Here is a 57,671-nt window from a genome sequence, read left to right as displayed (position 1 = left end):
AGGCCGCTCGCCTTCTGCTACACCCAGCATCATACCCTGGCTGGGACCATAGATGTCGGCATCCAAAATACCGACCCTTGCTCCCTCCGCAGCCAGCGCCAAGGCCAGATTAACAGTTGTCGTCGATTTACCGACTCCGCCTTTGCCTGATGCAACCGCAATGATATTTTTAACACCCGCCAGGCCCGGCAATTTTTTGGGGCCCGGATGTGCACTGATCTGCTGCGTCAGCACAATGTCGATCCGACGCCCGCCGGCCAGGGGTTCAATCTGTTCCGTCAGCGCCTGCTTGATCGCAGGGTGGCGACTGACACAGGCATGCCCCAGTTGCAACCGGATGTCGATACACTCTGCGTCCACCGCTATGTGCTGTACACAGCCTGCCGCCAGTAGAGACTGCTTCAGATCGGGGTCGGCACAGGAATCAATCGCCGCCCTGATCTGCTCCTGGGTAATCGCTGTCATTCAGCCTCCTTGATTGCCAATACTCGGCAATAACCAAGTTAAGTACTCAGATATTATGCATTATTTGATGCAATCAGTTCCAGCGCCAACCGTTTGACCGCCGCCAGATCCACTTTGCCACTGCCGAGCACCGGAATCTGCTCCACTTCCAGCACCTTGGCCGGCCGGTACAGCGGCAGAATATCCGCCTTGCGCAGCTGTCCTGCCACACCCTCGGCATCTTCTTCGACCAGCAGCAGAATGCGCTCCCCCTTTTTGTCATCCGGAACCGCAACAGCCGCCAAGGGACGTTCAGTATGACCCAGCGCTTGGCACAAAGCCGTTTCCACTGCGGCAAGCGAGATCATTTCACCGCCCACTTTGGCAAAACGCGAATAGCGATCCACGATAGTCAAGAAACCATCGGCATCAAGATGTCCCTTGTCCCCTGTTTTATACCAGCGCAAACCATCCTGCTCGATCACGACATCATCGGTCTTGTCCGGATTGTTCAAATAGCCTTTCATGATTTGACTGCCACCCAGCAGAATCAGCCCATCTTCTCCCACCGGCAAAGGTGCCAATGTTTCAGGATCAACCACCCTGAACATGGACCCCGGCAACGCCATGCCCACAGTCCCCAGACGTTCGCCTATCTGCACATTCCACCAGCGAGTATCCAGGTAGTCCGGCAGATTTACACTGGCAACAGGTGTTGTTTCCGTACAGCCGTACCCTTCCAGTACCGGAACCTTGAAACGCGCTTCAAACCCGCTTTTAATTGCAGGAGACAGTTTTTCCGCACCCGCCACCACCACGCGCAGACTTTCAAACATCAGTGGATGCAAACGCTTGTTGCGCATATACAGCCCCAGGAAAGTACTGGTGCCGCACATGATTGTGGCACGATAACGGGCTACCGCCTTGCCGATATTGACCGCATCGGTCGGATCCGGGTGGCACACCAGCGGTATCCCCTCAATCATCGGCAACATGCAGGTCACGGTCAGGCCAAAAGCATGAAACGTCGGCAACGTGGCAAGAATACAGTCATCACTCTGCACATTCAGCACCGCCGCAATCTGTTTAAGGTTCGCCATCATGTTGCGATGACTCAGCATCACCCCCTTCGGGGCCCCTTCGCTGCCGGAAGAAAACAGGATAGCAGCCGTATCATCCAAGTGTGCCCGCCCCCCATAGACCCACTGCAGCATACTCTTCGGCATCAAGGTCGCCTGTATCAGCGTCATAACCGATTCCGACTTACTGATACCGGCTTTCACGTCTTCCAGCTGAATGACCACTACCTGCTGCAACAATCGCTCCAGCTTGACGCCACGTTGCTCCAGTTTTTTCAGAAAGCGGGCGGATGTCACCAGTGTTTTGACATTGGCCTGTTCGATCGCACTCAACAAGGCACCTTCTGCAGCCGTATAGTTCAGATTGACCACGGTTTTGCCCGCCATCAGTGCAGCCATGTTGGCAATGGCCCCGCCAGCAGCTGTCGGCAACAGCAAACCAACATTCTGCTCCTTGATCCGACGCATGCGCCGGCTAAACAACATACATGCGGTCAATAAGCGACGATGATTCAGAACTGGACCGTTCAGGTCCGTCAGCGCCCACTCTGCCGGTGCCGCCTTTGCTGTACGAATGAAGGCCGCTGGCAGTGTTTCCAGCGTATCCGTATACTCATTCCAGGCACGTACCGACAACTCGGCTACCTGCTGCTTTACCACCTCTGCCTTGCTGTCCAATGCAATGGGTTTACCGAACGACACAATGACATCACGTTTCATGCCCCTGCTTTCTGAGCGCTGCAGACGTTCGCTGGAACGAGAGAAACGGCTGCCCCACAAACCTCGCAGATAAAACGGCAGGATGCGTGCATCCGGTATGCTCTCTCCCTCTCCTACGCGCACAACACGCTCAAAACCTCGCTTGAATTCGCCCAGTTGACCGCTGTAGCTGATCGCGCCTTCAGGGAACAGGCACACCACCTCACCCCGCGCCAGCAGCTCTCGTACCTTCTGCATGGCACTGCGACTGGCACCGGAGGAGATCGGAATCACGCCATATAGATCCAGGAACCAGCGCAGGTACCAGCGCTCATAAATAGCCCGCTCCATCACGAAATAGATATGACGCGGACAGGCCATCTGCAGCATGGCCCAGTCCAGCCAACTGATATGATTGCCCAGCAGCAGAGTCCCTTCACCACTGGCCGGAAGATGCTCAAATCCCAACACCTTCAGGTTGTAACGCCGACGTACCAGTGTTGAAACCAGCAGCCTAATCAAGGATTGCGGCAGTGCGACCAGCGTATACAACGCTCCAACGACGGCAAGAACACCCAGCGCCCACAACAGGGTTACGGAAGGCACGGAGGCGATGGCACTGGCAACCGTCACCATCAGAAAACCCAACATGGCCACATTCTGAATAAAATTGTTACCTGCCAACACGCGGCCCAATCGTGACTCCGGCGCATTGAACTGAACCAGTGCATTCAGCGGTATGGTCATCAGGGAACCGGAAACACCGATCAACAAAAACGCGCCGCCGCTCATCCAGATACTGTCCAGAGTCGGCAACAGCACTAAACCAGTGGCAATGCCGACAGCCCCCAACGGAATGAGCCCGGCATTGATGAAATGACGCGAAAGCCGTGCCGCAATAATCGACCCCAGCATGATGCCGATACCGGCCAACGCCATGACCGATTGAATGACAAAAGTGTTGTTCTGCCCCAGATGCGCTTTGGCATAGGCCGGGAAAACCGCCAGCATGACCTGGCTCACCGACCAGAACAGCGCCAGCCCGATGATCGACAGCAGAATCACCCGAGGTTCAGCCAGCGCACGCAGGTTCCGCTTCAGGCTACGGCCAGTCACGTAATCCTGCATATCAAACGCCTGAGATCTGTCCGTTTCACCCATGACCGGTAAACAGTAGGACAGCACGACTTCGACCAGCGCCCCCGCTACCAGCAACCAGCCCAATGGCGCAACACGCTCCAGGATATTGGCCGAATGCATCACGTCCAGCGAGGCAACGCGCCACTCAAACAGGGCCGAGAACGCCACTATGCCACTGAGAATGGCAATCATAGTGGTCGCCTGGACCCAACTGTTACCCTCGCTGAGTCGTTCATTGCCTACCAATTCACGAATGAAACCGTATTTGGCTGGTGAGTACAGCGCACTTTGCACCGCAAGCATAAACGTCAGTGCGAAAGCCGGAATAAACCAGCCCTGGTAGTAGCAAAACGTAATGGCAAGCGTTACGCCAACCGCCGCCCAAGCCGACAGCCGCATTACCCGCGCCTTGGGGTACTTGTCAGATATAAAGCCTGCCGGGGTGAACAGCAGGATGAACGGCAGCAGAATCAATCCGTTAACAATCGCCGTCAACAGGATCTGTGTTTCCCCGTCATACACTTTGAACAGGGTATTCTGAATGGTGATTTTATGCCCCAAGTCGACAAAGGCATTAATGAAAGCGATCGCCACGAACGCCAGAAAGCCGCGTACTCGCATCAGCTCAAGCATGCTCGGTCTCCTCGCTCAGCCAGCCGTTCAGATACTGCTGCACCAGCTCCTGCAACATCATTTCTGCTGCCCGCTCATTACTCACAAACAGCTTCTGACGCAGGGCCAAAACGGCGATGCCATGGACACCGCTCCAGATGGTCCGCGCAGACAGTTCCAGTGCCTGCGGTGTCAGGTTCGGCCGCATCTGCTGCAGACACTGCTCTACTCGGGCAAACAACTGCAGGATACGTTCGCTCAACCAGGCCGGAGGCATAACATCATTGGCCGTAGCATGCTCGAACAACAAAGACCAGCGCTCGGGGTTTTCACGTGCAAACGCCAGATAGGCCTGCCCGTAATCCAGCAGACAGCACCGGGGCGAGGCTGGCACAACAGCATCCAGCCGTGCCAACAGCTGTGCCAGGGTACGTGCATTCAGTTGCCAGCACAGATCATCAATATTCTTGAAAACCGTATACAGGGAGCCGGCCGAATAACCGATTTCACTCGCCACCCGGCGAGCACTGATCGCTTTCAACCCTTCGCTCTGCAGCAGAGATTCCGCCGCACAGAGCGCCATTTCCCTTAACTCCTCCTTGGAGTGTTCTTTACGCTTAGCCATCGTAAGCATCCTTATTGAACGGTGTTTATTTCGTGCATGCAGTTTAGTAAACACTGTTCAGCAAGGTCAAGAATTTTATGAACAGCGTTCAATAAAGAGTAAAAATCATCCTATACGAAAGAAAACACCCTCAGCGTTGCCTCTGCCCAATTGATTCCTATAATGACTTTTTCTCAATAACCCGGAGAGCAGCATGCTCAAACCTTTTATTTCTGGACTGGTGCTGGCCACCACTTTCAGCACGACCGCTCTGGCCGAAGCTCCAACCCAAGTCGTCTTCGAAACCAGCAAAGGCAACATTCAGCTGGAACTGGACGCTGAAAAGGCCCCCATCACCGTGGCCAACTTCCTGAAATACGTTGATAAGGGGCACTATGACGGCGTGATCTTTCACCGTGTTATCCCCGGGTTCATGATTCAGGGAGGCGGCTTCACCCCCGACATGGTAAAACTGGACACGGATGCTCCAATCAAGCACGAATCCGAAAACGGCTTGAGCAACCTGCGCGGCACCATTGCCATGGCACGCACCAATGACCCGGACAGTGCAGCGGCACAGTTTTTCATCAACACTGTTGATAACAGACGTCTTGATGGCATGCCCGGCCGCCCGGGTTATACAGTCTTCGGCAAGGTCACTCAGGGCATGGATGTTGTTGATAGTATCGGCAAGGTCTCGACAGGCCGCCAGGGTCGCTTTCAGGATGTACCGACAACGCCCATTCTGATCAATAAGGCCAGCCTCATCGCCGACTGACACACAGCCCTCAGGACGGAAAAGAAGCGGGACACCCACGCCCCGCTTCTACCGTCCTGTCTTACTGGCAACCTCGCTTTCCTCCTCGCCTCCTGACAACAAAGATACCGGCAAAGCCGATATAACGCGTCGCAACGGGCGGCATGCAAACAACAAAAAGCCCTGCAGATGCAGGGCTTTTGTCAGAAGAGGGGTGACCAACAATCAGTTGCGCTGGTCGAAGTCCAGTACCACTTCGTCACTGATCGGGTGTGCCTGACAGCTGAGTACGAAACCGGCCTCGATTTCGTGCGGCTCCAAACCGTGAGAGATATCCATCTCCACTTCACCCTTGACCAGCTTACATTTACAGGTAGAGCAAACACCTCCCTTGCAGGAGTACGGCAGATCCATACCGACATCCATCCCGGCGTCCAGAATGTTTTGACCCACAGTAGCCAGATCAAACATCACGGAACGACCATCAGCAATGACGGTGACCTTGCTCATTTTGTTTTCACCGTACTGAGCAACACGCGCCTGAGCCTTTTCCAGCGTTGCCTGGGCATCGGCGGAAGAGCTGGCGAACAGTTCGTAGTGGATCTGCTCGTCGCTCAGGCCTTCCATACGGAAACCGCGAGACACTTCGGTCATCATCGCCTCGGGACCACAGATGAAGGCTTCATCGGTGTTCTTGATATCGATCAGACCCGCTTTCTGCAGCGCGTAGCCCTTTTTGTTGTCGATACGGCCATTCAGCAGGTCGGCGCCCTGGTCTTCATAGTCCATGACGTTGATCCACTGGAAGCGGTCCATATAACGGTTCTTAACGAAGTTCAGCTCGTCTTTGAACATTACTGTGTTGGAACGCTGGTTGCCATAGATCAGGGTGACCTTGCTGTTCGGCTCGATATCCAGCACAGACTTCATGATGGAGATCATCGGCGTGATACCGGAACCGGCGGCGATGCACATATAGTTCTTGGCATTGCTCGGGTTCAGCTCGCTGTAGAAGCTGCCCTGCGGCGGCATCACTTCAATGGAAGCACCCGGCTTGAAGTTGTCGTTGGCGTAGTTGGAGAACTTGCCGCCATCAACACGCTTGATCCCCACCCGCATGTGGCCATCGGTCACACCGGAACAGATGGAGTAGGAACGGCGAACGTCTTCACCATCGATCATCGCACGCAGAGTCAGAAACTGACCCTGGATGAAATTGAACTTCTCGGTCAGCTCTTCCGGTACAGCAAATGTCACGCTGATGGCCGAATCGGTTTCCGGCTGCACATCGGCAATCTTCAGCGTGTAGAAATTGGTGTCAGACATCGCTTCACCTTATATCTTTTTGAAATAGTCAAAAGGCTCATTGCAGTCGTTACACTGAAACAGCGCCTTACAGGCGGTGGAGCCAAACTCACTGATCCTGCGGGTGTTGCGAGATCCGCAATGCGGGCACTGGGCATGGGCATCCGGCGTTAAACCGTCATCATCCAGATCAGCATCTTCGGGCGGCGCGATACCGTAATTGCGCAGCTTGCGACGCCCTGCCGGCGACATCCACTCGGAACTCCAGGCCGGTGACAACCGGGTATTCACGGCAACATCGTCATAACCGCTGGCCTTGAGCGCCGCAACCACATCGTCCGCGATAGTATTCATGGCCGGACAACCCGAGTAAGTCGGGGTGATAGTGACCACAATACGGTCACCATCACGCTCCACATCACGCAATATCCCCAGATCCCAAATGCTCAGCACCGGTACTTCAGGGTCCTTGACTTGATCGAGCAGGTCCCAGAGTTCCTTCACCTCGGCAACATTGCGCTGTTGCAATCGGCGGTACTGCTCTTCTGGCATCAGTGAGATTTCATTCATGGCATATATCCCTGGCAGCGGGCGCTTACCACTGGCAACCCGGGTATGAACGGTGCGTAATCTGCATCTCGGTCAGCATGTGACCCAGATTTTCGGTGTGATAACCGGTACGGCCACCACGGACCGCCCAACTATCTTCCGGCACTGTCAAAGTAGCTTCAATCAGCACATCACTGACCATTTTGTGCCACGCATCACGCAGTTTGGACACGTCGACCGCAATACCGGCGTCCGCCAGCATCTGCTCGGTTTCGTCCATGTCGAACATCTCGTGGGTGTATCCCCAGAGCGCGTCTACCGCTTTCTGCGTGCGCTTGTGACTCTCTTCGGTTCCATCACCCAGGCGCAGCACCCAGTCACGGCTGCGACGCAGATGGTACTTGGTCTCTTTAATACCCTTGGCCGCGATAGCAGACAGGGTCTCATCCTTGGACTGCAGCAGTTCCGGCAGCACCAGCGTGTAGTACGCATCCGCAAACAGCTGACGTACCTGAGAATAGGCAAAATCGCCTTTCGGCATTTCCATCAGCAGCAGGTTGCGATATTCGCGGTCGCTGCGCATATAGGCAAAGTCATCTTCGGTACGACCATCGTCGGCCAGTTCGGCTGCATAGGTGTAGAACATGCGCGCACGACCAATGTAGTCCAGCGCCACGTTGCCGTAGGCGATGTCTTCTTCCAGGAAAGGACCGTAGCTGACCCACTCGGAGATACGGTGGCCCAACACAACGGAGTCATCACCCAGACGGGTCGCGTATTCCAGCGTTGCCGCTTTGATTGCATCACTCATTACTTGTCTCCTCAATCTATCCCGTTACCGCGTGATTACATGTTGTTGACGGGATCAGGCAGGACGTAATAAGTCGCATGACGGTACGGCTTGTCGTCGTTCGGATCGTAAAAGCAATCTGCATCATCTTCCTGTGAAGCACAGATGTCACTGGACTTGACGACCCAGAGGCTCACGCCTTCGCTACGACGGGTGTAGCAGTCGCGGGCATATTCCAGTGCCTGAGCATGATCTTCAGCGTGCAGGCTGCCGACATGCTTGTGGTCCAGGCCACGCTTGGAGCGCACAAACACTTCAAACAGTTCCAGTTTTTCGGTTGGCTTTGTCATTATCAGGTCCCCTTACTTACGCCGCATTCTGCGCTTGCTTGGCGCGTTTCTTTTCGTTGTAGGCTGCCATCGCATCACGTACCCACTCACCTTCTTCATGAGCGGCGACATGGTGCTCGATACGCTGACGGTTGCAGTGACCATTGCCGTTGATCACGCTCCAGAATTCGTCCCAGTTCAGATCGCTGCTGTCATAGTGGCCACGCTCTTCATTCCACTTGAGGTTGGCGTCCGGGTGATCCAGCCCAAGCACTTCAATTTGCTGAACGGTTTGGTCGATAAACTTCTGACGCAGATCATCATTGGTCTCACGTTTGATCTTCCACTCCATGGATTTCTGCGAGTGAGCCGAAGCAGAATCATGCGGCCCGAACATCATCAACGCCGGCCAGTAAAAACGGTTCAGAGCATCCTGAGCCATGGCTTTCTGCTCGGGAGAACCCTTGGCCAGGGCCAACATGGCTTCATAGCCCTGGCGCTGGTGGAAGCTCTCTTCCTTACAGATACGAATCATGCCACGGGCATAGGGACCATAGGAGGTACGCTGCAAAGAGACCTGGTTCACGATGGCAGCGCCATCAACCAGCCAACCAATAGCAGCAACGTCAGCCCAAGTCAGCGTCGGATAGTTGAAGATGGAGGAGTACTTGGCCTTCCCGGTCTGTAGCTGCTCGATCATTTCGGAGCGTGAAATGCCCAGAGTTTCAGCAGCAGAATACAAGTACAGACCGTGACCGGCTTCATCCTGAACCTTGGACAGCAGGACCGCCTTACGACGCAGCGACGGCGCACGGGTAATCCAGTTGCCCTCAGGCTGCATACCGATCACTTCCGAGTGAGCGTGCTGAGAGATCTGGCGGATCAAGTTCTTACGATAATCTGCCGGCATCCAATCCTTCGGCTCGATCTTTTCTTCTGCCTCAATCTTGCGCAGGAAATTCTGTTCTTCGGGTGTCATCGTTATGCTCTCCGATCTTATGTTCATACAGTCGCACTGTGTAACTTATTTTTGTAAGCCATTCAGGCTTTTTGTATCGCACTGCTCCATCAGCCCTTGAGCACCTAGCGCGGGAACAGGCCAATGACAGAAGATACGTCCGCCCGCATGCGATAGCTTAAATGTACACCATCTCTTTCGATTAATGATACACAAATATACAAAATATTTTCAATAACTGTATCACTTGAAGATTTGACCTGTCTCAACCCTTTCAGTCTAGCCCACCCGCAGCCTTATGGTGCGGCCGCTACAGGCTTACACCTTCAGGCACCCGAAACAGATCATCCACCGGCAGCGCGGTAATTCGCGGCTGCACCACCCCACCACCGTTTCGATAACGACTGTCAAACAGGGCCGCGCCGGTATCGATGTAGACGGCATTTCCCCTGCGTATGACATGCGGCAAAATCACGTGACCATGCACACACAAGTCAATACCGTCGATCACACGCCTGAACCCCGCCGCCTTGACCGGCCTGTCCCATAAAATGCTTTCCCGCAACGCAGCGTCATGCGGTAAGCGCAACTGCAAATCCATCCAGTCGCCCTCCGGCAGCGTGCTATGTGAAATTGCCACGCGCCTGCCATCCTCCAGGCTCAACTCGATCACCCAAGGCATTTCAATAGCCAGCTGTTCCGCGTAATGCCTCAGTACCGGATGGCGAGTAAAAAAATGTTCGGGGCCGGTTCCCAGCCAGGCCTGACCGCCATAGCGCATCCAGGCCTCGACATCAGCACTGGCCGGATCATGCAACCAATTAAACAGGATTTGTTCATGATTACCGCGTACGGCATAAAACCAGGGCTGCCGGCACAGCTCCAGACAAGCAGCCGAATCAGGCCCCCGATTGATCAAATCACCAACCGAAAACAGTCGGTCATGCACCGGGTCAAAACACAAAGCCTCCAGTTCAGCTTCCAGCGGCTTCAGCCAGCCATGAACATCACCCACTACAAAGTCACGTCCCCGAAGATTGGGCCCTACCCGCTTAACAACCATGATGTCGTCCTTTCATTGCCCTGCCGGGGCAGACTTCCCGGCCATTAAGGGCTATCACTTTGAGATTATCGAGACATGAAGGCTGGCAGCGCTGCGTCAGCCTTCAATTGAGCTTAGCATGCGCGATGAGAAATTCGTGTGTCCCTGCCGTGCAGGCAAGGTAGGCCCTTCGCCGTACTTGGCGACAAGCAAGAAGAGAATTTAAAAAGCGATCAAATGATCAGTCTGCGGGTAGTGCCATAATGCTGCGAAAAAACGCCAGCTCTTGTTCCAGCACCTGAGCCTGATTCTCGGGACGGCGAAAACCATGCGCTTCATCGGCAAAAAAGTGTGTTTCAACCCGGATCTGGCGTGCCATCAGGCACGCTGCCATATCACGGGTTTGTTCAGGCAGAACAACTCGGTCTTGTTCACCCTGGAAGAAAATCACCGGCACATCAATCTGCCCCGCATTGAGCAGCGGCGACCTTACCCGATAGCGTTCCGCCTCCCGATCTGGGGCACCAATCAGCCAATGCAGATAGCGAGATTCAAACTTGTGCGTCAGCTGGCCAAGTCGGGCCGGGTCACTCACACCGTACAAGCTTGCACCGCCGCGAAACAGGTCGGTGTGGCGTAGAGCATTCAGTGTCGTATACCCTCCTGCGCTGTTGCCTCGGATGAACACGGCGTCGGCATCAGCCATCCCCTGCTGGATCAATGCGCGCGCGACCCTCACCACATCATCAACATCGGCGCACCCCCACTGTCCGGCGAGCTGCATGCGGTAGTCTCGTCCATAACCTGTACTGCCTCGATAGTTCACATCCACGATCATGAAACCGCGGCGAGTCCAGTATTGAATCGCCGGTTTGAAGACCGGTGCCGTTGTAGCCGTGGGACCACCGTGGGTCCAGATCACCGTTGGCAAGGGCTGACCGGGACTCGCATCCAACGGACGATACAGAAAACAAGGGATCTCATGTTCATCCTCGCCGATGGACAGGCTAACCGGCAGACTAGGCACAAACTCGGGCCGGCTTCCCCCGTGCACGATTCTGCAGGGCACCACTCCATCCTCATGCTCGCTACCGCTCAACTCCAGTATTGCCGGCTCACACCCACCGAATTCGGCCACACAGGCCATTCGGTTGTCCTGACAGACCAACGAATGCAGGCGTGTCGGTGTCTGCTCAAGCCCCGGCCTCAGAATCTGCCAGCCCCGCTCATCATATCGCCACAGTGTCGAATAACCACCACACTGCCCCAACGCCAGCAGTTCACCTGCCGCATTCCAGCCATAGGTTGCAAGCCCGAACTGCCAGGGAGCCGTGGTAAATTCAGTATTCGACGGGCAGGCAGGCCCCAGCGCTTTCCAGCCGGTATCGGTGTACACTTCGATACGCCACCAGTTATCGCGATCAACCACCGCATGTAAGCGACCGTCCGGGGCAAATCGCGGCTGTGCCCAGGCCGCTTCCAGATAGGAGTCCGAGATCACCTGGCGCTGCACAATTTCCCCCTCCAGATTCAGCTGCGCCAGCACCAGCCGCGTACTGCACCAGGGTTGTCGAGGATGATCCCACTCGACCCAGGCCAGTTGCTGCCCGTTGGGACTGATGGCCGGGGAACTGTAAAAGTCTGCCCCTTCAGCCAGGGTGTTGACACTTCCCCGGTGCAAGTCAATGACAACCAGCCGGTTGCTCGCTTCAGTGCCGACTCCCGTATGACATTCACTGATAGCCAGGACTGACTGCAGCACGGGGACATACAACATATCGGCAAATCGTGTACCCTCTGCAAATGTCAGCTGCTGCGGACGCCCCTGTCCCGGCAGATCAACACACCACACCTGCTGGTCCTGCTCGTTGACAAAACAGACTTGGTCACCGGCCAGACACCAGGCGCCGCCCCCATATTCATGCACCCGACTGCGTACACTGAATACCTCAGGCAGCATCGATATCGCCTGACCGGCCTGAAAACGGCACAGCCGGTTGCGACCGGTACCCGCCTCAAAACTGACCCCCAGTATACTATCGCGATAAAAACGCAGCCCCGCATAGTCATGCATGGCCGTCACCGCTTCCCGGGCGGTTGGGCGCAGCTCAGCCACGAGCGAATATCCGCGAATTGCGCTCGTTGCGGTAAGTGATCGAAGGATCGCTTCCGGCTTTCTCTGCCGCTTCCCTTGCTGCCAGGATTTTATGATGATGCGGCGACTTGCTGCATACCGGGTCGGCCGCATTCATGTCCCCGGCCAGCAGGTACGCCTGACAACGACAGCCTCCCAAATCGTTCTCCCGTTCGTCACAGGATCGGCAAGGCTCCTGCATCCAATCATCACCACGGAAGTGATTAAAACCGAAAGAGTCATGCCAGATATGCGTCAAATTACTGTCTTTCACGTTAGGGAAATCGATGGGCAACATGCGTGCGCTATGGCATGGCAGTGCCGTCCCATCCGGGGTGATGGTCAGAAAAATTTCCCCCCAGCCATTCATGCATTTTTTCGGCCGCTCTTCGTAGTAATCGGGCGTCACGAAAATCAACTTGATCGGGTTACCTTCTGCTGCCAGTTTTTCCCGATATTCGTTGGTCACCCGCTCGGCCCGCTCCAGCTGAGCCCGGGTCGGTAGCAGACTATCCCTGTTTTCATGAGCCCAACCGTAATACTGACAGGTCGCCAACTCCACAAAGTCGGCCTCCAACTCCACACAGAGCTCGATAATCCGGTCAATGTGGTCGATATTGTGCTTGTGCGTCACAAAATTCAGCACCATCGGATAGCCTTGGGCTTTAACCTCTCGCGCCATTTTCAGCTTCTGACGGAAAGCCTTGTCAGAGCCGGCCAGCATATTGTTGACCGTTTCATCCGAGGCCTGAAAGCTGATCTGTATATGATCCAGTCCGGCCTCTCGAAACGCCGCGATTCGGTCCGCATTCAAGCCGATGCCCGAGGTGATCAGGTTGGTGTAGTAACCCAGCTTACGCCCCTCCGCAATCAGCTGCTCAAGATCACGTCGCACCAGAGGCTCGCCACCGGAAAAGCCCAACTGGGCAGCGCCCATCTTTCGAGCCTGTCGGAAAACCTCTACCCATTGTTCGGTCGTCAGCTCCTCACCATGACCGGCAAAATCCAGCGGGTTACTGCAGTATGGGCATTGCAGCGGGCACTTGTAGGTCAACTCCGCCAGCAGCCAGAACGGAGGGCCTTGCACCGGCCGCACATCAGTCAACTCGGATCCAGTTCTGCTCACGGGCAACCTCCAGAAACTCCAGCACATCGGTTTCCAGCTTCCCTGCATCGGGAAAGCGTGTCTCCAGGGAGCTGATAATGGCGGCACAATTCTGCTCGCCGTTTACTTCCGCCAGAATCGCACCGGCGCTGTCATTCAGCCTGATCATTCCTTCCGGATACAAGAGCACGTGGCAATTCTGTACGTCCTCCCATTGCAAACGAAACATGGCATTCAAGCGTGGCGTCTGTTCCAATACTGGCCTAGTCATTGAATAACCCTCGATGATAAACCCGCTCGCGGGTGACCGTATGATAAGGCGGGCGTTCGAGTGTATAGGCCATACTCATCGCATCCAGCATGCTCCAGAGCACATCCAGTTTGAACTGCAAGACTTCCAGCATACGCTCCTGCTGATCTCGGGTAGTGTAGTGATCCAGCGTAATCTGCAGACCGTGTTCAACATCACGACGCGCCTCGGTCAGTCGATTACGAAAATACTGATATCCCTCTTCCTTGATCCACGGATAGTGCTGCGGCCAGGCATCCAGTCGTGATTGATGGATGTGTGGCGCGAATAACTCGGTCAGCGACGAGCTGGCGGCTTCCTGCCAGGTCGCACGACGGGCAAAATTGACATAGGCATCCACGGCAAAACGCACCCCCGGCAGCACATGCTCATGAGACAGGATTTCATCTCGACGCAACCCCACGGCTTCACCCAGTTGCAACCAGGCTTCGATGCCTCCGTCTGCTCCCCCATAACCATCATGATCCATAATGCGCTGCAGCCATTGCCGACGAATATCCGGATGCGGGCAGTTAGCCAAAATGGCCGCATCCTTCAACGGAATGTTGATTTGGTAGTAGAAGCGGTTGGCCACCCAGCCTCGAATCTGCTCCTGACTGGACTGACCGGCATACATGGAAACATGGTAGGGATGGTGAATATGGTAGAGCTCGCCCTTGGCACGCAGTGCCTGCTCAAACTCGCTGCGACTCATCGGTTCGCGGTTGCTCATGTCAGTTGTCCTCAGAGTTCGATGCTCATGCCATCAAAGGCCACCTCAATCCCGTGTTCGGTCAGCACGGCACGCTCGGGAGAGTCTTCAATCAGAATCGGGTTGGTGTTGTTGATATGGATCAGCACCTTGCGGGGATGGCTCAGGGTGTCCAGATAGGCGACCATGCCCTGCTCGCCAGACTGCGGCAGATGCCCCATATGCACGCCCAGCTTGTCACCCACACCGGCATGAATCATTTCATCTTCACGCCAGAGCGTACCATCAACCAGCAGGCAGTCGGCTTGCTCCATAACCGGACGCAAATGCTCTTCGATCCGACCCAGCCCCGGTGCATAAAACAGCGAGCGACCGGTCGCATCATCACGCAGCAGCATGCCGATATTGTCTCCCGGATGCGGATCATTACGGTGGGGTGAATAGGGTGGCGCACTGGAACTCAGAGGGACTGCAGTCAACGTAATGCCTGGCACTTCGGCCACTTGGAATTCGTTATAGGTGTCATGGCTGGGGATCTGGTTCCACACCAGGCCGCCATTCCAGTGTCCCAGCATGGTGAACACCGGGAAGCCCGTGCTTAAATCCTGTTTAACCATGTCGGTACAGTACACCGGATGCGGGCATCCCTCTCGCAGCATCAGCAAGCCGGTTGTATGGTCAATCTGGCTGTCCATCAGAACGATGGCAGCAATCCCGGTGTCACGCTTGCCCTGCTTCGGCTGCAGGGGTCTGAAGCTTTCCAACTGGGTGCGAATATCGGGGGATGCATTGAACAGAATCCAGTCGTTTCCGTTAAGACTGACAGCAATTGACGACTGGGTACGGGCCTTGGCCTTCAAAGTGCCATTACGCAAGCCTTTGCAATTATCACAGTTGCAGTTCCATTGCGGAAAGCCGCCCCCGGCCGCTGAGCCTAAAATCTGTATTTTCATTATTCTAATATCCGCAGGGGGTAGGAGTTGCCTGTCGGCAGGAAAAGCAGGCAGCCCCTCGAGGCTGCCTGATACGCTCAACGATTGGCGAAGTACATGGTGACTTCGAAGCCGATGCGCAGGTCGGTGTAAGCAGGTTTAGTCCACATGGTGTTTTCCTCGTTTTTGTTATCGATATGTCGTTTGAAGACACCTTGATAGTAGGCAACTCGCCCCCCGAGCCAATATGGTACTTTGGAACGAATTAGGAGCTGAATTGGTATAGTCCGTGCCCTGCATGCATTCAGACAGTGCACGCGACCGAAATGCGCACAAAAAAAAACGGCCCGTAGGCCGTTAAGGTATTGCTGCAGAGCATTAGCTGCCAGGGTGAAGCAGCCGTGAATCGCACATCCTTGTGCAGAGCTTCAGTACAAGCGAGGCTTAGAAAAAGCCCAGCGGATTGATATCGTAGCTGACCAACATGTTTTTGGTCTGCTGGTAGTGATCCAGCATCATTTTGTGGGTTTCACGTCCAACACCTGATTTCTTGTACCCGCCAAAGGCTGCGTGTGCAGGGTACTGGTGGTAGCAGTTGGTCCAGACTCGACCTGCCTGAATACCACGTCCCATGCGATAGGAGCGGTTCATATCACGGCTCCAGACGCCTGCCCCCAGACCAAACTCGGTGTCATTGGCAATGGCCAGCGCTTCTGCTTCGTCTTTGAATGTAGTCACAGAGACCACCGGGCCAAAGATTTCCTCCTGGAACACACGCATGTCATTGGTGCCTTTCAGCAGCGTCGGCTGGATGTAGTAACCGGTACCTAGGCCACCTTCCAACTGTTCCTTGTCACCACCGATCAGAACTTCGGCGCCTTCGGCACGACCGATATCAAAGTAACCCAGAATCTTCTCGTATTGCTCCTGAGAAGCCTGAGCCCCAACCATGGTCTCAGTATCCAGCGGGTTGCCACGCTTGATCTGCTTAATACGCTCGATCACACGCGCAATAAAGGCGTCGTAAATCGATTCCTGTACCAGCAAACGAGACGGACAAGTGCAGACTTCACCCTGGTTGAAAAATGCAAGCACAGTACCTTCGACACACTTGTCGATAAATGCATCTTCATGATCCATGACATCTTCGAAGTAGATATTGGGGGACTTGCCGCCCAGTTCAACCGTCGACGGGATGATGTTTTCAGCCGCACATTTCAGGATATGGGAACCAACCGGGGTTGAGCCAGTGAAAGCGATCTTGGCAATACGCGTGCTGGTTGCCAATGCCTGGCCCGCTTCCGCACCAAACCCATTCACAATATTCAGCACACCTGCCGGCAGCAGATCTTCAATCGTCTCCATCAGCTTGAGGATAGACCAGGGAGTCTGTTCGGCCGGTTTCAGAATGATGCAGTTGCCCGCAGCCAGAGCCGGCGCAATTTTCCAGGCGGCCATCAGCAGCGGGAAGTTCCACGGAATAATCTGACCCACGACACCCAGCGGCTCATGGAAATGATAAGCCACAGTGTTCTGATCAATCTCGCCAATCGAGCCTTCCTGCGCACGGATACAACCGGCGAAGTAACGGAAGTGATCAACCGCCAGCGGTACGTCGGCAGCCAGGGTTTCACGAACGGCCTTGCCGTTGTCCCAGGTTTCAGCAACCGCAATCTGTTCCAGGTTGGCTTCCAGGCGATCCGCGATCTTCAACAGAATATTGGAACGCTCGGCAACCGAGGTGCGACCCCAGGCATCCTTGGCGGCATGCGCCGCGTCAAGCGCAAGCTCGATATCTTCAGCGGTGGAGCGCGGAATTTCACAGAAGGCTTCGCCAGTCACCGGTGAAACGTTCTGAAAGTACTCCCCCTTGACCGGGGCCTTCCATTCGCCGCCGATAAAGTTGCCATAGCGCGGTTTCAGAGTGACGATGGAGTCCGCTTTTCCTGGCTGTGCATAGATCATAGTTCTAGCCTCTTGTAGTTATTCCCATCACGCTCGAAGAGCAGTAACGATTGACGATTCAATCTTAGCGAGCACCCACGATATCCGAGTATAGGTCCTTGGACGCGAGAAGGTTGCTCTTTAGTAGTAAGCAGTAGGAAGTTTTAACAGAGGAGGAAAAGCGCGGCAAGAGCGAGGAGCCAACCTCCCCGCCCTTTCATTGGATTACCAGCTGCCGACCACATAGCCCAGCTTTTCGGGCAGCCAGAGCGCAATCCCCGGCACCAGCATCACCAGCAGCAGACTGCAAGCCATGGCTGCAATAAAGATCAGCGCCCAACCCATGGTATGCTCCAGACGAATCTGGGCAATACGCGTGGTCACCATCAGGTTTACTGCCACCGGTGGCGTAAACTGACCGATCGCAATATTCATGGCCAGCAGGATACCGAACCAGACCGGATTCCAGCCGAAGTGATTCATCAACGGCAGCAGAATAGGTATCAGAATCAGGTAAATTGATACCGCATCCAACAACATGCCCGCAAGCAAAACCAGCAGCATCACCAGCAGCAAGAGCGTCCAGCTGTTATCCGACAGGGACAGCATTGCTTCCGCCAGATGCTGAAAGGTACCCAGCGTGGTACCCGCCCAGGCAAAGATACCGGCCAATGCAATAATCAGCATCACCACACCGGAGGTCACCGCCGCTTCAGTAATCAGATTGAACAGCTCTTTGAAACCCAGGTTGCGGTAGATAAGGCTACCGACGATCACGCCATAGGTTACGGCGACAACAGCCGCTTCCGTCGGCGTAAACAGACCCGATCGTAATCCACCCAGAATGATTACCGGTGCAAACAGGGCAGGCAGGGCCGCCTTGAAGCTGTCCCACAACGGAGGACGCTCAGACTCTTCAGGATTTTCCCAGCCGTGCTTTCGCGCCAGCAGCAGAGCCGGCACCAGCAGCGATAGACCGGCCAGAATACCGGGGAACAATCCCGCCGCAAACAGGGCGCGCAAATCAACGCCCGGCACCACGATGGAATACAGAATCAGGGCAATGGAGGGGGGAATCAAAATCGCGGTAGAGGAAGAAGCCGCAATCAAGGTCGCCGAGAATGGTTGCGGATATCCCGCCTTGCGCATGCTGGGCAGCATCACCATGGCAACAGCTGCGGCATCAGCTGGCCCGGAGCCACTCATCCCCCCCATGATCAGACAGACCAGTACTGCCACCACCGCCAGACCGCCGTGCCTGGGGCCAATCAGCGCCTGAGCAAAACGTACCAGGCTGGCTGCCACGCCTGCCCTTTCAAAAATCAAACCGGTGAGAATAAACAACGGAATCGCGATAAGCGGATATTTGGCAACGCTGTTGTAGGTATTGGTTCCCAGAGTTGCCAGCATATCGGGCGTTAATCCACTGACAATACCGACCACGCCACCCAGACCCAGTGCAATAGCGACGGGGACACCCAACAACAGGGCCAGCAAAAAGCTGCCGATCATTAGCAGATCAGGACTCATGACCCACCTCCTCGTGCGACTTGCCACTCAAACGGTCAATCAGGTTCTGAGTCATGCGAACCATGATGGCAATCGCCATCAATGGCAGCCAAACAACATAAATCCAGTTCGGGAGGCCCAGTCCCGGGGACAGGGATTCCCATTGATACTCTTCCAGCGCAAAAACCGATCCATACCAAGCCGTAATGCCCAGTACGGTAATACCGGCCAGCCACTGTAGGATATAAACCACTTTCAACATCCCTTTGGGCAGGTGATGCTCGATCAATTCGATCCGAATATGCTGGTTGTGCCTGGCAGCGACAGCCGCACCGGAAAAGGTCAGCAGCACCAGAAAAAACACCGAAAATTCTTCAGTGAACGCAAAGGATGCATCGGTCGCGTAGCGCACAATAACATTACCCAGGCTGATCAGGCAGATCGCAATCAGCGCTAAGGTGGCGAGCCAGGCCTCGGGCCTGAACTTGGGGCGTCGAGTAGACATTTCAGCTCCGTTCAAGACAGCAACGCCCGCACAGGAGGCGGGCGCTCAAGCAGGTTCAGCGACATTACTTACGATTGGCAACCGCGTCCTGAGCCTGCTTCACAAGCTCTTCACCAATACGAGGAGCCCATTTTTCGTATACCGACTGGGTAGCGTCAACAAAGGCCGCATGCTGTTCGGGGGTCAGCTCGGTCACCTCGACACCACGCTCCTTGATCTTGGCCAAAGTCGCGTCCAGTTCGGCACGGGATTTCTCGATCTCCCATTTGCCGGCATCGATAGCGGCCTGCTTCAGCAGCTGCTGATCTTCCGGTGAAAACTGACGCCATACGCGCGTGCTGACTGCAAAAACCAGCGGGTCTGCCATGTAGCCCCAACGGGTCAGATGGGTCTGGCCCACTTGGTCGATGCGCGCCACGTCAAAAACCGAAATCGGGTTTTCCTGCCCATCTACGGCACCTGTGGTCAACGCCGGTTTTGCATCCGCCCAGCTCATCTGAGTCGGGTTTGCACCCAGCGCGGTAAAGGTGTCCTGGAACAGCGGCGAGCCTACCACGCGGATTTTCAGACCTTCCAAATCAGCAGGCTTGTCGATTTTCAGCTTGGAGTTGGACAGCTGGCGGAAACCATTCTCACCCCAGGCCAGGGGCGTTACTCCGCGCTTCTCAATCGCCGCAAACACAGCCTTGCCGGCCTCGCCCTGCGTGATCGCGTCAATGGCCGTATGGTCCGGCATCAAAAACGGCAGTGAAAACAGGTTCAGCTCTGATACCTGCGGAGACCAGTTGATCGTGGAACCGACCGCCATATCGATCAGCCCTGAACGCATGGCTGAAAATTCCTTGGTCTGGTCGCCTGACACCAGCTGAGCATTGCTGTAAATCTTCATGTTAATACGCCCTGCAGAGCGCTCTTTCACCAACTCGACCCATTTGTCAGCGGCCTGCCCCCAGGGGAAGGCTGACGGCAGTACCGTAGAAACGGTGTATTCGGCCTTGTATTCAGCGTGGGCAACAGGAGTCATCAGCATGCATGCAGCGGCTGCAGCCATGAATGTACGACGTTTGAGCATCTATCCAGTCCTTTATCGTTATGATCCAACAGATACGGCTCGCGACAGGTCCAAACTCATTCGGATGTTAACGACCGCTGTAGGATTATAAGACGGCGATAGAAGTCGGCGCAAAATGAAATGTTTCACTTTTGAAACATTAGTAAGAAAAATCCCCGCAGATGCGGGGATTTCAGAGAGGCACTAGACCAAAGTTCAGTGATCCTGGGCAGCCTTGGGCGTGTCCTGGTTTTCATAGATCAGGAGAGGTTCGGAGGTACCATTGATCACACCTTCATCTATCACGACCTTCACCACATTTTCCAGTGATGGCAGCTGATACATGATCTCCAACAGCGTTGCTTCCAGAATGGAACGCAAGCCTCGCGCACCTGTACGTCGCTCCAGCGCCTTGGCCGCGATGGCCTTAAGCGCTTCTTCCCGGAAGTCGACTTCAACCCCTTCCATTTCAAACAGCGCCTGATACTGCTTGACCAGGCTGTTCTTGGGTTCGGTCAGGATTTGAATCAAGGCCCCCTCATCCAGTTCGGACAAAGTCGCCACCATCGGCAGACGACCGACAAACTCCGGAATCAGACCGAATTTGACCAGATCTTCCGCTTCCACATCATGCAGCACTTCACTCAGACGGCTTTCGTCCTTGCTTTTGACCACGGCACTAAAGCCAATGGAGCTGCGCTCACTGCGATCGCGGATAATTTTTTCCAGGCCAGCAAAGGCACCGCCACAGATGAACAGGATATTTGACGTATCCACTTGCAGAAACTCCTGCTGCGGATGCTTGCGCCCTCCCTGAGGCGGCACCGAAGCCACCGTGCCTTCAATCAGCTTCAGCAGTGCCTGCTGCACCCCTTCACCGGACACATCACGGGTGATGGACGGGTTATCGGACTTGCGCGAAATCTTGTCGATTTCGTCAATATAGACGATACCCAATTGGGCTTTTTCAACATCGTAGTCGCACTTCTGCAGCAGCTTCTGAATGATGTTCTCAACATCTTCACCGACATAGCCCGCTTCGGTCAGCGTTGTTGCATCTGCAATCGTGAACGGCACATTCAGCAGTCGCGCCATGGTCTCGGCCAGCAACGTCTTGCCACTGCCGGTCGGGCCAATCAGCAGGATATTGCTCTTACCCAGTTCCACTTCACCTTTCTGCTGAAAACGAAGGCGCTTGTAGTGGTTGTATACCGCAACAGCCAGTACCTTCTTGGCACGTTCCTGACCGATCACATAGTCATCCAGGGTCGCCTTGATCTCTGCCGGTGTTGGCAGGGTCTCACGGGTCTCCTGCTCGTCGCTCTCCTGAATCTCCTCACGGATGATATCGTTACAAAGATCGACACACTCATCACAGATAAAGACAGAGGGACCTGCGATCAATTTACGCACTTCATCCTGGCTTTTGCCACAGAAGGAACAGAACAGCTTGCTGCCCTCTCCGTCCTTGCCGGTCGTCTCGTCTGCCATCTTCTTACCTCAAAAAACCGTTTACTCTTTGTATGCGCCCGATACCCGGGTTTTTCAACCTTACAGGAGATCCTATCGACCGCCCCAGGATCGGCCATGACATCAATCGGTGCCCTGGCGACGCTCCATGACCGTATCAATCAAGCCATATTCAACCGCGGTCTGCGAATTCATGAAGTTATCGCGGTCGGTATCACGGATGATGGTTTCCAGATCCTGACCGGTATGCTCGGCCAGCAGGCGATTGAGCTTTTCACGAATGGTCAGAATTTCACGTGTATGAATTTCGATATCGGACGCCTGCCCCTGGTAACCGCCCAACGGCTGATGAATCATCATGCGTGCGTTCGGCAAGGCGCAACGCTTGCCAGCAGCACCACCGGCCAACAGGAAAGCTCCCATACTGGCTGCCTGACCGATACACATGGTGCTAACGTCCGGCTTGATAAACTGCATGGTGTCGTAGATGGCCATACCGGCCGTAACGGAGCCACCCGGAGAGTTGATGTAAAGGTGAATATCCTTGTCGGGGTTCTCGGCTTCCAGGAACAACAGCTGAGCCACGATCAGGTTAGCCATGTGATCTTCCACCGGCCCCACCAAAAAAATCAACCGCTCCTTGAGCAGACGGGAGTAGATATCATAGGCCCGCTCGCCGCGTGAGCTCTGCTCGACAACCATTGGCACCAGACCCGAGCCGGTGATTTCGTTGGAGCGCCCTGTGTAGATATCTGCCATGCACTAATTCTCCTTACCTGATAAGCGAAAAAACGACAGTCAGCCAAGCCAACTGCCGTTTCCGTTGTAGCTTATGCCCCTACCGGATGTCCGGATCAGGCTTCGCTTTCTTCTGCGTCAGCAGCATCGTCGTTCTGCTGCTGTGCCGGCTGAATGGCTTCCTCGTAAGGAACGGCCTTTTCAGTGACTTTAGCAGATGCAACCAGATGATCAACCACTTGATCTTCCAGCACCAGGCTCTTGATCTGGTTCAGAATCTGATCGTTGCCGTAGTACCAGTCGATAACCTGCTGGGAATCCTGGTAAGTAGACGCCATTTCTTCAACGGTTTCACGGACGCGGTCTTCGTCAGCTTCAAGCTCATTGGCCTTCACGACTTCCTGAACCAGCAGACCCACGCTGACACGGCGTCCAGCCTGGTCTTCGAACATTTCCTTGGGCAGCATGTTCGGATCAATGTTTGCATCCGGACCACCAAACTGCTGAATCGCCTGACGACGCAGGTTATCGATTTCGCTGTCGATCAGGGCCGCCGGTACAGTGATGTCGTTTACTTTCAGCAGCTGAGTGAAGACCTGATCTTTCAGCTTCATTTTCAGCGCCTGCTTCAGTTCACGCTCCATGTTCTTGCGCACTTCAACTTTGAAGCCGTCCAACTCTTTCTCTTCGATACCGAAGCGAGAGAAGAATTCTTCGTTCAGTTCCGGCAGTTCCTGAGCGGAAACAGACTGCACCTTGGTTTTGAATACAGCCGCTTTACCTTTCAGGTTTTCAGCATGGTAGTCTTCCGGGAAGCTCACTTCCAGATCAAACTCTTCACCTGCCTTTTTGCCTTCCAGACCCGCTTCGAAGCCCGGAATCATAGAGCCTGAACCCAGCACCAGGTCATGACCTTCAGCCTTGCCGCCGTCAAATGCTTCACCATCAATGAAGCCTTCGAAGTCGATCTTCACACGATCGCCGTCAGCGGCGGCACGCTCAACTTCTTTCCAGTCAGCCTGCTGTTTCTGCAGAGTTTCGATCATTTTGTCCAGATCGGCATCGGTGATATCTGCAGTCTGCTTTTCCAGCTCAACTCCGGCCAGATCCTTCAGTTCGATCTCCGGGTAAACTTCAAAGGTGGCAACGTACTGCAGATCTTCGCCTTCCTTGTCGTTTTTGAATTCAATGCTGGGCCCGCCCGCCGGCTGCAGTTTTTCCTGCTCAACAGCGGTGTAAAAAGTCTCCTGTACTACCTGACCCAAAACGTCCTGACGGATCGAGCTGCCAAACATGCGTTTGATCACCTTGGGCGGTACTTTACCCGGACGGAAGCCATCCAGACGGCGAGTGCGTGCCTGCTGGGCAACCAGTTTGTTTACGTCCTGGTCGATGCGCTCAGCCGGAACAGTGATGGTCATCTGACGCTCAAGGCCGGAAGTCGTTTCAACAGAAACTTGCATGGAGATCCTCACAAATAGTTTTGCAGCATGATGTAGCGACCTGCAGGCTCGTCTTGATATAGCACGACCGACCAGCAGAGCCAAAAATTCTAAAGCGCGAAATTTTCATGCAAGTGCCGCCATTAGTCAAGCGAAATGCCAGCACAAACAACGCGAAAAAGCGCATAAATGCGCCTGTCAAACAAAAAAGAGGGATATTTTAAAACAAGGCAGGATACACACTGGGGTGGACGATGGGGCTCGAACCCACGACCACCGGAATCACAATCCGGGGCTCTACCAACTGAGCTACGCCCACCACATTAGTGTATTTAAAGCTATACCCATTACAACTCAGTACTGACTGAATTAAATTCCGGGTATTCGATCAACATATTCAAGAAGCACCGATTCAGCGCAACCTGCTGCATGTCTTTCGATGGCGCGTACTATACTGATGTAAGTTTTTGATTGCAACAATTATTTTAAACTTTATGACATTTTTGTCAGTGCAAGACCACGCACCTGGCCACAGACTTCAGGCCAGCCGATAGACAGCTGCGAATGAAGTCAGCCACACATGCACAATAAGATATAAAAAGACACGAAGCCTACAAAACCAGCCGGACGGAACTGCCTCGACCGTACATTTAGGGCAATTGGAAACAGGAAAACAGAAGAGATATAGGATATATAGAAGATGTGCGAGAAATATGCATCAGAAACATGGTGCGGAAGGAGAGACTCGAACTCTCACACCTTGCGGCACTGGAACCTAAATCCAGCGTGTCTACCAATTTCACCACTTCCGCATTTACAATGGCTGACTAGCCTGAGGTAATGGGGTGGACGATGGGGCTCGAACCCACGACCACCGGAATCACAATCCGGGGCTCTACCAACTGAGCTACGCCCACCATAACCTCTTTACTCAACCATCCAGACGACCTGGCACGCCCGGCAGGACTCGAACCTGCAACCTACGGCTTAGAAGGCCGTTGCTCTATCCGGTTGAGCTACGAGCGCATTATACGCCGCCTCGCCTTGAGTAACTCCCCGCGTCGAGGAGGTGCGTATATTAGGCTCACTCTTTTCCAGCGTCAACAGTTTTTTTAAATTATTTAACAGAAACAACACCCTGTAGCGAAAAGCACAATAAAAGTCCATTGGCCAAAGCGATCAAAAATGAGAAAATAATTCCATTACTCGCCTCTATATGTACTTAAAGGAACATACCTCACCCATGAGTGCTCAAATCATTGATGGCAAACAGATCGCTTCCAATGTTCGTCAGCAGGTGCGTGCCGGAATCGATGCCCGTCTGGCAACAGGCAAACGAGCCCCCTGCCTGGCTGTCGTCCTGGTAGGCAGCGATCCTGCCTCTCAGGTCTATGTTCGCAACAAGAAGAACGCCTGTGCCGAAGTCGGCATCACTTCCAAAGCCTATGACCTGCCGGCCGAAACATCCCGCGAGGAACTACTGGAACTTGTAGACAGCCTGAATAGTGATGCCGATGTCGACGGCATCCTGGTACAGCTGCCCCTGCCCGCCCACCTGGATGCAACCGAAGTGCTGGAGCGCATTCGTCCGGACAAGGACGTGGACGGATTCCATGCTTTCAATCTGGGCCGCCTGGCACAGCGCATCCCGACTCTACGTCCCTGTACTCCGAAAGGCGTCATGACACTGCTGGAATCAACGGGCGTGGATCTGCACGGACAGGAAGCCGTCATTGTTGGCGCCTCCAACATCGTTGGCCGCCCGATGACCCTGGAACTCCTACTGGCCGGCTGCACAACCACCACGACCCACCGCTTCACCCGCGACCTGGAAGCACATGTACGGCGTGCCGACATCGTCGTGGTTGGCGTCGGAATTCCGGGACTGGTCAAGGGCGAATGGATCAAGCCTGGCGCCATCGTCATTGATGTGGGCATCAACCGCCGAGAAGACGGCCGCCTGGTCGGGGATGTCGAGTTCGAACCCGCCGCAGAACGAGCCAGCTGGATCACTCCGGTTCCCGGCGGCGTTGGCCCTATGACAGTCGCGACTCTGATGGAGAACACGTTGGAAGCAGCCAGCCGCCTTGACACCTGACTTTGAAAACAGAAACGCCGCTCCAAGAGCGGCGTTTCTGTTCCAGCCTCACATACTTAATGCTCGCGATACCAACCTGTACCTTCACGGCTATCCTTGAGCACTATTCCCTTATCAGCCAGCACATCACGCACTCGATCGGCTTCCGCAAAATTCTTGTCTTTGCGCGCCTGATTACGCTGCTCGATAAGACGTTCGATCTCTTCAGCCGACAGATCATCTGCACCGCTTTCCCCCTGCAAAAACGCCTGAGGAGACTGTTCCAGCAGACCGATCATGCCAGCCAGCCGCTTCAACTGAGCTGCCAGTTGCGGCGCATCTCCACACCCCTCCCTGACCGCCTTGTTAAGCTCACTCACCAACTCAAACAATACAGCCAACGCACGCGGGGTGTTGAAATCATCATCCATCGCCTCACAGAAGCGCAGTTCAAAATCATTATCAAGCGCAGCACCACTCTCAGCAGCCTCCACGGACGCCAACGCCTGATAGAAACGCTCCAGTGCACTCTGCGCTTCCTTGAGACTGTCTTCCGAGTAATCGATGTAACTGCGATAATGCACACTCGACAGGAAATACCGCACAACCTCCGGATTATAATGCTGCAGCACATCACGGATGGTAAAAAAGTTACCCAGTGACTTGGACATTTTTTCCTTGCCCATACGCACCGGTCCTGCATGCACCCAATAATGGGCATACGTGCACCCGTTGGCCGCCTCGGACTGCGCGATTTCGTTTTCATGATGTGGAAACGGCAAGTCCGGACCACCACCATGAATATCAAAGGTATCGCCCAGGCAGCACTTGGACATGGCAGAACATTCAATATGCCATCCCGGACGGCCTGCCCCCCAAGGGGATTCCCAGCTCACTTCACCAGGTTTGGCACTCTTCCAGAGCACAAAGTCGAGCGGACTTTCCTTCGCTTCTTCCACCTCCACTCGCGCACCCGAGCGCAGGTCTTCCAGCACCTTATTGGTGAGCCGTCCGTAGTTTTCGAATTTTTCGACACGGTAATATACGTCACCATTGTCAGCCGCATATGCATATCCCTTATCGATCAGGGTCTGCACCATATTAACAATGTCATCGATATGAGCGGTCGCCTTCGGCTCCTGATCGGGACGCAGCACATTCAGACGCGCCTCATCCTCATGCATGGCAGCGATCATCCGCTCGGTCAACTGATCAACCGTCTCATTGTTTTCCGCTGCACGACGAATAATCTTGTCATCCACATCGGTGATATTGCGCACATAATCGACATCCCAGCCCCGAGCACGCAAATAACGAGTCATCACATCAAACGCCACCATGACGCGCGCATGACCGATATGACAGAGGTCGTATACCGTAACGCCACACACATACATGCGGATTTTGCCGGGTTCAATCGGGGTGAAAATCGTTTTGCTGTTGGTCAGTGTATTGTAGATATGAAGCATTGGGCTCTGCCGAACTCTGTGAAAGGAAATCGCCCACTCCTGGGCGAAACTACAAATGAATATACTTTTGCCTGAACAAGGCTTCAGGATTATGCCTGAATAGTCAAGTAGCTGCGATCAAGGCAGTCGGACAAAACCCAGCCAGCTCTGCCCTAACACACTGGCCTCGCGCGTCAACAACACCCCCTCGGGCTGCCAGAGAACAGCTTCCCACTGCCCTGCCGGGGAGAGGTGGTGGCGACGCGCCAACGACCAGTCGGGCACCTTTTCGACCACAGGTATCAGCCAAAGAAACGCAGAAGAACTGAAACGCTTGCGTGTGTACCCCAACAAGGCCAGTTGGCGACGCTCGGGATCATAATCCGCGGAGGTAATCAGACCTCCAACCGGATAGCGCTCTTGGCTCCGTAAAACATGACGCTCACCATCCACCTGCAGGCGGTAAAGACGCGTATGCTGATCACGCCAGTTCTTGCTGAAAATCCACATCTCTCCTTCCACCAGGGTCGCCGCCTCACAATCATTGTTGTGTTTGTGCAGCCCTGCAGACGGCTCAGCATCCGCAAAATGGAACTCGGTCAACCGAGCAGGGACAGATGCTTCCTCAGCTACAGACAGATCACGCCAGCGCACCGAGTAGATCTGCATCCACTCGCGCCGGCCAGAGTTGTTACCGCAGTCCAGTACATGCATGGACCGAGCGTCATGCGCCAGCTCTTCCCAGTCAAGATTCACCGCATCTCTCAAGATCCGCCGCTCGATGACAGTACCGCTGTCGGGAGACACCGCGTACAAACGCGGGCCATCACCACTGTCATTGTGTGTCCACAAGCGCCCTTCATGCAGCGCCAAGCCGGAGGTTTCACTGACTTCCTCCGCCAAAACAGTCTGACGCACAATCTTCAGCGAACCACTCGACCCTGCATCAGGCGCGGAAGCACAGCCAGCCATCAGCAGCACCAGAGCCGCCCAGATCCTCGCTATGCCCCGCCCTTGGCGCACTGTTTATTTACCCTGGATTTTGGCCCAGGAGTCACGCAAAGTGACAGTGCGGTTGAACACCAGCTTGTCTTCGGTTGAAGTACTATCAACACAGAAATAACCGGTACGCTCGAACTGGTAGCGACTTTCAGCAACTGCTCGTTTCAAGCCGATTTCGGCACGCGCCCCGGTCATGACAACCAATGACTCGGGGTTCATGAATTCATGGAAGTCCCGCTCCTTGTCGCCATCCGGATTCGCCTCAGTGAACAAACGATCATACAGGCGCACTTCACACGGCACCGAATTGTCGGCAGACACCCAGTGGATAACGCCGTTCGGCTTGTAATCGGTCGGGTTTTGCCCCTTGGTTGCTGCATCATAGCTACACACCAACTCGACCACTTCACCCTGATCGTTCTTGATCACTTCATCACAGCGGATCACATAGGCACCACGCAGACGCACGGCATCGCCCGGCGCCATACGCTTCCACTTACGCGGCTTCTCTTCGGCAAAGTCTTCACGTTCAATCAGAAGATTGCGTGTAAATGGCACCTTGCGCACACCCATGGATTCATCTTTCGGATGTGCGGGCAGCTCAAACCATTCCTCGTCACTTTCGGCATAGTTGGCGATGGTCACTTTGATCGGATCGACAACACACATGGCACGCGGTGCATTGGCATCCAGGTCATCACGGATGGCTGACTCCAGCATGCCCACATCAACAATACCGTTGGCGCGTGTAACACCGATCATGTCACAGAAGTTGCGAATCGAGGCCGGAGTAAAGCCACGACGACGCATACCCGAAATAGTCGGCATACGCGGGTCATTCCAGCCTTCAACATGCCCCTCATCCACCAACAGCTTCAGCTTGCGCTTGCTGGTGACCGTGTAGTTCAGCCCCAGGCGTGCAAATTCATACTGGCGAGGGCGGGCCGGCACCGGCAGATTTTCGATAAACCAGTCGTACAACGGACGATGGTCTTCGAACTCCAATGTACAGATGGAGTGCGTAATCCCTTCCAGCGCATCAGACTGCCCGTGCGTAAAGTCATACGACGGGTAGATACACCACTTGTCACCGGTCTGATGGTGATGTGCATGGCGAATACGGTAAACCACCGGATCACGCATATTGATATTCGGCGAAGCCATGTCAATCTTGGCACGCAGAACACATTCACCCTCTTCAAAGTCGCCTTTGCGCATTTTCTCGAACAGTTCAAGGTTTTCTTCGACACTGCGCTCGCGATAGGGGCTGTTTTTACCCGGCTCTACCAATGTACCGCGGAATTCGCGCATTTCATGAGCGCTCAGACTGTCAACATATGCCTTGCCTGCCTTGATCAGATGCAACGCCCAATCGTACAGCTGATCAAAATAGTCAGAGCTGTAACAGATGTCGCCACTCCACTGGAACCCGAGCCAACGCACATCCTCAATAATCGAGTCGATGTATTCCTGGCTCTCTTTTTCCGGATTGGTATCGTCAAAACGCAGGTTACATTGACCATTGAAGCGCTGCGCCGTACCAAAGTTCAGACAGATCGATTTGGCATGACCAATATGCAGATAGCCATTCGGCTCGGGCGGGAAGCGGGTAATCACCTTTCCGCCATTCAGTCCCTGGGCAAGGTCATCTTCAATAATCTGGTGGATAAAGTTGTTCGGCTTGGTGCTGTCGTTTTTGGTCATATCCATGTCTTGTCGAAGCTGAAAAAAGCCGGCCATCACGCCGGGTACAATTCCCGGCATTATAACCGCAGAAGCACCCTGGACGCACCTGGGCACGAAGTGAAAAGAATAAAGCGTCTGCCGGTAGATGCAGCAATTTAATACTTGAGTATAATGGGCAAACACATAAGAGAAACAGGGAAACCGGAAATGATCATCCTGAAAACCAATGTCGGCACCATCACCCTCGAACTGGACCATGGCAAGGCACCTGTCACTGCCGCCAACTTTGAGCAGTATGTCCGCGATGGCTTCTATGACGGCGTTATTTTCCACCGGGTCATCGACGGCTTCATGATCCAGGGTGGTGGTTTTGAACCAGGCATGATCCCGAAAGAAACCCGCGAACCGATTCAGAACGAAGCCGACAACGGCCTGTCCAACCAGTCGGGTACCATTGCCATGGCTCGCACTATGGACCCACATTCGGCTTCCGCACAGTTTTTCATCAACGTTTCGGACAACACCTTCCTGGACCACACGGCCAAAAATACCGAGGGCTGGGGCTATGCAGTCTTTGGCAAGGTTGTCGACGGTCTTGACGTTATCAACAAAATCAAGAAAGCCAGCACCACCATGCGTGCAGGCCACCAGGATGTTCCCGTTGAAGACATCGTGATCGAATCCGCCAGCATCGAGCAGCCGGAAGGCTGATGCTGCGCTACTACATTGCAGACCTACATCTTGACAGCAAACGCCCGGATGTCATCCGGGCGTTTGACGTATTTTTGCAGGAAAAAGCCCCGCTGGCCGACGAACTCTACCTGCTCGGCGACATTTTTGAAGCCTGGATCGGCGACGACGCCATCCCGGATTTCCTTCATCCGATCTTCGCCCGCCTCAGAGCCTTAAGCCAATCCGGGGTGCGTGTTTTTTTCCAGCACGGCAACCGTGACTTTCTGGTCGGACAACGTCTTGCCGAGCAACTGGGAGTTACACTACTGGACAGCCTGCACCGCATCACAACAGTACATGGTAAGACAGTACTGATGCACGGTGACCAACTGTGTACCGATGATGTGGACTACCAGAAGTTCCGCGCCCTGGTGCGCAGCCACGAGTGGCAGCAGCAGTTTCTGGCCAAGTCGGTTGCCGAACGCCTGGAAGTAGCGTGCCAACTGCGTGCCGCCAGCCGAGAGCAGGGAGCCCAAAAAGCTGCCGAGATTACGGATGTGACGCCCACAGCCGTCAGTCATCTGGCCCAGTCCGAACAGGCCGACCTGATCATTCATGGGCACACTCACCGGCCCTGCATTCACCCCAACCCACCTCCTGCCAGCGGCAACCGCATTGTGCTGGGCGACTGGGACAGCCACGGCTGGTACCTGGAACAGGATACCAACGGTAGCCGTTTGTACGCCTTTTCCCTTCCGGTCGAGGATAGACTTACGGCGACAGAGCTGCGCCATTCGCTAGCAAAGCCGCACTAGGCTTGCCGCTATGGAAGCGGAATTCATTGTCTTCCGCCAAAACAAGATCCGCTTCCAGACGTCGAAAATGCTCGACTCGGTCATCGATCGGCCCACCCGCATAGGATTCGGCCAAGCTCAAATAGTCCTGATAGTGACGTCCTTCAGACTTCAGCAATGAGCGATAGAATCGCGCCAACTCATCATCCAGGTCAGGCGCCAAAGCCGCAAAACGTTCACAGGAACGTGCCTCGATGAAAGCGCCGATAATCAACACATCAACCAGACGCCCCGGCTCCGATGTGCGTACATCCTTTCTCAGCCCGGCAGCATAGCGGGCAGGCGTCAGATGTCCGTACTTCAAACCGCGTGCTTCCATAATACCCAGCACCTGCTCGAAATGGATCAGCTCTTCACGCGCCAAGCGCGACATTTTGTTCAATAGATCCGAGCGATCAACATAACGAAACATCAAGGTCATTGCCGTTGAAGCCGCCTTTTTTTCGCAGTGAGCATGATCCGTCAGCAGTAACTCCATCGTTTCGGCTTTTGCCGCCAATTGAAGCCACTCCGGCGGGGTTTCACAGCCCAAAAAGCCTTTGATCTCGGCCAGTACATCCATCGGATCACACCATCTCTGAAAATAGCCGCCCCGGGCACACGCACCAATAACGCACCCACGATGCGTTCGACTGCTGCCGGCCCGAGCCGTCATGCACATTTAAAGTGCGCGATTCTACAAACTTGTATGCCAATACGCCACTTGATCACCCGCACCAACCAGCTCGATACCGGCCGGTGCAAGTCGTACGCCCTGACCGCTGCGACTCAACGCACCGGCTGCCGCATGGTCACGAACTCCTCGGCTGCAGTCGGGTGAATCCCGATGGTGCTATCAAACACGGCCTTGGTTGCACCCGCTTTTAGCGCCACCCCGATGCCCTGGATGATTTCACCGGCATCGGCTCCCACCATATGCACACCCAGAACACGATCACTTTCCTCATCTACGATCATTTTCATCAATGTGCGCTCATTGCTGCCGCTCAGTGTATGTTTCAACGCTCGGAACTCAGATCTGAACACTTTGATTCGCTCATAACGCTCCACAGCCTGCTCCTCAGTCAGCCCCACCGTGCCAATATTCGGCTGACAGAACACGGCCGTCGGGATCAGCTCATAATCAACTGCAGGACTGCCCGCCGCGTACAGGTGCCGAATCAAAGCCATCCCTTCAGCCAATGCAACCGGTGTCAGCTGAACGCGATCGATGACGTCACCAATCGCATAAATGGACGGAACCGATGTCTGGAAGCTGTCATTCACGACAATGGCACCGTTGGCCTGCTGCGCAACCCCCACGTTTTCCAGCCCCAACCCCCGGGTGTTCGGTACGCGTCCGGTTGCATAAAGAATCTGATCCGCCTCCAGTACACGCCCGTCACTCAACAGCGCCTGTAGACGTCCGGAGGCCAGCCTGACAACACGCTCGACATTACAATTGAAGTTAAGCCCAACGCCCTTTTTAGCCACCTCTTCAGCGGTGAATTCACGCACCTCCTGATCAAATCCACGCAGGAACAGATCGCCACGGTAAATCAGCTCTGTACGTGCCCCCAATCCGGCAAAGATCCCGGCAAATTCGACCGCGATATACCCTCCACCGACCACCAGCACATCATTCGGAAAGCTGTCCAGATCGAAGACTTCATTCGAGCTGATAACATGCTCGCGACCCTCAAACTCAGGGATAAAAGGCCAGCCTCCCGTCGCGACCAGTATGCGTTCGGCCGTATAAACCCTGTCTCCGACTTGCACCTCGTGCTCGCTCAGGATATTGGCTCGACCGTCGATCAAGTCACAACCCGCATTTTTCATCAGCTGGGTATAAATACCATTCAACCGACTGATTTCCTGCTTCTTGTTATCTCGAAGGCGGGGCCAATCAAACGTCACGTCCTGCGCTTGCAGGCCATACCCCGCCGCCTCACGAAAGGCCTCATTGTAATTCGATGCATAGACGTACAGTTTTTTGGGCACACAGCCCACGTTGACACAGGTGCCGCCCAGATAACGGTCTTCAGCAACAGCAACCCGGACGCCTTCGGCAGCGGCCATACGCCCAGCTCGCACACCTCCCGATCCTGCGCCAATCACAAACAGGTCATAATCAAAATTTGCCACGGTGCCTCCTTGAGTACGTTACAAGCATCCACACATTGTACCTAGCCCGCCGATCAAGACCCACCGTAAAAACCGCAAACCCTGATCAAGCTCCATCCCCCCGGCGCTCTGCCATTTTCTGATACCATGCCCTTCTTCACTCGAGCACTCCGAAGCAGGATTGATATGAAACTGATCTCCTTCAACACAAACGGCATCCGCGCACGCATGCACCAGCTTGAACACCTGATCGAAAAACATAAGCCGGATGTCATCGGAATTCAGGAAAGCAAGGTAGCCGATGACCAGTTCCCGATCCAGCAGATCGAAGCAATGGGCTACCACGTGGTTTTTCATGGGCAGAAAACCCATTACGGCGTGTGCCTGATTTCAAAGCAGCCAGCCCAGAATGTCCAGTATGGTTTTCCCGATGACGAACCCGACGCCCAGCGTCGCATGATCATGGCCGACTTCGTCAGCCCCAACGGTCAGACAGTACGCGTTCTGAACGGCTACTTTCCCCAAGGGGAAAATATCGAACATCCCACCAAATTCCCGGCCAAGCGTCGCTTCTATGCTGACCTCCTACAGCATCTGCAAACGGCTTGCACGCCCGACCAGCCACTGGTCGTCATGGGCGACTTGAACATTTCCGCTGAAGACAAGGATATCGGCATAGGCGAACCCAACCGCAAGCGCTGGCTACGAACAGGCAAAACCAGCTTTCAGCCGGAAGAACGGGAGTGGCTGGCACGCCTGCACCAGTGGGGCCTGGGTGACAGCTTCCGCCGCTTGCACCCGGATGAGGACCAACTGTTCAGCTGGTTTGATTATCGCAGCCGCGGCTTTGATGACACCCCTAAACGCGGCCTGCGAATTGATGCCATTCTGGCCACCGAGGCGCTGTTGGAACACTGTCTGGATGCCGGTATTGACTACGAAATCAGAGGCATGGAAAAGCCTTCCGACCATGCCCCGATCTGGTCTGAATTTTCGATTTAGTGTTCGGAAACCGGACAGCGGAAGCTGTCCGGTTTCAACACCAACAGATCACACCCGACTCTGTCCATCAACCGCTCGGCCGAACTGCCCAGCAGCAGCCGATCGATGAAACCTCGCGCCAAGCTGCCCATCACCAATACATCCACTTGCGTTCTCTCAACCCACGCAGGCGCCAACTGATGCAGCTCACCTTCCAACAAGTGGACATTGGGGTCTCCCACCGACAGGCCGTATGGCCTTATAAGCTCATCGATACGGACACGATGCTCACGACGCACCTTTTGCTGCAAGGCCTCATAGTCCACCACCAGATGCTCATCAAAAATCGCCGAGTGCGGCAAGGTATTGAATACATGCAGTACATGCAACTCACCGTCCAGCTGCTTTGCCAACCCCGCCGCCTGCTGCAGCAGACGCTCATCCAATTCCGCTGCTTCATCATCCAGGTGAAAGGGGTCGATAGCGGCTGCAATAACCGGGCGGTCACTCCAGTGCGCTTTTTTACTCAGCAACAGCGGTGCCGGGCATTGCCTCAACAGACGCCAATCCGGTGCCGATAAAAGACGCTGCAGCGGATTGGCATGCGCGGCCGGCGCGTGCAACACCAGATCCGGCTGATAACGCAGTACCTTGCGCACTACGCTTTCCGACAAATCCCGGTCCCAATACACGTCAGCCCCGGCATTGATCCCTTCATGCTGCAGCTTGTCGACATGTGATGTCAGTCCCTTTTCAACCTTGCGTAGTACGGACTGAATCACATGCTGGCGATTTTCGGCGTCAAACAGATAACTTCCGGCCAGTCCGGCCGAATAAACGGAACTGAACAACTCTACCTGCGCCTCAGGGCCACTCAAGCGTCGCAGCTTCTGCAGCACCTCTCCCCGATGCTCATCAGCAGCCAGATTAACCAGCAAACGTGTGTACAGAGCCATAACACCCTCGACAGTCAATGGTTTAACCTGAGCATAGCCCGCTGTATCAGGTAAAGTAAACGCTGCCTTATACGATAGCTCGCAGACCCCTTATGCAAAAAGGCGAAGCCACTACGGCTTCGCCTTCATATGCCAAACCATTCAAGTATCAGCGGTCAGCCCTTTCCTCGACCACCGCCTCCTCGATATGGATTGGCTCTTCATGCCGTTCGCCAGCATGCTCCAGCAAGGCCTGCCTGGAACGCTTTTCAAACAGCAGATACAGCACAACCCCTGCCACCAGCCCGTAAGCCGCTCCATAGACGGACAACACCACACCCATGGTACCGGCAACTCCCATGGAGGTCGCATTATCAACCTGCTCGACCCCCACGCTGATACACAGGTAACCGGTAATCAGCAGCGTCAGTGACAGCGCAATCGGCAGTACAGGCTTGAACAACGTTGCCAAAGGCAAAATAAACAGCGCGATAAAACCCACGATCCAGAAGACACTCACGCCCCCATAGATGGTATCCATCGCCTTACGCCCATAGCGGTAGCGCTCGGCAATAGTTGCCATGGCACCGGTAAACAGAGGCCCGGCCAAGCCTGGATAAGGCGCCAGCAATGAATGAATCAGGTTACGAATCGCCGTTACCAGGTGAACCCGGTCGACATTGACTTCAATTTTCTCATCCGGGCGCAGGTGATCAACGCGATTAAGCAGGCTCTTGCCCACGATAATGTCACCAAAAGCGATGATATAGGCGATCACCGCAGTCGGAATCGCCATCCACAGCATCTCCAGTGATGGCAGACCTACTCCGAATACCGTGTAATCCAGCATCTTGCCGAAGGCCGGTGTCGATATGCCAAACTCGATCTGCGGAATCGGGTACTCACCGACTGCCCAACCGATTCCCATCGCAACCAGCGCACCAGGCACCATGCCATAGCCCGCGACAATACGGGCCCAGCGGTGCTTTTCGGTCCAGTCTCGAAACGACAGCGAGAACAGAATATAACCGGTCACAGCACCACCAATGATCAGTGAAATCGGCGTCTGAGCCAAACGTCCACCGGCCGATATTTCGGTTGTAATTGCTGCAATACCGGCCCCCATCAGGATGCCACCCTTGATCGAACTGGGTATCAGGTCAACCAGCCGACTCCCCAGCCGTGTTATACCTAGCACAAAGAAGATCAGGGTGACGACCAATTGCAAGCCAATCAATGCCCGAATCGACTCGGGACCTGGCTCGAAATTACCGAGGAACAGCACCACGACAGGAATGGCCGGCGTAATCCAGCCAGGCACCATCGGCACCCCCAGCATCGCAGGCAGCATGAATCCGACACCACAGACGACAACAAAGGCCAGCGCCACGTCGTAGGGTAGTGCCAAATGTTTTTCCAGCAGCGGAATCATCGCCATACCGATCACGAACATGATCAGCGCCTGAATGGTTTCCGGCCATTCCCAACGGAAGTGAATGAAGGGTAAACGAACCTTGAATGGACCGAATTTCCAGTACGGATGCTCGGCTCCGTGCTCACGCCGATAAAGTCCCATATATGCTCCCCATAAGCAGTACGGTTTTGTTGTTCTTCGAATATGCGGACATTCCCCTATGTCCAAGGAAGGGGACAGTACTGGCAGGTGGAAAACAAGTCGAGTTGTCGACAATCAACTTTAGTCGCTAGTTAAACTAAAGTATACGGGAAAACCACTACGTCAGGCTCGCATCATCATATTCAAACTTGATACGTACTGTAACGGTATACAGATCAGCTATAGCGATATGATTTCTACATATATTAGAAAAATGGGATTCAAGATAAAAATAGGATAATATCGACAGCACATAACAAGATCGACGAGGACACGCGTGATCCCCTCCCGAACCCCATTACCCCCCGGACTACCACAGGACAGCCTGGAGCTGATGAAAGAGAACGCCGCTTCGGCCGCCAAGCTGATGCGGGTACTTGGCAACGACAGCCGTCTGCTGATTCTCTGCTATCTGGATGGCAAGGAACTGTCAGTATCCGAACTCAACCGCTGCCTGGATCTCAGTCAGTCCGCTCTGTCACAGCACCTCGCGGTACTGCGCCGAGACGGTCTGGTCAAGACCCGGCGCGAGTCCCAAACCATTTATTACTCCCTGAATGGCGAAACCGCCATCACCATAATCAGAACACTGCACAACCTGTTCTGCCCAACCTCTCCCTGAGAGTCAGCTTAACAGCCCGGTCTGCGTCAAAAACATGAACAGCCCGGTGCCGGACAGGATACTGATCAGCGGATTGCGCAACCCCAGATGCAGCACCGTAACCACTGCCAGCGCCGCCAAGGATGGCAACAGATGTGTTCCGGTCACCAGTGCATCCTTGAGTGCGTACATCAACAGCAGCACCATCAGCACAGGCGGAAGATAACGCCCCAAATGCTTCAGCATGGGGTGCTCTGCCCATCTATACAGCAACAGGAACGGCAAGGCACGGGTCATGAATGTGGCAACAGCCGCAACCGCGATTACACTCAGAAGATACGCAACCGATTCCACTCGACACCTCCCTTCGCCATCACCAGCAACGACACCGCCATAGCAATGGACAGCATCAGCATATTGTCCGAACTGATCAGCAACGCTGCAATACCGATCAGTAATGCAAGCAAAAATACGCGCGGCCGGCGCACGGCGCGATACTGCTCGAGCGCCAATACCAGAAACAGAGCTGGCAACGTAAACTCGATACCCGCTGTCGAAAACTCGATCTGACCACCCAGCCAGGCACCCAATGTACAACCCATCACCCAGTACAGATGGTTAAGCGCAGCGATACGAAATTGCAACTGTGACCGCAGCTCGTCACAGGACGTGCGCAGCATGGTCAGCAACGAATAGGTTTCATCGGTCAATGCATAGATCAGGTACCAGCGACGCGAGCCATTCAACTTCAGGCTGCTCAACAGCGACAGGCCATAGACCATATGTCGGGCATTCAACAAGAGAGTCGCCACGAAAACCTCAACCAGTCCCGCGTGGTTGGCCAATAGCCCCACGGCCAGAAACTGGCCGGCACCGGCATAGATCACAACTCCCATCAGGGTTGCATACAACCAGTGATAGCCCAGTTCGGAAAACATGACACCAAATGCAGCGCCCAAGGGTATATAACCAAAAAGCACCGGCAACGATAAGCGCAGCGCTGATGTATCAGATTCAGGATTCATACGATAAAAATGCCGCCAAGCCGGCGGCAACCGTCAAACAGGATTATGATCAGTGTTGCAAACGGTAGGTCTGCCAGTCTTCGGTAGGCTCATTGAGCATCATTTTCATATCTACCACATCCTCTTCCATGTTGTAGCTGATCTTGAAACCCAATTTGCGCGCCAGACCCTGCATGCCCTTGTTGGATGGCATAGTCGAACCGACCAGCTGCAGTGTGCCCCGAGCGCGGCAGTAGTCGAGCGTTTTCTGCATCAGCATTACGCCCAGCCCTTCGCCCTGCATATCATCGCGTACAACAATCGAAAATTCGCTGCGTACATTATCAGCATCGGTTACCGCACGCACTACTCCCAGCGTCTCGAATCCCGCACCACTAAGTTTCGGTGCCGTTACGATAAACGCCATCTCGCGATCGTAATCGATCTGGGTCCAGGTCGCCAGTTCCACATGTGTCGGCACGCCCCGGCTGTAAAAATAGCGCAAGCGTATGGATTCCGGGCTCAAATGATTAAAAAATTCCAAGTGCGCAGGCTCATCTTCACCCCGTATCGCCCTCAGCGTTGCCCGACGCCCCGAGCGCTTCAGCGTAACCTCTTCGGTCAAATACTCGGGATAGGGTGATATCGACAATTGCGCCGGTTCTCCGACCGAAACGGCGCAGTCCACCGCCAACAGGCCACGTTTATTCAACAGCAACGGGTTAATTTCCAGGCACTTCAATTCGGGCAGATCCACCGCCATCTCCGACAGCCGGATCAGCATCTCACACAAGTGATCCACATCACGCTCAACCTGATAACTGTTTTCGGCAATGATGTTATAAACACGTGATCGTTTAACCAACTGGCGTGCCAGCGCAAAATTCAACGGCGGCAGCATGATATTTCGATCTGCCAACACGTCAATGGTGTACCCGCCGACTCCAAACAGAATTAGCGGGCCGAATACAGGATCACGCGTAATGCCCACATTCACCTGCATGGACTGAAAGCCACGTTTCATCTGCTGTACGACGAATCCGTGCGCCTCTTCCGCGGGGTAACGCTCACCTACCCGATAGGCCAGTTTGGTCGTGGCGTGGCGGACCTCGCTGATCGAGTACAGATCCAGCGCCAGATCACGCCAGCGTTGATGCCCCGTGCTGTCGTAGCAAAACGGATAGATATTGTCTCGGTGCAACGCCTTGACTGCGACGGAACCGCCCATCTGGCGTGCAATATCCACGACTCCCGCAATATCGTCGGCATAGCCGGTGTTCGGCGTGGGAATCTCATACAAATCCAGCAACCGGCATGACTCCGCATGCGTCAGATAATCACGCCCCTCGGCCCGCGCCTGCTGCAACATCTGCCTGGCCTGCTTGCGGTTGGGCAGGTTATGCAGATGGAAAGGCGCAGGGGTTTGCCGCATGGCAGCCTGGTTGCGATGGTATTCCACCATCTGCATAAACGCATCCACCGATTCTTCCGGCGTCATAAACGTGGGAATACCCGCCGCGTTACAGTGATTACGAGCCGCAATAGCCGAATAACGCCCCATCCAGCACGTCAAGACGTTGCGGGGCGTTTTACGCGCCACTTTGATCACTTCATCGGCAGTCGCCACACTGGCGGCCATACGCGTAGGCGCATGGATTACAAGAACGGCATCCACATTTGGGTCCTTGGTCAACAAACGTGTGACCTCGGCAAAACGTTCAGGTGTGGCATCCGCATTCAAATCGACTGGAGTTCGACCGTTCCAGCTTGGCGGCAAGAGCCGAGCCAGACTTTCTCGGGTTTCTTCTGTAATTTCGGCCAGTTTGCCCCGTTTACGCAGCAAACGGTCATTGGCCAGCGCATTGGGCCCCATGCCATTACAGACAATCGCCAGCCGCTCGCCTCGCATGGGCTTCATCCGTGACAGGGTTTCCAACGCATTGAACAGCTGGTCCGATGTTTCGACCCGCACCGCACCCGCCCGGCGCAAAGCCGCATCGTACACCCGATCTTCATCATCAATGCCGGGTGCCAGATCGATGGAGTAACGGCCATCCTGGATAATATTGGACTTGAGAACCAGAACCAGCTTATTGCGAGACGCAGCGCGCACGGCAGAAACAAAGTTGCGCGAAGTGCCGATAATACGATCCATTTGCAGCAAAATAGCCTGGGTTGCCGGCTCTTTGGACAGGTAATCAACGATGGCCGGAAGATCCACGTCCACTCCCTCTCCCAGCGTCAGAAAGTGGGAAAAGCCGATTTCCTGACCACTGGCCCAGTCGATCATCGCAGTCCCCAGCAAGCCTGATTGACCGACGTAAGCCACCTTGCCCTTGCGAATATTGACGTGGGCATAACTGGCATTCATGTTCGAACCCGGCACCAGCAGCCCCATGCAGTCGGGGCCGAGAATGCGAATACCGTAAGGACGTGCAGCCTCACGCACTTCCTCACGCAATGACTGACTGCGGGGGCTAGTGCTGTCGTTCAACCCACCCGTCAGAATCATGGCCGCCTTGACCATATTGGCCCCGAGCTTGCGAATAATGCCAGCCACACTGTCAGGCGGAGTGCAGATAATCGCCAGATCCGGCATTTCAGGCAGGTCAGCCACGCCCCGGTAACACTGAACGCCGTGCACTTCGCCATACCCCTGCGCATTCACTGCCATTAGCTTGCCCGGATACTGACTATCAAGCAGGTTATGCAGTACCACGCCTCCCAGGCTGTCCTCACGCTCAGATGCTCCGAACACAGCAATGGATTGTGGCTTGAAAAAACGCTTGAGGTATTTTGTCGACACTCAGTGAGTTCCTTTATTGACCGAATCTGTTTTCTTTCAGGTGTCATACCTGATAGCGTATTCTATATTTTTCGCACCTGCAGCAAAAGACAGTTTTCAATGTAATACACAATAGGACTTTCGGCACACGTTGCCCCTGACCCATCATTCGATCGGCGCTACACGCCCAAGACCGAAGAGTGATTGCCAGAGCAAGGAGATCAAGATGACGCGCATGCCCCTCCCCAGTATCAAAAACAGCATAGACCGAGTTATCCATGCCATCGAGGGCCGCTACACCCAGGGCCTCTCTCCCGCTTCTTTGACCCTGGCGTATCTGGACTGGCTGACACACACCAGCCACTCGCCAGGCAAAATCAACGAAATGCTCGAAAACACACTGCGCAAATGCAGCGCCTTCACTTTGTGGGCCGCACGCGCCAGCCTCGACAGTGACGCTCCGCCCTTTATTTCGCCCCTGCCGGGCGACCGTCGCTTTGCAGATGACGCCTGGAAACGCTTCCCGTACAACGTCATGGCACAAAGTTTTCTGCTGCAGGAGCAGTGGTGGCACTATGCCACAACCGGCATTCCCGGCGTTGCCAAACATCATGAAAATGTTGTTTCCTTTGCCGCCCGCCAATGGCTGGACATGTTCTCACCCACCAACTACCCGATGACCAACCCTCTGGTGGTGGAGAAGGCCGTCCAAACGGGCGGACAAAGCCTCGCCAACGGCCTGCAAAACCTGCTTGACGATATTCAGCACTCCCTTCTGGATGAAGCCGACCCTGACAGTTTGCCCTACGCAGCCGGCAAGAATCTGGCCATGACACCCGGCAAAGTCGTGTTCCGCAACCGCTTGATCGAACTGATTCAATACTCGCCCACGACAGATAAGGTCGCGGCTGAACCGATCCTGATCACCCCCGCCTGGATCATGAAGTACTACATTCTTGATCTGTCCGAACACAACTCCATGGTGCGCTATCTGGTCGACAAAGGCCACACCGTCTTCATGATCTCATGGCACAACCCCGATGCGCGTGATCGCGATATGGGCATGGGCGATTATCTGCGCCGAGGCGTGATGGATGCACTGCGCGTCATCAATGCCGTCGTCCCCGAACGCAAGGTACACCTGGTCGGCTATTGCCTGGGCGGTACTCTGGCGACGATCGCCGCCGCCGCCATGGCTCGCGATAATGACGACCGCCTGCAGTCCCTGACTCTGTTCACCGCACAGACCGACTTTACCGAAGCCGGCGAGCTGATGTTGTTCATTGACGAAAGTCAGCTCAGTTACATGGAAGACATTATGTGGGACAAAGGCTATCTGGATACTCAGCAAATGGCTGGAGCCTTTACACTGCTGCGCTCCTACGACCTGCTTTGGTCACGCCTGGTCAGTGAATATCTGCTCGGCGAAAGTCCGCGCATGAACGACCTTATGGCCTGGAATGCCGACTCAACCCGCATGCCCTACAAGATGCATTCCGAATATTTGCGCCGACTGTTCCTGAATAACGACCTGGCCAGCGGTCGTTTTCGCGTGGGTGACCGCCCGATCTCACTGCGAGACATCCGCGTCCCAGTGTTCTGTGTTGCAACCCAAAAAGACCACGTAGCGCCCTGGCGTTCGGTGTACAAACTCCACGACCTGATGAATACCGAAGTTACCTTCGCCCTGACCAGCGGCGGCCACAATGCCGGAATTGTCAGCGAACCCGGACACCCCCGCCGCAGCTACCAGCTTGGCGTACAAACTGCCAAGGACAAGCACATTCCGGCCGATGACTGGCTAGTCCGCCACGACAGCAAGGAAGGCTCCTGGTGGGAACCCTGGGTCGAATGGCTGGCCAAACACAGCTCCACCCAGGTCACCCCCCCTGCCACCGGCAATACCGATGCCGGCTACCCCGCCATAGGCCCGGCACCGGGTACCTACGTATTTGAGCGCTGACCATTGGCACCTCCTCGATCGGTCGCGCCAGACCATGGCGCGATCGATTGATTTAAATCCGATTTTTTCCATTCATGATAGGAATTTTTTATTTTGAAGCCGACTCAAGACTGAACTATATTCGCGCTTGGATGAGGGCATCATCCAAGGGCGCAAAACCTCGTGCTTCCTGCACTCGCACCCTTCCCTCGTCCATCATGATCGCGGCCCTGCCGCTCCCGAAAACTTTTTGTGAGAGTAATGACGATGGGCACCAAAATCCGTGTCGATCAAGTAGCCGATGACGAACTGGGCGACTGGAATGAACAGTTCAACGAAGAAGAGGAGGTCAGCCGAAGCCGGGTGAAGTATAACGGCAAACGTCGCCGCCAGATCGAAGACTTCATGGAAGATCGCCGACTCAAACAACAAATCAACGACATATACGATGATTTCGACCACTTTCGCGAATGACTCAAACAGCCGACGGTAGATTGCAAGACTCTGTCGGCCAGCGCATGGCTGATACGAAAAGTGCCGGCAATAACCGGCACTTCATGTATCGCAGCCGGGCTTTCCCAGGATGAAAAAGCCCTTTATCGATCACTCACTTCAAGCGGCGCAAATCACGTCACCATGCCCTTCCTGCTCGATCAGGGCACAATGCATGGCGCGCACCGCAGGCTCGTAATCATCCTGCTTGACGATACACTGCATCTCTACCTGGCGCATCGACTGATGCAATGCCTGCACACTAATCCCGGCTTCTGCCAATGCTGTCGCTGTCTTGGCCAAAATCCCGGGCACTTTCAGATTGGAACCGATTGCCGACACCATCGCAACCTTATGCAACGCCACTTCAGCCCCATCAAATTTTTCACCGATCAGACGCTGGGCCCGATTCACCATCTTGCGCGAACCCGCCACAAAGTAAGTGATACTGTTCGCATCAGAATCACGATTCACCACATACAGGCGCAGATCACTCAGCAGCCTCAACAATTCGATATCGTACTTGGCTTCACCCAACATATCCTGATCAAAAATCTCGATTGCAAATACATTGGGACGGCCCGCGATAATCTCAACGCGTGGCTCTTCGCTGCAGTAATCCGTACTGATAACAGTCCCCGCATGATCCGGCTCAAATGCGTTTTTGATACGCAATTCGATATCCTGCTGACGCAACCCCTTGGCCGCCTTCGGGTGAATCGCCTCCATCCCCAGATTCGACAACTGGTCAGCGACGTCATAGTTGGTGCGACCAATGGTAACCACCTTATCCAGACCCACGATACCCGGATCAGCGGTGCTCAAATGAAACTCTTTGTGAATCACCGCCTCACGCGCACCAGTCTTGGTCGCGATTTTGCTGAACGTCATCTCGCTGTAGCCACGGTCAAAGGTCCGCATCAGGCCTTCGCTACAGTGAGTGTAACCAGTGACAATCGGCATTTCACTGCTCATATCGATCCCTTGAAAACTGGTCTCGATCATCTCGTCAAAAGGCAGCGGCTTCGGCTGATCCCAGCCCGAAAGATCCACAAAACGCGCATTGACGCCCTCTTTCCGCAACGCCAACACACTATTGTGTGCACTATGTGCTTCACCGATTGCAGCCAACATTTCACGCACCTTCATCAGGTGCTCATCAAGCTGAAAGTGGCCATTCGAACACAGTTGTTCCAGGCTCAGCATGATACTCTCAACATCGGCAATACGACGGGTAATGAAGCGATCCGCTTCGGCACGCTCAACCGCATCACCAAACAACTCAAGGTTGATCTCCAGCATTCGGGCACGTACATCATCCAGCGTCTCACGCCAGACACCTTCGCTTTCGGCATTGGCAAAACGCGCATAAACTCCCGGCTCGCCGGTTTTCTTGTGCTCAAGCAACAGGTTGGTAATACCGCCGTAAGCGGAAACAACGAAGATGCGGTTGTACAATTCCTCTCCCGTACGCTCACCAATAAGAATGGTATCCATCAGCTCGCGAAAGCGACTCATTGAGGTACCGCCGATCTTCTCTACTGTATGCATGTTATATCCTGTTGGCTCTTTCGTGTATTGCTGCCCCTGAATGGCAAAGGGTGGTCAAGATACAAACATGCCGGCTCATGGCCGGCATGTTGCACCCAAAAGGTCATCAGGCCTCGACCGTCTCCGCCTCCAGCGGATAGACGCCATTCTCGTCGTGCACTTCTTTACCATTAAGCGGCGGGTTGAAAACACACGCCAGCTTCAGTTCTTCGGTGGCACGCAGCAAGTGCTCATCGTGTTCATTCAGATTATACAGAGTACCCGGTTTGATCGGATAGATCTTGCCATCAGCAAGCGCCTCGATTTCACCTTCACCACTGATACAATATACCGATTCCAGATGGTTCTGATACCAAATATGCGTTTCGGTACCGGCATAAATTGTCGTGATATGGAACGAATATCCCATACCGTCCTCTTTCAGCAGCATCCTGGTACTTTCCCAGTTCTGAGATACTACTCGACGTTCACTTTTTTCGCACTCACCCAGTGTTCTAACAATCATTCCTACTACTCTTATTCCAGTGATTTTGTTCGCTTGCGATACGTCGGGCCTCAGGAAGCCTGGCTTTCACGCCCGGCCAGCGCTTCGGCAAAAGCCGTATTCAGCACCTTGAGACCAAATTCGATTTCGGCATCTGTAATCACCAGTGGCACCAGACACTTAACCACCTGATCATGTGCACCGCTGGTTTCAATGATTAAACCCTGCTTGAATGCACTCCCGGTGACGGCAGAAGCCAAATCGCCATCCGGACATTCAATACCGCTCATCAAGCCACGCCCCTTGAGCTTGAGCTCCTTGGCGCCATGCGCCTTGACGATCGCCTGCAAGCCCTTGCGCAACTTGTCGGCCTTGCGCTGTACTTCCTTCTCGAAGCGATCATCCGACCAAAAGGTCTCGAAAGCGGCCGCAGCCGTTACAAACGCGTGATTGTTACCACGGAAGGTACCGTTATGCTCTCCCGGACTCCACTGATCCAACTCTGGACGAAAGATGGTGACGGCGAACGGCAGACCATAGCCGCTGAGTGACTTGGACAAGGTTACGATATCAGGCTGGATACCAACGGCTTCAAAGCTGAAGAAGTGCCCCGAGCGGCCGCAGCCTGACTGAATGTCATCTACGATCAGCAACATGTCGTGACGACGGCAGACCTTCTCCAGATTGCGCAACCACTCAAACGACGCCGCATTCAAGCCGCCCTCACCCTGAATCGTTTCGACGATCACGGCAGCCGGATGATCAACACCGCTACTTGGATCACTCAGAACGCGGTCCAGATATTCGGTAGTGTCGATACCTTCCCCCAAATAACCGTCAAACGGCATACGCGTCACGTCCGACAACGAAGTCCCCATGCCGCCACGGTGATGCTGGTTACCCGTGGCCGCCAACGCGCCGCCGCTGACACCGTGAAAGCCATTGGTAAAGGAGATGATATTGCTGCGCCCCTTGACCTTGCGTGCCAGCTTCAGGGCGGCTTCTACCGCATTGGTACCCGTCGGCCCGGTGAACATCACTTTGAAGTCACCCATGCCTCGCGGCTCAAGAATCAGGTTGCGGAATGCTTTCAGATAGTTCTCCTTTGCCACGGACTGCATATCCAGACCATGCGTCAAACCATCTTCGGCGATGTAGTCAATCAAGGCTTGCTTCAAACGATCATTGTTGTGGCCGTAGTTCAGAGTGCCCGCGCCGGCAAGAAAATCGACATATTCCCGACCTTCTTCGGTTGTCAGTACAGCACCTTTCGCCTTGTTGAAAGTCACCGGAAATGAGCGGCTGTATGTACGAACTTCAGATTCTGTTTTCTGGAAAATATTCATCGATCTCTCCTGACTCATGAATTCTGTGTAGCAAGCTTGAACGGACCGGCGCGATAGAGCATTTCATCCTCATGCTCGCCACCAAAGTGCACCGCCCGTGAAAAAAGCACCGAACGCTCCACCGGAGCCGAAAGCGCGGCAAAAACACGCGCAAACAGGGTTTCCGAGGCAACATTGCCGGGGGTAATCGTGGTTTCGATATATTGCACACCCGCCGGTGCCAAGCGCTCTGTCAGCGCCAATAACATCTTCTGCCCCAACTTCTGGCCTCTACAGGCCGCATCCACAGCGACCTGCCAGATAAACAAGGTGTCAGCTCGACCGGGCGGCTGATAGCCAGAGATAAAGCCAACCAACTCACCATCGGCGTTCTCGGCAGCAATAGCGGTGTCGGCAAAGTGGCTGCAGTGCAGAAGGTTGCAGTAGATGGAGTTGGGATCCAGAGGGGAACAGCGCTCAACGAGCTTATGAAGGGCAAGGCCATCAGCGGCCTCAGGCTTACGTAGCGTAAAAATGTCAGATTCCATAGTATTTGATTTATTTAGCTTTGCTATGGTTTTAAGTATAAAACATATATAAATTCACTTTTCAACCCCGGCAGGGATAGTGTAACAAATGATTTTAAAAGCAAAAAAGCGCCAAATTCAGCAAAAATCTTCAAAAACACGAAAACAAAACAACATATCCATTGCTTTGCATTGCAAAATAATTGTTTTGCCTCGACAAAGACCTTTTGCATTAGCCGGTAATTCAGGCTAAAAAGCCCCCAGACCTCACACCTGTACCGGAGACGCTGCCAAGCACTATGGACAAAAGCCAGGACGCCCTTGTATTACTGCGTCAGATCATCCGTGCGACCGACCTGCACGACAAGCATCTGAGCCGCATGACAGGCCTTACCATGCCCCAGCTATTGACCATGCAGACTCTGCATATCAATGGCTCCCTGACCATCGGCATGCTGGCCAAAGAGATGAACCTGGCTCAAGCCACCGTCACCAGCATCCTGGACCGCCTGGAGCGCAAACAGCTGGTACGCCGCGAGCGCAGCAGCACCGACAAGCGCAAGGTTCTGGCCTGCCCGACCGATGAGGGACTGAAACTGCTGAAATCGGCACCCGCCACCCTGCAGGACACCTTTATTCGTCAATTTGCCGATATGCATGACTGGGAACAGTCGATGATTGTTGCAGCACTGGAGCATGTATCACACATTCTGGGCGCCCACCATCTGGACGCTGCTCCCATGCTGGACATCGGAGCACTGGATCGCACCAGCGAAAACGGCGTGCCCGAGTACCTCAAATCGGAACAGAACAACTGGAAGGACTGAAGCCGCCAAGTCGCCGCTTGTATCCGGGTCTGCTATGATGCGCCTTTTGCATCTGTAGATGGATTGTTCAACATGAGCCGATTCTGGAGTCCGGCTATTCAGTCACTGGTCCCCTACACGCCGGGCGAGCAGCCCAAGGTAGATGGCCTGATCAAACTGAATACCAACGAAAACCCCTTCCCCCCCGCCCCCGGTGTCGAAGCCGTACTGCGCAGCTTCGACACCGAGCGCCTGCGTCTTTATCCTGACCCCGAATGCCTGGCCCTCAAACAGGCTCTGGCCAAAGAAGCAGACCTTGAACACAATCAGGTTTTTGTTGGCAACGGCTCAGACGAAGTCCTGGCACTGACGTTCATGGCCCTGCTCCGCCACACCAGGCCTCTGCTGCTGCCCGAAACCAGCTACAGCTTCTACAACGTCTATATTGACCTATTCAACATCAACGCCCGACACATCCCGCTGAGCGATGACTTTCGCATCGATCTTGACGACTATTGCGGCGAAAATGGCGGTATTATCTTCGCCAACCCCAATGCCCCCACCAGCATCAGCCTGGATCTGAACGCGATCGAAACCCTGCTCAAGCGCAACACCGAATCGGTCGTCGTCATTGATGAAGCCTATGTGGATTTTGGTGCCGAAAGCGCGACACGTTTGGTCAACAGCTACCCTAACCTGCTGGTTATCCAGACCTTTTCCAAGTCCCGCTCTCTGGCCGGCATGAGGGTCGGTTTTGCCTTCGGACACCCGGAGCTGATTGAAGCACTGGAGCGCGTGAAAAACAGTTTCAACTCCTACCCGCTGGACATGCTGGCCCAGCAGACCGCAATTGCGGCACTGGAAGATCATGACTACTTCAAGCAGTGCACACGCACCATAATGGAAACCCGCCAGTGGACCAGCACGCAACTGGAGCAACTGGGATTCAAGGTACTGCCGTCACACACCAACTTCGTGTTTGCCAGCCATACCCGAGTGCCTGCCGACACCCTGATGCAATACCTGCGCGAGCACAAGATTCTGGTACGCCACTTCACCAAGCCAGGCATCAACAACCACCTGCGCATCACCATCGGTACTACCAATGAAATGCAGTCACTGATCGACTGCCTGCGTACCCATCCCGAACTGTAACAACAGTAAAAGGACATAAAAAAGGCGACCCCGGGGTCGCCTTTTTCCATTACACGCCACAATCCCTTAGCGGCTCAATTCCAGCAACAGCTTATTCAATCGCTGCACATAGCTGGCGGGATCATCCAGCGTCGCGCCAGCAGCAAGCCCGGCCTGATCAAAGAGCACCTGAGCCAGTTCGCCAAAACGATCCTCGTCAGGCTCCTGATCCAGCCGATCAATCAGCGGGTGTTCCGGATTAATTTCAAAGATCGGCTTGCTTTCAGGCACCGGCTGACCAGCCGCTTCCATGATGCGACGCATCTGCAGCCCCATATCGTAGTCACCGATCACCAGACAGGCGGGAGAATCGGTCAGTCGGTGCGTAATGCGCACAGAATCAACCTTGTCGTCCAGCACCTTGCTCAAACGCTCGACCAGCCCTTCATGCTCCTTGGCAACGTCTTCGAGCTTCTGCTTCTCTTCTTCGGATTCAGTCTCGCCCAAATCCAGCTCGCCCTTGGTAACGTCCTGGAAGCTATGACCGTCAAAGTCAAACAGCTGACTCATCATCCATTCGTCAATACGCTCGGACAACAGCAGCACTTCGATGCCCTTCTTGCGAAATACTTCCAGATGAGGACTGTTCTTCGCCGTGTTATAGGAGTCTGCAACGACGTAGTAGATTTTTTTCTGACCTTCCTGCATGCGGCCGACATAGTCTTCCAACGATACATTCTGGTCAGCCACACCTGTATGGGTAGAGGCAAAGCGCAGCAACTTGAGAATCTTGTCGCGGTTGGCATGATCTTCCGCCGGCCCTTCCTTCATCACTTGGCCAAAAGTGTTCCAGAATTGTGCATATTTGTCCGCATCATTCTTGGCCAGCTTGCCCAGCATATCCAGCACGCGCTTGCTCAACGCAGAACGCAGCTTGTCGACACTCGGGTCCTTCTGCAGGATTTCACGGGAAACGTTCAGGGACAGATTGTTGGTATCGACCACACCCTTGATGAAGCGCAGATACAGCGGCAGGAACTGATCCGCCTGATCCATGATAAATACACGCTGCACATACAGTTTGAGTCCACGCGGAGCTTCACGGTTCCACAGGTCATAGGGCGCATTTTCAGGCACATACAGCAAACTGGTGTATTCCAGATTACCTTCCACCTTGTTATGCGACCAGGTCAGTGCATCGGCAAAATCATGCGAAATGTGCTTGTAGAATTCCTGATACTCTTCATCATTCAGGTCGGACTTGGAGCGAGTCCAGAGTGCTGTCGCCGAGTTCACACTCTCCAGTTCAGGTGCATCCTGCTCGCCCTGATCGTCATCCCCTTCAGACGGTACTGCTTCCTTAAGCATCTTGACCGGAATCGCAATGTGGTCCGAGTACTTGCGCACCAGCGAACGCAGTCGAAAGCCGTCGGCAAACTCCTCTTCACCTTCCTTCAACTTGAGTACGATACGCGTACCGCGCTGCGCCTTGTCGATCGTGGCGATCGTGAAGTCACCTTCACCGGCGGAAGACCAATGCACGCCATTTTCGGACGACTCACCCGCACGACGGGTATACACATCCACCCGTTGAGCAACAATGAATGCCGAATAAAAGCCCACGCCGAACTGACCAATCAACTGACTGTCCTTGGCCTGATCACCGGTCAGGTTGGACAGGAAGCCGGCTGTGCCAGACTTCGCAATCGTACCCAGATGATCAATCACATCTTGACGATTCATACCGATGCCACGGTCCTCAATGGTTACCGTGCCTGCGTCCTTGTCAAACTCGATACGTACTTCGAGGGTGCTGTCACCTTCATACAAGGCATCATTGTTCAGGGCCTCAAAACGCAGTTTCTCGGATGCATCGGATGCGTTCGAAATCAGCTCGCGCAGGAAAATCTCCTTGTTGGAGTACAGCGAGTGGATCATCAGATGCAGAAGCTGCTTAACTTCAGTCTGGAAACCAAGTGTCTCTTTCTGTGTTTCTGTGCTCATGGCGGGCTTGTCTAACCTCCGGAAACAAACTGTTAACCTTTCCAGATATAGGGGTGCCCATCCGCATTTCAAGGGGTTAGTGTTTGTTTTATGATTCTTTATCCGTATCCAGCAGAAAATGAGCCCGCGCCTGGGCAATAGGTTTGCTTTTCCGCTCCTGCCAGGCCAATACCGAACAATTGCCCACACGACGCCCCTGCCGACTGATATGACAGATGGCGAAGGTATCTCGATCAAGCCCGGCACGCATATAATCCAGCGAAAAATCGATAATTTTGGCCAACCCGGGCTGAGGCAGCTGCAACGTCAACTGGAACAGCGCTGTCAGCTCCATGAAGGACGCGATCACGCCCCCGTGAATGGCAGGAATGGTCGGATTACCGATATTATCGGGCCTGGCCGGCAAACGGAAAATCACCTCTTCACCGTAGCACTCGCACTGCACCCCCAGCACCCGCGCATAGGGAATCAGATCCACCAGCGGCTGGTAATCACCGCTGACATGCGCCTGTTTTACCAGATCAAGCAGTTGCTGCATCATTTCCTCCCTCAATCATCGCCCTGAACGCCGAATCCGTATTCCCGTCTCCCGGCCGCATGAATGTCGCGATTGCATAAGCAACCGGACGCGAAGGCGACTCCTGGTATACGGACGCACGGGTAAACAGCACGCTGCGCGTGACCCGGTAACATTCGGCCGACACATAGAGGGGCTGACTTTGCACCGGCGTGCGCATGTGATCGATACGCAAATCCAGAGTGGGACACAACTCAAACCGCTCCAGTGCACACAGCGTCGATACGCTGCTGGCCGCATCCACCAGAGTGGTCAAAACACCGCCGTGCAGATAGGTATCCAGAACCTTGCTGATCAATTGCGATTGCACCGGGAGAACCAGAGTCGCGGCGTTTTTTTCGGCCTTGATCAGGCGAATGCCCAGCTTCTGCATATGAGGCTGGGCATGCAGAAAACGCGTGCAACGAGCATTGTAGTCGTTCATCTCGCTCATCCATCATCTCCCGAACTCATCATCAGAGTTTTCAGCGTAGACGAGGTAAACTCACGCCGATAGAGCACTACCACCACGATGGATGTCAGCAACATGAATATCCAGGGATTGATGAACCAGCCCAACACCGAGATACTGAAATAATAGGTCCTCAGACCCAAGTTGAAATTCAGCGCCGCCATGGACGCCATACGCGCAATACGCTTGGCATGCGCTTTTTGCTGCGCGGCAGAAGGATTCTCCGTCGGCAAGGGCGCACCGCCGATCATGACCGATACAAATCCGTACTGACGCAGACTCCAGGTAAATTTGAAGAAGGCATAGATAAACAATACAACCAGCAGCAGCAGTTTCAGCTCCCATTCCTGCTTGGTCGCCACCACCGCAAAAGGCAGGTCTTCAACCAGATTAATCGCCCGCTCGGTCGAGCTCATCACCGTCATCAAGCCCGCCAGCACCAGAATCGTCGTGGATGCAAAGAACGCAACGCTGCGCTCCAGGTTGGCAATGGCGGCCGTATCCGCGATTCTCACTTCTCGTGCTAACATCCGCTGCATCCACTCGGTGCGATAAAGATGCAGCATACTGACCAGACAAGGCGTTGTATGACTCTTCAATTCCGAGTAATACATATACCCACGAAAGCAGAGCAAAAACCAGCCCAATGCCAGGGCATCAGTCCAGTTGTTCTGCAACAGCAACAACATATTGTCCATTAACAGCTCCGGTCATCTGTGTCCTTAATACTATAACTTACAGGGATTAAGTTTCAGTGTCTTCAAGCAGTTACAGCATTTTTGTCGGGGCGGGCTACGCCTTGGCCACCTCCATGGTCATGAGCCTGGCTGCGGTACTGATCAAAATGGCAGCAGCCACCATCAGCATCGAAATGATCGTCTTTTTCCAATACCTGCTATGCACAATCGCCATGCTACCCTGGCTGCGGCAACAGGGTTTCAGAGCACTGCACACACACCGCCCCGGGCTGCATCTGATACGTGGTCTGTGCGGCTGGGGCTGCTTTTACGCATATTATCTGGCACTCAACCACATCCCTCTGATTGATGCTGCCCTGTTGCGCAACGCGGCCCCTCTCTGCGTCCCGCTCTGGCTACTGCTGTGGCATGGCGCAAAACTGCACTGGATAAGCTGGCTTCCCCTGATTTTGGGGTTTGCGGGGATTGGCCTGATCATGCAGCCGGAAGGAGACGGGCTAAGCGGCTGGCACCTGATCGGGTTCATAGCTGCCCTGGCACTGGCCGGCTCCATCGTCACCACCCGTGAATTGACGCATACAGAACCGGTGAACCGTATTCTGTTTTACTATTTTATGATTTCAACCCTAACCAGCCTGCCCCTGGCGCTGTCCAACTGGCAGCCCATGCAAATACAGGACATGCTGTACAGCGTGATGATTGCCGGCTCCATCTGGCTAACCATGTGGCTGTATACGCGCTCCTACAGCCATGCACCCGCCTCAATCATTGCACCGTTAAGCTACTTCGGCGTTTTATTCACAGGCTTCTGGGGCTGGCTGTTCTGGGACCAGATACCCATGCCATTGACGTGGCTCGGGTGCATACTGGTTATTTGTGGTGGTGTCGGGTCAGTCTGGGCTGGCACACGCCTGCAAAGCAAACACTGAAATCAGGAGGAGCAGGTCAAGTAGATAGAAGCCGCCCAGCCCGGTCGCGGACCCGCATAACGGGCATATGTACTGTGCGCGTCTCCTGGATGTCGCAACAATGGCAGCAACCCGTGCAGTGGCCGATAGTCTCCCTGGTGTGCTTCGCGAATCACCTCTTCCGCCATGTAGTTGCGCAGAATAAAGCGCGGGTTTACCGAACGCATCTGCTGGCTTCGAATGGGATCACTGGCAGCCTCTTGCCGAACACGTTCGGCATAGCGCCGCAACCAGTCCGCCATCGGCTCTGGACGGGTACAGAAGGCCATCAGGGTGCCAGCCTGAGGATCATGTTCCGGCCGCCATTCAGCAAGCGCACGCAGGAAACGGTTATGATCCATACGCTCTTCTGACCAAATGGCAACCAGTTGCTCCACAAGCTCTACATCATCGCCATCCACAGCCTGCAGCCCCAGGCGTGCCCGCATGCGCTCCAGATAAGCCGACTGGTACAGTGCATCAAAACAACCTAATTCTTCTTCCAGTTCGGCGCGCGTAACCAGCGGCAGCATTGCCTGCGCCAACGCGGCCATATTCCAGCGTACTATAGAGGGCTGACGACTGAAGGCATAACGTGCCTGATGATCATTCTTGTTGGCCACATGATTCGGTTCGTAGTAATCAAGGAAGGTGTAAGGGCCATAGTCAAAGGTTTCACCAATCAGTGACATATTGTCGGTATTCAGTACCCCGTGCACAAAACCGTATGCCTGCCAAGATGCGGCCAGGCGTGCGGTACGTTCCAGCACTTCGCGATACAGCGCCCTATAGGGCTGCTCGAGTTGCAACAGTTGCGGGAAAAAGCGTTGCAGGCAGTAGTCGGCCAAACGGCGCAAGTCATCGTACTGTTCGGTGTAATAGAAATATTCAAAATGACCAAACCGAATATGGCAAGGCGTTACCCGCAGTAGCATGGCACAAGGCTCCATCCCGTTTCGCTGGGTGTACTGTTCACTGCCCAAAAGACACAACGCTCGAGTGGTCGGAATACCCAATCCGGCCATGGCTTCGCCAGCCAAAAACTCACGAATACTGGAACGCAGAACGGCACGACCGTCACCAAACCGAGAAAAGGCCGTTTGTCCCGCCCCCTTCAAGTGCAAATCATAGCGCTCACCTTTTCGATTCAACACTTCTCCCAGCAACAGGCCACGACCATCCCCCAAATCCGGGTTATACATGCCAAACTGGTGGCCGGTGTACTTCATCGCCAGAGGGTCAACCCCCTGCCAACCAGGCTGCCCCTGACAATGCCGTACCAGCTCGTCAGGAGAGATGGAACAGGGGTCCAAGTCCAGCCAGCGAGCAACCGCAGGACTGAAAGCGATCAGATGAGCGGATTCAAGAGGCTGTACGTTTGTACGCTGGAACCAGTGTTCGGGCAAGCGGGCATAGCTGTTATCAAAATTCAACTGCTGCAAGGGACCACCGACACTCATCCACATTCCTCCACGCTCACGACTCCTATAACCTAGCATCTATGGACGCCCCGTTTTGTGCAAGCAAAACATTTCGTGACATGAAGGTATTGCAGCCATCTATCCGGATTTTTACGAGGTATTAACCTCTATCCCTGATGAATTCCGCTGACTGGATGCTAATCATTTTAACGTTCTCTGTACGAACGATGTTAGTCGCAGCCTTATCCAGTCTCGGCTCTACCTGTCTGTCATCAGCAAGTTCTGCCCACGCAAACCTCAGCGCGTTCCTGTCATTGGTTTATTCAGCAGCCGGTTCTATGTACCGCTGCCCTTTATTCAATAATGCCCATGCTATACGTGCTAGCTTGTTTGCCATTGCTACAATGACCACATTCTTGTTTGCTCGCACTGATAGTGCATGTAACCAGTTGCTAACGGCATTTTTCTTGGTCGCTGAATGCCTTAGCACTGCTCGCGCACCATGAACCAACATCCTGCGCAAATATGCATCCCCACGCTTACTGATCCCTCTGAGTACTGTTTTGCCGCCACTCGAGTGCTGTCGTGGAACAAGGCCTAACCACGCTGAAAGTTGGCGGCCGTTCTTGAATGCCAATGCATTACCCACGGTTGCTACCAAAGCTGAAGCGGTTAAACGACCAATACCTGGTACTTCAAGTAAACGCTGGCATGCCGAATTGTGTTGCACGTGTTGGTCAATTTCACGATCCAACTCACCAATGCAGCGCTCTAGCTCCACCCAACGAGCTCTCATACGCTCAATGTGGCGCTGCATCAGTACCGGCAGCTGATCTTCATTTATGCCATAGCTGTCGCGGAACCACTGCTTTAGACGCGCCGGGCCGGATGGCACTGCTATGCCAAATTCACCTAAGGTTGCACGTAAGCGGTTGATTAGAGCAGTACGGTCTCTCATTAACCCATCACGCTCACGGTGTATCAGCAAAATACTCTGCTGATCAGGCGTCTTCAGCTCCACAAAACGCATATGTGGCCGAGATACTGCCTCACAAATCGCTTCCGCATCAGCAGCGTCATTTTTGTTGGTTTTTACATAAGGTTTTACGTATTGGGGTGGAATCAGCTTCACTTCATGTCCGCAGTCAGTAATAACTCGACCCCAGTAGTGCGAGCTGCTGCATGCTTCCATCCCAACTGTACATTTGGATAACTTTGCAAAAAATGCGTAAACCTGTGTCCTCCGCAATGACTTTCTGATTACGCAGCGCCCACGTTCATCAGCACCGTGTACTTGAAAGACATTTTTCGCAAGATCCAAGCCGATCACTGATACCTGTTCCATGATGCATCCTCCACCTGGTTGCTACCAACTAGCAGTATAGGAGGGGCGTCCATTTCATTATTTTA

The 57,671-nt window shown here is 54.3% G+C and carries 53 protein-coding genes and 4 tRNA genes (1 of these 57 running past the window's edge); 11 read left to right on the top strand and 46 right to left on the bottom strand.

Annotated elements, in window-relative coordinates:
* The 3 genes in view from apbC to H1S06_RS07385 are tightly spaced (at most 53 nt apart) and all read right to left on the bottom strand, a layout consistent with a single transcriptional unit that may run on beyond the window.
* Nucleotides 1–465, bottom strand: the beginning of a protein-coding gene (gene apbC / locus H1S06_RS07395) for an iron-sulfur cluster carrier protein ApbC (RefSeq protein WP_181738761.1). Its footprint begins 633 nt before the window's first position; only the first 465 of its 1,098 coding nucleotides appear in the window; the start codon lies at nt 463–465; the stop codon falls past the left edge of the window.
* Between the two features lie 53 nt (nt 466–518).
* Nucleotides 519–3,995 (bottom strand): acyl-[ACP]--phospholipid O-acyltransferase, encoded by a 3,477-nt coding sequence (locus tag H1S06_RS07390; RefSeq protein WP_181738759.1) that lies wholly within the window; start codon nt 3,993–3,995, stop codon nt 519–521.
* Nucleotides 3,988–4,599, bottom strand: coding sequence for a TetR/AcrR family transcriptional regulator (locus tag H1S06_RS07385; protein WP_181738757.1), 612 nt, complete (start codon nt 4,597–4,599; stop codon nt 3,988–3,990). Before H1S06_RS07385 ends, H1S06_RS07390 begins: the two co-directional genes overlap by 8 nt.
* A gap of 193 nt (nt 4,600–4,792) precedes the next feature.
* Between H1S06_RS07385 and H1S06_RS07380 the strand changes: the two genes are divergently transcribed.
* The gene (locus H1S06_RS07380; protein ID WP_181738755.1) at nt 4,793–5,356 is read left to right on the top strand and encodes a peptidylprolyl isomerase; all 564 of its coding nucleotides are present in this window, start codon (nt 4,793–4,795) and stop codon (nt 5,354–5,356) included.
* Between the two features lie 204 nt (nt 5,357–5,560).
* On the opposite strand, the gene paaE is transcribed toward H1S06_RS07380, so the two are convergent.
* The 23 genes from paaE to H1S06_RS07265 form a co-directional block, all read right to left on the bottom strand.
* On the bottom strand, nt 5,561–6,661 hold the full coding sequence (paaE, locus tag H1S06_RS07375) for a 1,2-phenylacetyl-CoA epoxidase subunit PaaE (protein WP_181738753.1): 1,101 nt from the start codon (nt 6,659–6,661) through the stop codon (nt 5,561–5,563).
* Nucleotides 6,662–6,670: 9 nt separating this feature from the next.
* Nucleotides 6,671–7,210 (bottom strand): 1,2-phenylacetyl-CoA epoxidase subunit PaaD, encoded by a 540-nt coding sequence (paaD, locus tag H1S06_RS07370; RefSeq protein WP_181738751.1) that lies wholly within the window; start codon nt 7,208–7,210, stop codon nt 6,671–6,673.
* A gap of 25 nt (nt 7,211–7,235) precedes the next feature.
* On the bottom strand, nt 7,236–8,000 hold the full coding sequence (paaC, locus tag H1S06_RS07365) for a 1,2-phenylacetyl-CoA epoxidase subunit PaaC (protein ID WP_181738749.1): 765 nt from the start codon (nt 7,998–8,000) through the stop codon (nt 7,236–7,238).
* A 35-nt stretch (nt 8,001–8,035) separates the two neighbouring features.
* A complete protein-coding gene (paaB, locus tag H1S06_RS07360; protein WP_181738747.1) occupies nt 8,036–8,329 on the bottom strand; it encodes a 1,2-phenylacetyl-CoA epoxidase subunit PaaB in 294 nt (97 codons plus the stop codon).
* A gap of 16 nt (nt 8,330–8,345) precedes the next feature.
* The gene (gene paaA / locus H1S06_RS07355; protein WP_305058175.1) at nt 8,346–9,287 is read right to left on the bottom strand and encodes a 1,2-phenylacetyl-CoA epoxidase subunit PaaA; all 942 of its coding nucleotides are present in this window, start codon (nt 9,285–9,287) and stop codon (nt 8,346–8,348) included.
* A gap of 289 nt (nt 9,288–9,576) precedes the next feature.
* On the bottom strand, nt 9,577–10,329 hold the full coding sequence (locus tag H1S06_RS07350) for a metallophosphoesterase (protein ID WP_181738743.1): 753 nt from the start codon (nt 10,327–10,329) through the stop codon (nt 9,577–9,579).
* A gap of 220 nt (nt 10,330–10,549) precedes the next feature.
* Nucleotides 10,550–12,424 (bottom strand): S9 family peptidase, encoded by a 1,875-nt coding sequence (locus tag H1S06_RS07345; RefSeq protein WP_181738741.1) that lies wholly within the window; start codon nt 12,422–12,424, stop codon nt 10,550–10,552.
* Nucleotides 12,417–13,568 (bottom strand): pyrroloquinoline quinone biosynthesis protein PqqE, encoded by a 1,152-nt coding sequence (gene pqqE / locus H1S06_RS07340; protein ID WP_181738739.1) that lies wholly within the window; start codon nt 13,566–13,568, stop codon nt 12,417–12,419. Before pqqE ends, H1S06_RS07345 begins: the two co-directional genes overlap by 8 nt.
* A complete protein-coding gene (pqqD, locus tag H1S06_RS07335; RefSeq protein ID WP_181738737.1) occupies nt 13,540–13,818 on the bottom strand; it encodes a pyrroloquinoline quinone biosynthesis peptide chaperone PqqD in 279 nt (92 codons plus the stop codon). Before pqqD ends, pqqE begins: the two co-directional genes overlap by 29 nt.
* Nucleotides 13,811–14,569: a pyrroloquinoline-quinone synthase PqqC gene (gene pqqC, locus H1S06_RS07330; RefSeq protein ID WP_181738735.1), complete on the bottom strand. Its 759-nt coding sequence runs from the start codon at nt 14,567–14,569 to the stop codon at nt 13,811–13,813. The genes pqqD and pqqC overlap by 8 nt, the downstream gene beginning before the upstream one ends.
* Nucleotides 14,570–14,580: 11 nt before the next feature.
* Nucleotides 14,581–15,501 (bottom strand): pyrroloquinoline quinone biosynthesis protein PqqB, encoded by a 921-nt coding sequence (gene pqqB, locus H1S06_RS07325; protein WP_181738733.1) that lies wholly within the window; start codon nt 15,499–15,501, stop codon nt 14,581–14,583.
* A gap of 77 nt (nt 15,502–15,578) precedes the next feature.
* A complete protein-coding gene (pqqA, locus tag H1S06_RS07320) occupies nt 15,579–15,650 on the bottom strand; it encodes a pyrroloquinoline quinone precursor peptide PqqA (RefSeq protein WP_003243383.1) in 72 nt (23 codons plus the stop codon).
* Nucleotides 15,651–15,924: 274 nt separating this feature from the next.
* Entirely contained in the window at nt 15,925–17,445 is a 1,521-nt protein-coding gene (gene exaC, locus H1S06_RS07315) for an acetaldehyde dehydrogenase ExaC (RefSeq protein WP_181738731.1), read from the bottom strand.
* Nucleotides 17,446–17,649: 204 nt separating this feature from the next.
* Nucleotides 17,650–18,954 (bottom strand): TRAP transporter large permease, encoded by a 1,305-nt coding sequence (locus H1S06_RS07310; RefSeq protein ID WP_181738729.1) that lies wholly within the window; start codon nt 18,952–18,954, stop codon nt 17,650–17,652.
* The gene (locus H1S06_RS07305; RefSeq protein WP_181738727.1) at nt 18,944–19,438 is read right to left on the bottom strand and encodes a TRAP transporter small permease; all 495 of its coding nucleotides are present in this window, start codon (nt 19,436–19,438) and stop codon (nt 18,944–18,946) included. Before H1S06_RS07305 ends, H1S06_RS07310 begins: the two co-directional genes overlap by 11 nt.
* Nucleotides 19,439–19,502: 64 nt before the next feature.
* Nucleotides 19,503–20,489, bottom strand: a complete 987-nt coding sequence (locus H1S06_RS07300; protein WP_255482946.1) for a DctP family TRAP transporter solute-binding subunit — start codon at nt 20,487–20,489, stop codon at nt 19,503–19,505.
* A 216-nt stretch (nt 20,490–20,705) separates the two neighbouring features.
* On the bottom strand, nt 20,706–21,980 hold the full coding sequence (gene clpX, locus H1S06_RS07295) for an ATP-dependent protease ATP-binding subunit ClpX (protein ID WP_181738723.1): 1,275 nt from the start codon (nt 21,978–21,980) through the stop codon (nt 20,706–20,708).
* 102 nt (nt 21,981–22,082) lie between these two features.
* A complete protein-coding gene (gene clpP / locus H1S06_RS07290) occupies nt 22,083–22,718 on the bottom strand; it encodes an ATP-dependent Clp endopeptidase proteolytic subunit ClpP (RefSeq protein WP_181738721.1) in 636 nt (211 codons plus the stop codon).
* Between the two features lie 95 nt (nt 22,719–22,813).
* Nucleotides 22,814–24,160 carry a trigger factor gene (tig, locus tag H1S06_RS07285; protein WP_181738719.1) on the bottom strand — a complete coding sequence of 449 codons (1,347 nt, stop codon included), beginning with the start codon at nt 24,158–24,160 and terminating at the stop codon, nt 22,814–22,816.
* A gap of 222 nt (nt 24,161–24,382) precedes the next feature.
* Nucleotides 24,383–24,458, bottom strand: a tRNA-His gene (locus H1S06_RS07280).
* A gap of 408 nt (nt 24,459–24,866) precedes the next feature.
* Nucleotides 24,867–24,951, bottom strand: a tRNA-Leu gene (locus tag H1S06_RS07275).
* A gap of 29 nt (nt 24,952–24,980) precedes the next feature.
* Nucleotides 24,981–25,056, bottom strand: a tRNA-His gene (locus tag H1S06_RS07270).
* Nucleotides 25,057–25,088: 32 nt separating this feature from the next.
* Nucleotides 25,089–25,165, bottom strand: a tRNA-Arg gene (locus H1S06_RS07265).
* A gap of 217 nt (nt 25,166–25,382) precedes the next feature.
* Here H1S06_RS07265 and folD point away from each other — a divergent pair.
* Entirely contained in the window at nt 25,383–26,237 is an 855-nt protein-coding gene (gene folD, locus H1S06_RS07260; RefSeq protein ID WP_181738717.1) for a bifunctional methylenetetrahydrofolate dehydrogenase/methenyltetrahydrofolate cyclohydrolase FolD, read from the top strand.
* Between the two features lie 56 nt (nt 26,238–26,293).
* Here the strand turns inward: folD and cysS are convergent, their stop codons facing one another.
* From cysS to H1S06_RS07245, 3 genes are all read right to left on the bottom strand, one after another.
* On the bottom strand, nt 26,294–27,685 hold the full coding sequence (cysS, locus tag H1S06_RS07255) for a cysteine--tRNA ligase (protein WP_181738715.1): 1,392 nt from the start codon (nt 27,683–27,685) through the stop codon (nt 26,294–26,296).
* A gap of 117 nt (nt 27,686–27,802) precedes the next feature.
* Nucleotides 27,803–28,636: a hypothetical protein gene (locus H1S06_RS07250; RefSeq protein WP_181738713.1), complete on the bottom strand. Its 834-nt coding sequence runs from the start codon at nt 28,634–28,636 to the stop codon at nt 27,803–27,805.
* Between the two features lie 54 nt (nt 28,637–28,690).
* Nucleotides 28,691–30,370, bottom strand: a complete 1,680-nt coding sequence (locus H1S06_RS07245; protein ID WP_181738710.1) for a glutamine--tRNA ligase/YqeY domain fusion protein — start codon at nt 30,368–30,370, stop codon at nt 28,691–28,693.
* Between the two features lie 189 nt (nt 30,371–30,559).
* On the opposite strand from H1S06_RS07245, the gene H1S06_RS07240 reads away from it, so the two are divergent.
* Nucleotides 30,560–31,063: a peptidylprolyl isomerase gene (locus H1S06_RS07240; RefSeq protein WP_181738708.1), complete on the top strand. Its 504-nt coding sequence runs from the start codon at nt 30,560–30,562 to the stop codon at nt 31,061–31,063.
* Complete coding sequence (locus H1S06_RS07235; protein ID WP_181738706.1) at nt 31,063–31,839, top strand: UDP-2,3-diacylglucosamine diphosphatase; 777 nt, start codon at nt 31,063–31,065, stop codon at nt 31,837–31,839. Before H1S06_RS07240 ends, H1S06_RS07235 begins: the two co-directional genes overlap by 1 nt.
* Here H1S06_RS07235 and miaE read toward each other — a convergent pair.
* Both miaE and gorA read right to left on the bottom strand, forming a co-directional pair.
* Nucleotides 31,796–32,440 carry a tRNA-(ms[2]io[6]A)-hydroxylase gene (miaE, locus tag H1S06_RS07230; protein WP_181738704.1) on the bottom strand — a complete coding sequence of 215 codons (645 nt, stop codon included), beginning with the start codon at nt 32,438–32,440 and terminating at the stop codon, nt 31,796–31,798. The two genes, H1S06_RS07235 and miaE, sit on opposite strands and share 44 nt — an antisense overlap.
* A gap of 206 nt (nt 32,441–32,646) precedes the next feature.
* Complete coding sequence (gene gorA / locus H1S06_RS07225) at nt 32,647–34,002, bottom strand: glutathione-disulfide reductase (protein ID WP_181738702.1); 1,356 nt, start codon at nt 34,000–34,002, stop codon at nt 32,647–32,649.
* A gap of 165 nt (nt 34,003–34,167) precedes the next feature.
* On the opposite strand from gorA, the gene xthA reads away from it, so the two are divergent.
* Complete coding sequence (gene xthA / locus H1S06_RS07220; RefSeq protein ID WP_181738700.1) at nt 34,168–34,983, top strand: exodeoxyribonuclease III; 816 nt, start codon at nt 34,168–34,170, stop codon at nt 34,981–34,983.
* On the opposite strand, the gene H1S06_RS07215 is transcribed toward xthA, so the two are convergent.
* Together H1S06_RS07215 and H1S06_RS07210 are read right to left on the bottom strand one after the other, a co-directional pair.
* Nucleotides 34,980–35,918: a universal stress protein gene (locus tag H1S06_RS07215; RefSeq protein WP_181738698.1), complete on the bottom strand. Its 939-nt coding sequence runs from the start codon at nt 35,916–35,918 to the stop codon at nt 34,980–34,982. The two genes, xthA and H1S06_RS07215, sit on opposite strands and share 4 nt — an antisense overlap.
* A gap of 148 nt (nt 35,919–36,066) precedes the next feature.
* Nucleotides 36,067–37,473, bottom strand: a complete 1,407-nt coding sequence (locus H1S06_RS07210; RefSeq protein WP_181738696.1) for a solute carrier family 23 protein — start codon at nt 37,471–37,473, stop codon at nt 36,067–36,069.
* 373 nt (nt 37,474–37,846) lie between these two features.
* Here H1S06_RS07210 and H1S06_RS07205 point away from each other — a divergent pair, with 373 nt between their 5' ends.
* Complete coding sequence (locus H1S06_RS07205) at nt 37,847–38,134, top strand: ArsR/SmtB family transcription factor (RefSeq protein ID WP_181738694.1); 288 nt, start codon at nt 37,847–37,849, stop codon at nt 38,132–38,134.
* 3 nt (nt 38,135–38,137) lie between these two features.
* On the opposite strand, the gene H1S06_RS07200 is transcribed toward H1S06_RS07205, so the two are convergent.
* The 3 genes from H1S06_RS07200 to H1S06_RS15715 are packed head-to-tail and all read right to left on the bottom strand — an operon-like array spanning nt 38,138 to nt 41,923.
* Nucleotides 38,138–38,467 carry a branched-chain amino acid transporter permease gene (locus H1S06_RS07200; RefSeq protein WP_181738691.1) on the bottom strand — a complete coding sequence of 110 codons (330 nt, stop codon included), beginning with the start codon at nt 38,465–38,467 and terminating at the stop codon, nt 38,138–38,140.
* The gene (locus H1S06_RS07195; RefSeq protein WP_181738690.1) at nt 38,443–39,138 is read right to left on the bottom strand and encodes an AzlC family ABC transporter permease; all 696 of its coding nucleotides are present in this window, start codon (nt 39,136–39,138) and stop codon (nt 38,443–38,445) included. Before H1S06_RS07195 ends, H1S06_RS07200 begins: the two co-directional genes overlap by 25 nt.
* A 49-nt stretch (nt 39,139–39,187) precedes the next feature.
* Nucleotides 39,188–41,923, bottom strand: a complete 2,736-nt coding sequence (locus tag H1S06_RS15715) for a bifunctional acetate--CoA ligase family protein/GNAT family N-acetyltransferase (protein WP_181738688.1) — start codon at nt 41,921–41,923, stop codon at nt 39,188–39,190.
* A 205-nt stretch (nt 41,924–42,128) separates the two neighbouring features.
* On the opposite strand from H1S06_RS15715, the gene H1S06_RS07185 reads away from it, so the two are divergent.
* The gene (locus H1S06_RS07185) at nt 42,129–43,865 is read left to right on the top strand and encodes a PHA/PHB synthase family protein (protein WP_181738686.1); all 1,737 of its coding nucleotides are present in this window, start codon (nt 42,129–42,131) and stop codon (nt 43,863–43,865) included.
* Between the two features lie 246 nt (nt 43,866–44,111).
* Entirely contained in the window at nt 44,112–44,318 is a 207-nt protein-coding gene (locus H1S06_RS07180; RefSeq protein ID WP_181738684.1) for a PA3496 family putative envelope integrity protein, read from the top strand.
* A gap of 138 nt (nt 44,319–44,456) precedes the next feature.
* Here H1S06_RS07180 and H1S06_RS07175 read toward each other — a convergent pair whose 3' ends face one another.
* The 4 genes from H1S06_RS07175 to ectA all read right to left on the bottom strand — a co-directional run bounded on the left by H1S06_RS07175 (nt 44,457) and on the right by ectA (nt 48,244).
* Entirely contained in the window at nt 44,457–45,887 is a 1,431-nt protein-coding gene (locus H1S06_RS07175) for an aspartate kinase (protein ID WP_181738682.1), read from the bottom strand.
* Nucleotides 45,888–45,993: 106 nt separating this feature from the next.
* Nucleotides 45,994–46,392 carry an ectoine synthase gene (locus H1S06_RS07170; protein ID WP_181738680.1) on the bottom strand — a complete coding sequence of 133 codons (399 nt, stop codon included), beginning with the start codon at nt 46,390–46,392 and terminating at the stop codon, nt 45,994–45,996.
* Between the two features lie 50 nt (nt 46,393–46,442).
* Entirely contained in the window at nt 46,443–47,717 is a 1,275-nt protein-coding gene (gene ectB, locus H1S06_RS07165; RefSeq protein WP_181738678.1) for a diaminobutyrate--2-oxoglutarate transaminase, read from the bottom strand.
* Nucleotides 47,718–47,731: 14 nt separating this feature from the next.
* On the bottom strand, nt 47,732–48,244 hold the full coding sequence (ectA, locus tag H1S06_RS07160; protein WP_181738676.1) for a diaminobutyrate acetyltransferase: 513 nt from the start codon (nt 48,242–48,244) through the stop codon (nt 47,732–47,734).
* 278 nt (nt 48,245–48,522) lie between these two features.
* On the opposite strand from ectA, the gene H1S06_RS07155 reads away from it, so the two are divergent.
* Both H1S06_RS07155 and hisC read left to right on the top strand, forming a co-directional pair.
* Nucleotides 48,523–49,050, top strand: coding sequence for a MarR family winged helix-turn-helix transcriptional regulator (locus H1S06_RS07155; RefSeq protein ID WP_181738675.1), 528 nt, complete (start codon nt 48,523–48,525; stop codon nt 49,048–49,050).
* Between the two features lie 72 nt (nt 49,051–49,122).
* On the top strand, nt 49,123–50,184 hold the full coding sequence (gene hisC, locus H1S06_RS07150; RefSeq protein ID WP_181738674.1) for a histidinol-phosphate transaminase: 1,062 nt from the start codon (nt 49,123–49,125) through the stop codon (nt 50,182–50,184).
* 66 nt (nt 50,185–50,250) lie between these two features.
* Here hisC and htpG read toward each other — a convergent pair whose 3' ends face one another.
* The 4 genes from htpG to H1S06_RS07130 all read right to left on the bottom strand — a co-directional run bounded on the left by htpG (nt 50,251) and on the right by H1S06_RS07130 (nt 53,893).
* Entirely contained in the window at nt 50,251–52,167 is a 1,917-nt protein-coding gene (gene htpG, locus H1S06_RS07145) for a molecular chaperone HtpG (protein ID WP_181738673.1), read from the bottom strand.
* Nucleotides 52,168–52,255: 88 nt separating this feature from the next.
* Complete coding sequence (locus H1S06_RS07140) at nt 52,256–52,705, bottom strand: PaaI family thioesterase (RefSeq protein WP_181738672.1); 450 nt, start codon at nt 52,703–52,705, stop codon at nt 52,256–52,258.
* Nucleotides 52,689–53,177, bottom strand: coding sequence for a PaaI family thioesterase (locus H1S06_RS07135; RefSeq protein ID WP_181738671.1), 489 nt, complete (start codon nt 53,175–53,177; stop codon nt 52,689–52,691). The genes H1S06_RS07140 and H1S06_RS07135 overlap by 17 nt, the downstream gene beginning before the upstream one ends.
* The gene (locus tag H1S06_RS07130) at nt 53,174–53,893 is read right to left on the bottom strand and encodes a DUF599 domain-containing protein (RefSeq protein WP_181738670.1); all 720 of its coding nucleotides are present in this window, start codon (nt 53,891–53,893) and stop codon (nt 53,174–53,176) included. The genes H1S06_RS07135 and H1S06_RS07130 overlap by 4 nt, the downstream gene beginning before the upstream one ends.
* Nucleotides 53,894–53,949: 56 nt before the next feature.
* Between H1S06_RS07130 and H1S06_RS15710 the strand changes: the two genes are divergently transcribed.
* Nucleotides 53,950–54,822: a DMT family transporter gene (locus tag H1S06_RS15710; protein WP_181738669.1), complete on the top strand. Its 873-nt coding sequence runs from the start codon at nt 53,950–53,952 to the stop codon at nt 54,820–54,822.
* Between the two features lie 2 nt (nt 54,823–54,824).
* Here the strand turns inward: H1S06_RS15710 and H1S06_RS07120 are convergent, their stop codons facing one another.
* Together H1S06_RS07120 and H1S06_RS07115 are read right to left on the bottom strand one after the other, a co-directional pair.
* Nucleotides 54,825–56,300 carry a protein adenylyltransferase SelO gene (locus H1S06_RS07120; protein WP_181738668.1) on the bottom strand — a complete coding sequence of 492 codons (1,476 nt, stop codon included), beginning with the start codon at nt 56,298–56,300 and terminating at the stop codon, nt 54,825–54,827.
* A 280-nt stretch (nt 56,301–56,580) separates the two neighbouring features.
* The gene (locus H1S06_RS07115; protein ID WP_181737921.1) at nt 56,581–57,606 is read right to left on the bottom strand and encodes an IS110 family RNA-guided transposase; all 1,026 of its coding nucleotides are present in this window, start codon (nt 57,604–57,606) and stop codon (nt 56,581–56,583) included.
* Nucleotides 57,607–57,671: the final 65 nt, after the last annotated feature.

Origin of the sequence: Marinobacterium marinum (genome assembly GCF_013868415.1) — a bacterium.
Lineage (GTDB): Bacteria > Pseudomonadota > Gammaproteobacteria > Pseudomonadales > Balneatricaceae > Marinobacterium > Marinobacterium marinum.
This window is presented reverse-complemented; position numbering and strand designations above follow the sequence as displayed.

Excerpts from the sequence above, each read along its gene's own strand:
- H1S06_RS07350 (WP_181738743.1), bottom strand. The coding sequence starts at position 10,329 with ATGGTTGTTAAGCGGGTAGGGCCCAATCTTCGGGGACGTGACTTTGTA.
- H1S06_RS07170 (WP_181738680.1), bottom strand. The coding sequence starts at position 46,392 with ATGATTGTTAGAACACTGGGTGAGTGCGAAAAAAGTGAACGTCGAGTA.
- H1S06_RS07135 (WP_181738671.1), bottom strand. The coding sequence starts at position 53,177 with ATGAGCGAGATGAACGACTACAATGCTCGTTGCACGCGTTTTCTGCAT.
- H1S06_RS07380 (WP_181738755.1), top strand. The coding sequence starts at position 4,793 with ATGCTCAAACCTTTTATTTCTGGACTGGTGCTGGCCACCACTTTCAGC.
- miaE (WP_181738704.1), bottom strand. The coding sequence starts at position 32,440 with ATGGATGTACTGGCCGAGATCAAAGGCTTTTTGGGCTGTGAAACCCCG.
- paaA (WP_305058175.1), bottom strand. The coding sequence starts at position 9,287 with ATGACACCCGAAGAACAGAATTTCCTGCGCAAGATTGAGGCAGAAGAA.
- H1S06_RS07210 (WP_181738696.1), bottom strand. The coding sequence starts at position 37,473 with ATGGGACTTTATCGGCGTGAGCACGGAGCCGAGCATCCGTACTGGAAA.
- paaB (WP_181738747.1), bottom strand. The coding sequence starts at position 8,329 with ATGACAAAGCCAACCGAAAAACTGGAACTGTTTGAAGTGTTTGTGCGC.
- paaD (WP_181738751.1), bottom strand. The coding sequence starts at position 7,210 with ATGAATGAAATCTCACTGATGCCAGAAGAGCAGTACCGCCGATTGCAA.
- xthA (WP_181738700.1), top strand. The coding sequence starts at position 34,168 with ATGAAACTGATCTCCTTCAACACAAACGGCATCCGCGCACGCATGCAC.
- H1S06_RS07195 (WP_181738690.1), bottom strand. The coding sequence starts at position 39,138 with ATGAATCCTGAATCTGATACATCAGCGCTGCGCTTATCGTTGCCGGTG.
- clpX (WP_181738723.1), bottom strand. The coding sequence starts at position 21,980 with ATGGCAGACGAGACGACCGGCAAGGACGGAGAGGGCAGCAAGCTGTTC.
- H1S06_RS07185 (WP_181738686.1), top strand. The coding sequence starts at position 42,129 with ATGACGCGCATGCCCCTCCCCAGTATCAAAAACAGCATAGACCGAGTT.
- H1S06_RS07390 (WP_181738759.1), bottom strand. The coding sequence starts at position 3,995 with ATGCTTGAGCTGATGCGAGTACGCGGCTTTCTGGCGTTCGTGGCGATC.
- cysS (WP_181738715.1), bottom strand. The coding sequence starts at position 27,685 with ATGCTTCATATCTACAATACACTGACCAACAGCAAAACGATTTTCACC.
- H1S06_RS07250 (WP_181738713.1), bottom strand. The coding sequence starts at position 28,636 with ATGGCTGGCTGTGCTTCCGCGCCTGATGCAGGGTCGAGTGGTTCGCTG.
- H1S06_RS07385 (WP_181738757.1), bottom strand. The coding sequence starts at position 4,599 with ATGGCTAAGCGTAAAGAACACTCCAAGGAGGAGTTAAGGGAAATGGCG.
- H1S06_RS07240 (WP_181738708.1), top strand. The coding sequence starts at position 30,560 with ATGATCATCCTGAAAACCAATGTCGGCACCATCACCCTCGAACTGGAC.
- ectA (WP_181738676.1), bottom strand. The coding sequence starts at position 48,244 with ATGGAATCTGACATTTTTACGCTACGTAAGCCTGAGGCCGCTGATGGC.
- clpP (WP_181738721.1), bottom strand. The coding sequence starts at position 22,718 with ATGGCAGATATCTACACAGGGCGCTCCAACGAAATCACCGGCTCGGGT.
- exaC (WP_181738731.1), bottom strand. The coding sequence starts at position 17,445 with ATGATCTATGCACAGCCAGGAAAAGCGGACTCCATCGTCACTCTGAAA.
- H1S06_RS07245 (WP_181738710.1), bottom strand. The coding sequence starts at position 30,370 with ATGACCAAAAACGACAGCACCAAGCCGAACAACTTTATCCACCAGATT.
- H1S06_RS07115 (WP_181737921.1), bottom strand. The coding sequence starts at position 57,606 with ATGGAACAGGTATCAGTGATCGGCTTGGATCTTGCGAAAAATGTCTTT.
- H1S06_RS07300 (WP_255482946.1), bottom strand. The coding sequence starts at position 20,489 with ATGGCTGCAGCCGCTGCATGCATGCTGATGACTCCTGTTGCCCACGCT.
- H1S06_RS07205 (WP_181738694.1), top strand. The coding sequence starts at position 37,847 with ATGAAAGAGAACGCCGCTTCGGCCGCCAAGCTGATGCGGGTACTTGGC.
- htpG (WP_181738673.1), bottom strand. The coding sequence starts at position 52,167 with ATGAGCACAGAAACACAGAAAGAGACACTTGGTTTCCAGACTGAAGTT.
- H1S06_RS07305 (WP_181738727.1), bottom strand. The coding sequence starts at position 19,438 with ATGTCTACTCGACGCCCCAAGTTCAGGCCCGAGGCCTGGCTCGCCACC.
- H1S06_RS07175 (WP_181738682.1), bottom strand. The coding sequence starts at position 45,887 with ATGCATACAGTAGAGAAGATCGGCGGTACCTCAATGAGTCGCTTTCGC.
- paaE (WP_181738753.1), bottom strand. The coding sequence starts at position 6,661 with ATGTCTGACACCAATTTCTACACGCTGAAGATTGCCGATGTGCAGCCG.
- H1S06_RS07215 (WP_181738698.1), bottom strand. The coding sequence starts at position 35,918 with ATGGCTCTGTACACACGTTTGCTGGTTAATCTGGCTGCTGATGAGCAT.
- H1S06_RS07180 (WP_181738684.1), top strand. The coding sequence starts at position 44,112 with ATGGGCACCAAAATCCGTGTCGATCAAGTAGCCGATGACGAACTGGGC.
- H1S06_RS07130 (WP_181738670.1), bottom strand. The coding sequence starts at position 53,893 with ATGGACAATATGTTGTTGCTGTTGCAGAACAACTGGACTGATGCCCTG.
- H1S06_RS07155 (WP_181738675.1), top strand. The coding sequence starts at position 48,523 with ATGGACAAAAGCCAGGACGCCCTTGTATTACTGCGTCAGATCATCCGT.
- pqqC (WP_181738735.1), bottom strand. The coding sequence starts at position 14,569 with ATGAGCAACCGCGAACCGATGAGTCGCAGCGAGTTTGAGCAGGCACTG.
- H1S06_RS07235 (WP_181738706.1), top strand. The coding sequence starts at position 31,063 with ATGCTGCGCTACTACATTGCAGACCTACATCTTGACAGCAAACGCCCG.
- H1S06_RS07120 (WP_181738668.1), bottom strand. The coding sequence starts at position 56,300 with ATGAGTGTCGGTGGTCCCTTGCAGCAGTTGAATTTTGATAACAGCTAT.
- hisC (WP_181738674.1), top strand. The coding sequence starts at position 49,123 with ATGAGCCGATTCTGGAGTCCGGCTATTCAGTCACTGGTCCCCTACACG.
- pqqB (WP_181738733.1), bottom strand. The coding sequence starts at position 15,501 with ATGAAAATACAGATTTTAGGCTCAGCGGCCGGGGGCGGCTTTCCGCAA.
- H1S06_RS07310 (WP_181738729.1), bottom strand. The coding sequence starts at position 18,954 with ATGAGTCCTGATCTGCTAATGATCGGCAGCTTTTTGCTGGCCCTGTTG.
- H1S06_RS07140 (WP_181738672.1), bottom strand. The coding sequence starts at position 52,705 with ATGCAGCAACTGCTTGATCTGGTAAAACAGGCGCATGTCAGCGGTGAT.
- pqqD (WP_181738737.1), bottom strand. The coding sequence starts at position 13,818 with ATGACTAGGCCAGTATTGGAACAGACGCCACGCTTGAATGCCATGTTT.
- tig (WP_181738719.1), bottom strand. The coding sequence starts at position 24,160 with ATGCAAGTTTCTGTTGAAACGACTTCCGGCCTTGAGCGTCAGATGACC.
- paaC (WP_181738749.1), bottom strand. The coding sequence starts at position 8,000 with ATGAGTGATGCAATCAAAGCGGCAACGCTGGAATACGCGACCCGTCTG.
- ectB (WP_181738678.1), bottom strand. The coding sequence starts at position 47,717 with ATGAATATTTTCCAGAAAACAGAATCTGAAGTTCGTACATACAGCCGC.
- folD (WP_181738717.1), top strand. The coding sequence starts at position 25,383 with ATGAGTGCTCAAATCATTGATGGCAAACAGATCGCTTCCAATGTTCGT.